The 57,671-nt window shown below is 45.2% G+C and carries 52 protein-coding genes, 2 tRNA genes and 1 riboswitch (1 of these 55 running past the window's edge); of the genes, 13 read left to right on the top strand and 41 right to left on the bottom strand.

Annotation, left to right across the window (positions count from 1 at the left end):
• Positions 1 to 24, bottom strand: partial view of an MBL fold metallo-hydrolase gene (locus tag QP775_RS19000; RefSeq protein WP_285108406.1) — the beginning only. It extends 837 nt beyond the left edge of the window; the window shows 24 of its 861 coding nt (coding positions 1–24); the start codon lies at positions 22 to 24; the stop codon falls past the left edge of the window.
• A 177-nt stretch (positions 25 to 201) separates the two neighbouring features.
• Here QP775_RS19000 and QP775_RS18995 point away from each other — a divergent pair, with 177 nt between their 5' ends.
• Positions 202 to 936 carry a glycerophosphodiester phosphodiesterase gene (locus tag QP775_RS18995; RefSeq protein ID WP_285108404.1) on the top strand — a complete coding sequence of 245 codons (735 nt, stop codon included), beginning with the start codon at positions 202 to 204 and terminating at the stop codon, positions 934 to 936.
• A 241-nt stretch (positions 937 to 1,177) separates the two neighbouring features.
• Here the strand turns inward: QP775_RS18995 and QP775_RS18990 are convergent, their stop codons facing one another.
• Genes QP775_RS18990 through cysT form a run of 4 tightly spaced genes read right to left on the bottom strand, consistent with a single transcriptional unit; the run spans position 1,178 to position 4,989 of the window.
• Entirely contained in the window at positions 1,178 to 2,266 is a 1,089-nt protein-coding gene (locus tag QP775_RS18990) for a sulfate ABC transporter substrate-binding protein (protein WP_285108402.1), read from the bottom strand.
• A gap of 17 nt (positions 2,267 to 2,283) precedes the next feature.
• A complete protein-coding gene (locus QP775_RS18985) occupies positions 2,284 to 3,348 on the bottom strand; it encodes a sulfate/molybdate ABC transporter ATP-binding protein (RefSeq protein ID WP_285108400.1) in 1,065 nt (354 codons plus the stop codon).
• Positions 3,338 to 4,177 carry a sulfate ABC transporter permease gene (locus tag QP775_RS18980; protein ID WP_239332326.1) on the bottom strand — a complete coding sequence of 280 codons (840 nt, stop codon included), beginning with the start codon at positions 4,175 to 4,177 and terminating at the stop codon, positions 3,338 to 3,340. The genes QP775_RS18985 and QP775_RS18980 overlap by 11 nt, the downstream gene beginning before the upstream one ends.
• Positions 4,174 to 4,989: a sulfate ABC transporter permease subunit CysT gene (cysT, locus tag QP775_RS18975; protein ID WP_239332328.1), complete on the bottom strand. Its 816-nt coding sequence runs from the start codon at positions 4,987 to 4,989 to the stop codon at positions 4,174 to 4,176. The genes QP775_RS18980 and cysT overlap by 4 nt, the downstream gene beginning before the upstream one ends.
• Before the next feature lie 240 nt (positions 4,990 to 5,229).
• On the opposite strand from cysT, the gene QP775_RS18970 reads away from it, so the two are divergent.
• On the top strand, positions 5,230 to 5,640 hold the full coding sequence (locus QP775_RS18970) for a secondary thiamine-phosphate synthase enzyme YjbQ (RefSeq protein WP_239332330.1): 411 nt from the start codon (positions 5,230 to 5,232) through the stop codon (positions 5,638 to 5,640).
• A 53-nt stretch (positions 5,641 to 5,693) separates the two neighbouring features.
• Here the strand turns inward: QP775_RS18970 and QP775_RS18965 are convergent, their stop codons facing one another.
• The 5 genes from QP775_RS18965 to QP775_RS18945 form a co-directional block, all read right to left on the bottom strand.
• Complete coding sequence (locus QP775_RS18965) at positions 5,694 to 6,383, bottom strand: hypothetical protein (protein WP_285108397.1); 690 nt, start codon at positions 6,381 to 6,383, stop codon at positions 5,694 to 5,696.
• Between the two features lie 256 nt (positions 6,384 to 6,639).
• Positions 6,640 to 6,960 (bottom strand): LysM peptidoglycan-binding domain-containing protein, encoded by a 321-nt coding sequence (locus QP775_RS18960; RefSeq protein ID WP_239332334.1) that lies wholly within the window; start codon positions 6,958 to 6,960, stop codon positions 6,640 to 6,642.
• Positions 6,961 to 7,196: 236 nt separating this feature from the next.
• Positions 7,197 to 7,802 carry a TetR/AcrR family transcriptional regulator gene (locus QP775_RS18955; RefSeq protein ID WP_028545933.1) on the bottom strand — a complete coding sequence of 202 codons (606 nt, stop codon included), beginning with the start codon at positions 7,800 to 7,802 and terminating at the stop codon, positions 7,197 to 7,199.
• A gap of 11 nt (positions 7,803 to 7,813) precedes the next feature.
• On the bottom strand, positions 7,814 to 8,446 hold the full coding sequence (locus tag QP775_RS18950) for a YigZ family protein (protein ID WP_239332399.1): 633 nt from the start codon (positions 8,444 to 8,446) through the stop codon (positions 7,814 to 7,816).
• Positions 8,447 to 8,581: 135 nt separating this feature from the next.
• Entirely contained in the window at positions 8,582 to 9,937 is a 1,356-nt protein-coding gene (locus tag QP775_RS18945) for a glucose-6-phosphate isomerase (protein ID WP_285108393.1), read from the bottom strand.
• A 265-nt stretch (positions 9,938 to 10,202) separates the two neighbouring features.
• Here QP775_RS18945 and QP775_RS18940 point away from each other — a divergent pair, with 265 nt between their 5' ends.
• Positions 10,203 to 11,102, top strand: coding sequence for an NAD(P)-dependent oxidoreductase (locus QP775_RS18940; RefSeq protein ID WP_239332338.1), 900 nt, complete (start codon positions 10,203 to 10,205; stop codon positions 11,100 to 11,102).
• A 218-nt stretch (positions 11,103 to 11,320) separates the two neighbouring features.
• On the opposite strand, the gene QP775_RS18935 is transcribed toward QP775_RS18940, so the two are convergent.
• The 6 genes from QP775_RS18935 to QP775_RS18910 form a co-directional block, all read right to left on the bottom strand.
• Positions 11,321 to 11,872: a GNAT family N-acetyltransferase gene (locus QP775_RS18935; protein WP_285108391.1), complete on the bottom strand. Its 552-nt coding sequence runs from the start codon at positions 11,870 to 11,872 to the stop codon at positions 11,321 to 11,323.
• 114 nt (positions 11,873 to 11,986) lie between these two features.
• Entirely contained in the window at positions 11,987 to 12,328 is a 342-nt protein-coding gene (gene ppnP, locus QP775_RS18930) for a pyrimidine/purine nucleoside phosphorylase (RefSeq protein ID WP_239332342.1), read from the bottom strand.
• Positions 12,329 to 12,372: 44 nt separating this feature from the next.
• Complete coding sequence (gene tkt / locus QP775_RS18925; RefSeq protein ID WP_285108388.1) at positions 12,373 to 14,391, bottom strand: transketolase; 2,019 nt, start codon at positions 14,389 to 14,391, stop codon at positions 12,373 to 12,375.
• 541 nt (positions 14,392 to 14,932) lie between these two features.
• Complete coding sequence (locus QP775_RS18920; protein WP_285108386.1) at positions 14,933 to 15,601, bottom strand: serine/threonine-protein kinase; 669 nt, start codon at positions 15,599 to 15,601, stop codon at positions 14,933 to 14,935.
• A 281-nt stretch (positions 15,602 to 15,882) separates the two neighbouring features.
• Positions 15,883 to 16,788, bottom strand: coding sequence for a formyltetrahydrofolate deformylase (purU, locus tag QP775_RS18915; protein ID WP_285108384.1), 906 nt, complete (start codon positions 16,786 to 16,788; stop codon positions 15,883 to 15,885).
• 75 nt (positions 16,789 to 16,863) lie between these two features.
• The gene (locus tag QP775_RS18910; protein WP_285108382.1) at positions 16,864 to 17,985 is read right to left on the bottom strand and encodes a deoxyribonuclease IV; all 1,122 of its coding nucleotides are present in this window, start codon (positions 17,983 to 17,985) and stop codon (positions 16,864 to 16,866) included.
• Between the two features lie 124 nt (positions 17,986 to 18,109).
• Between QP775_RS18910 and QP775_RS18905 the strand changes: the two genes are divergently transcribed.
• Positions 18,110 to 18,577, top strand: coding sequence for a DUF2621 family protein (locus QP775_RS18905; protein WP_239332352.1), 468 nt, complete (start codon positions 18,110 to 18,112; stop codon positions 18,575 to 18,577).
• Positions 18,578 to 18,764: 187 nt separating this feature from the next.
• Positions 18,765 to 19,679: a TIGR01777 family oxidoreductase gene (locus tag QP775_RS18900; protein WP_239332354.1), complete on the top strand. Its 915-nt coding sequence runs from the start codon at positions 18,765 to 18,767 to the stop codon at positions 19,677 to 19,679.
• A gap of 101 nt (positions 19,680 to 19,780) precedes the next feature.
• Here QP775_RS18900 and QP775_RS18895 read toward each other — a convergent pair whose 3' ends face one another.
• The 10 genes from QP775_RS18895 to QP775_RS18850 all read right to left on the bottom strand — a co-directional run bounded on the left by QP775_RS18895 (position 19,781) and on the right by QP775_RS18850 (position 30,704).
• Positions 19,781 to 21,700, bottom strand: coding sequence for a DUF6382 and FHA domain-containing protein (locus QP775_RS18895; RefSeq protein WP_285108377.1), 1,920 nt, complete (start codon positions 21,698 to 21,700; stop codon positions 19,781 to 19,783).
• Positions 21,701 to 21,765: 65 nt separating this feature from the next.
• The gene (locus QP775_RS18890; protein ID WP_239332358.1) at positions 21,766 to 22,269 is read right to left on the bottom strand and encodes an A24 family peptidase; all 504 of its coding nucleotides are present in this window, start codon (positions 22,267 to 22,269) and stop codon (positions 21,766 to 21,768) included.
• Between the two features lie 47 nt (positions 22,270 to 22,316).
• Positions 22,317 to 23,327 carry an AAA family ATPase gene (locus QP775_RS18885; RefSeq protein ID WP_285108375.1) on the bottom strand — a complete coding sequence of 337 codons (1,011 nt, stop codon included), beginning with the start codon at positions 23,325 to 23,327 and terminating at the stop codon, positions 22,317 to 22,319.
• The gene (locus QP775_RS18880) at positions 23,284 to 25,506 is read right to left on the bottom strand and encodes a TadE/TadG family type IV pilus assembly protein (RefSeq protein ID WP_285108373.1); all 2,223 of its coding nucleotides are present in this window, start codon (positions 25,504 to 25,506) and stop codon (positions 23,284 to 23,286) included. Before QP775_RS18880 ends, QP775_RS18885 begins: the two co-directional genes overlap by 44 nt.
• A 75-nt stretch (positions 25,507 to 25,581) precedes the next feature.
• Positions 25,582 to 26,244, bottom strand: coding sequence for a TadE family protein (locus QP775_RS18875; protein WP_285108371.1), 663 nt, complete (start codon positions 26,242 to 26,244; stop codon positions 25,582 to 25,584).
• A gap of 32 nt (positions 26,245 to 26,276) precedes the next feature.
• The gene (locus QP775_RS18870; protein WP_285108369.1) at positions 26,277 to 26,465 is read right to left on the bottom strand and encodes a Flp1 family type IVb pilin; all 189 of its coding nucleotides are present in this window, start codon (positions 26,463 to 26,465) and stop codon (positions 26,277 to 26,279) included.
• A gap of 29 nt (positions 26,466 to 26,494) precedes the next feature.
• A complete protein-coding gene (locus tag QP775_RS18865; protein WP_239332367.1) occupies positions 26,495 to 27,367 on the bottom strand; it encodes a type II secretion system F family protein in 873 nt (290 codons plus the stop codon).
• 17 nt (positions 27,368 to 27,384) lie between these two features.
• Entirely contained in the window at positions 27,385 to 28,146 is a 762-nt protein-coding gene (locus tag QP775_RS18860; RefSeq protein WP_285108365.1) for a type II secretion system F family protein, read from the bottom strand.
• Positions 28,147 to 28,198: 52 nt separating this feature from the next.
• Positions 28,199 to 29,374, bottom strand: a complete 1,176-nt coding sequence (locus QP775_RS18855; protein ID WP_239332400.1) for a TadA family conjugal transfer-associated ATPase — start codon at positions 29,372 to 29,374, stop codon at positions 28,199 to 28,201.
• Between the two features lie 118 nt (positions 29,375 to 29,492).
• Positions 29,493 to 30,704, bottom strand: a complete 1,212-nt coding sequence (locus QP775_RS18850; RefSeq protein ID WP_285108363.1) for a CpaE/TadZ family protein — start codon at positions 30,702 to 30,704, stop codon at positions 29,493 to 29,495.
• Positions 30,705 to 30,935: 231 nt separating this feature from the next.
• Between QP775_RS18850 and QP775_RS18845 the strand changes: the two genes are divergently transcribed.
• Positions 30,936 to 31,562: a thermonuclease family protein gene (locus QP775_RS18845; protein WP_239332373.1), complete on the top strand. Its 627-nt coding sequence runs from the start codon at positions 30,936 to 30,938 to the stop codon at positions 31,560 to 31,562.
• A gap of 88 nt (positions 31,563 to 31,650) precedes the next feature.
• Here QP775_RS18845 and QP775_RS18840 read toward each other — a convergent pair whose 3' ends face one another.
• The 7 genes from QP775_RS18840 to QP775_RS18810 form a co-directional block, all read right to left on the bottom strand.
• A complete protein-coding gene (locus QP775_RS18840) occupies positions 31,651 to 33,564 on the bottom strand; it encodes an ABC transporter permease (RefSeq protein ID WP_285108359.1) in 1,914 nt (637 codons plus the stop codon).
• Between the two features lie 56 nt (positions 33,565 to 33,620).
• The gene (locus tag QP775_RS18835; protein WP_239332401.1) at positions 33,621 to 34,385 is read right to left on the bottom strand and encodes an ABC transporter ATP-binding protein; all 765 of its coding nucleotides are present in this window, start codon (positions 34,383 to 34,385) and stop codon (positions 33,621 to 33,623) included.
• 190 nt (positions 34,386 to 34,575) lie between these two features.
• Positions 34,576 to 36,711: a methyl-accepting chemotaxis protein gene (locus QP775_RS18830; RefSeq protein WP_285108357.1), complete on the bottom strand. Its 2,136-nt coding sequence runs from the start codon at positions 36,709 to 36,711 to the stop codon at positions 34,576 to 34,578.
• Positions 36,712 to 36,941: 230 nt separating this feature from the next.
• The gene (locus QP775_RS18825) at positions 36,942 to 37,319 is read right to left on the bottom strand and encodes a hypothetical protein (protein ID WP_239329876.1); all 378 of its coding nucleotides are present in this window, start codon (positions 37,317 to 37,319) and stop codon (positions 36,942 to 36,944) included.
• Positions 37,320 to 37,657: 338 nt separating this feature from the next.
• Complete coding sequence (locus QP775_RS18820) at positions 37,658 to 39,133, bottom strand: potassium/proton antiporter (protein ID WP_285108354.1); 1,476 nt, start codon at positions 39,131 to 39,133, stop codon at positions 37,658 to 37,660.
• 123 nt (positions 39,134 to 39,256) lie between these two features.
• Entirely contained in the window at positions 39,257 to 39,898 is a 642-nt protein-coding gene (locus tag QP775_RS18815) for an SGNH/GDSL hydrolase family protein (RefSeq protein WP_285108352.1), read from the bottom strand.
• Between the two features lie 186 nt (positions 39,899 to 40,084).
• A riboswitch (purine riboswitch) is annotated at positions 40,085 to 40,184 on the top strand.
• On the bottom strand, positions 40,145 to 40,327 hold the full coding sequence (locus tag QP775_RS18810; RefSeq protein ID WP_285108350.1) for a hypothetical protein: 183 nt from the start codon (positions 40,325 to 40,327) through the stop codon (positions 40,145 to 40,147). Its footprint overlaps the riboswitch before it by 40 nt.
• 26 nt (positions 40,328 to 40,353) lie before the next feature.
• On the opposite strand from QP775_RS18810, the gene QP775_RS18805 reads away from it, so the two are divergent.
• From QP775_RS18805 to QP775_RS18790, 4 genes are all read left to right on the top strand, one after another.
• Positions 40,354 to 40,929: a xanthine phosphoribosyltransferase gene (locus tag QP775_RS18805; RefSeq protein WP_239329883.1), complete on the top strand. Its 576-nt coding sequence runs from the start codon at positions 40,354 to 40,356 to the stop codon at positions 40,927 to 40,929.
• Between the two features lie 50 nt (positions 40,930 to 40,979).
• The gene (locus tag QP775_RS18800) at positions 40,980 to 42,311 is read left to right on the top strand and encodes a nucleobase:cation symporter-2 family protein (RefSeq protein ID WP_239329885.1); all 1,332 of its coding nucleotides are present in this window, start codon (positions 40,980 to 40,982) and stop codon (positions 42,309 to 42,311) included.
• A 315-nt stretch (positions 42,312 to 42,626) separates the two neighbouring features.
• Positions 42,627 to 43,193, top strand: a complete 567-nt coding sequence (locus QP775_RS18795) for a TetR family transcriptional regulator (protein ID WP_285108347.1) — start codon at positions 42,627 to 42,629, stop codon at positions 43,191 to 43,193.
• Positions 43,194 to 43,205: 12 nt separating this feature from the next.
• Positions 43,206 to 43,523 carry a DMT family transporter gene (locus tag QP775_RS18790; protein ID WP_285108345.1) on the top strand — a complete coding sequence of 106 codons (318 nt, stop codon included), beginning with the start codon at positions 43,206 to 43,208 and terminating at the stop codon, positions 43,521 to 43,523.
• 117 nt (positions 43,524 to 43,640) lie between these two features.
• On the opposite strand, the gene QP775_RS18785 is transcribed toward QP775_RS18790, so the two are convergent.
• The 6 genes from QP775_RS18785 to QP775_RS18760 form a co-directional block, all read right to left on the bottom strand.
• Positions 43,641 to 44,252 (bottom strand): flavin reductase family protein, encoded by a 612-nt coding sequence (locus QP775_RS18785; RefSeq protein ID WP_285108643.1) that lies wholly within the window; start codon positions 44,250 to 44,252, stop codon positions 43,641 to 43,643.
• A gap of 26 nt (positions 44,253 to 44,278) precedes the next feature.
• A complete protein-coding gene (locus tag QP775_RS18780; RefSeq protein ID WP_285108641.1) occupies positions 44,279 to 44,893 on the bottom strand; it encodes an alpha/beta hydrolase in 615 nt (204 codons plus the stop codon).
• A complete protein-coding gene (locus tag QP775_RS18775) occupies positions 44,893 to 45,843 on the bottom strand; it encodes a ring-cleaving dioxygenase (RefSeq protein ID WP_285108343.1) in 951 nt (316 codons plus the stop codon). The genes QP775_RS18780 and QP775_RS18775 overlap by 1 nt, the downstream gene beginning before the upstream one ends.
• A 520-nt stretch (positions 45,844 to 46,363) precedes the next feature.
• A complete protein-coding gene (locus QP775_RS18770; RefSeq protein ID WP_483312031.1) occupies positions 46,364 to 50,020 on the bottom strand; it encodes a non-ribosomal peptide synthetase family protein in 3,657 nt (1,218 codons plus the stop codon).
• Positions 50,021 to 50,119: 99 nt separating this feature from the next.
• On the bottom strand, positions 50,120 to 51,898 hold the full coding sequence (locus QP775_RS18765; RefSeq protein ID WP_285108339.1) for a methyl-accepting chemotaxis protein: 1,779 nt from the start codon (positions 51,896 to 51,898) through the stop codon (positions 50,120 to 50,122).
• Positions 51,899 to 52,290: 392 nt separating this feature from the next.
• Positions 52,291 to 52,376, bottom strand: a tRNA-Leu gene (locus QP775_RS18760).
• 510 nt (positions 52,377 to 52,886) lie between these two features.
• On the opposite strand from QP775_RS18760, the gene rocF reads away from it, so the two are divergent.
• From rocF to map (QP775_RS18745), 3 genes are all read left to right on the top strand, one after another.
• Entirely contained in the window at positions 52,887 to 53,792 is a 906-nt protein-coding gene (rocF, locus tag QP775_RS18755) for an arginase (protein ID WP_285108337.1), read from the top strand.
• 32 nt (positions 53,793 to 53,824) lie between these two features.
• Entirely contained in the window at positions 53,825 to 55,021 is a 1,197-nt protein-coding gene (locus tag QP775_RS18750; protein ID WP_285108334.1) for an ornithine--oxo-acid transaminase, read from the top strand.
• A gap of 163 nt (positions 55,022 to 55,184) precedes the next feature.
• Positions 55,185 to 55,928: a type I methionyl aminopeptidase gene (map, locus tag QP775_RS18745; protein ID WP_285108332.1), complete on the top strand. Its 744-nt coding sequence runs from the start codon at positions 55,185 to 55,187 to the stop codon at positions 55,926 to 55,928.
• A 198-nt stretch (positions 55,929 to 56,126) separates the two neighbouring features.
• Here map (QP775_RS18745) and map (QP775_RS18740) read toward each other — a convergent pair whose 3' ends face one another.
• Together map (QP775_RS18740) and QP775_RS18735 are read right to left on the bottom strand one after the other, a co-directional pair.
• Positions 56,127 to 56,876 (bottom strand): type I methionyl aminopeptidase, encoded by a 750-nt coding sequence (map, locus tag QP775_RS18740; RefSeq protein WP_285108639.1) that lies wholly within the window; start codon positions 56,874 to 56,876, stop codon positions 56,127 to 56,129.
• 592 nt (positions 56,877 to 57,468) lie between these two features.
• Positions 57,469 to 57,554: transfer RNA gene (locus QP775_RS18735), tRNA-Leu, on the bottom strand.
• Positions 57,555 to 57,671: the final 117 nt, after the last annotated feature.

Below are 57,671 nucleotides of genomic sequence, written 5' to 3'. Positions count from 1 at the left end.
AATGCTATTGACATTACAAAGCATAAATCGTCTCTCTCCCTGCTACTCTTTACAAGAACATAACATGTTTGTTCATTTACGATGTTTTTCTTTTTCAGTATAATCGGTTTCAGCAAGAAGATGTGATCTTTTGTTATGTTATTTCGCTGGAATGAGCGTAAAATATGACTATAACCCGCTCTTACTAAGGAGGACGTTAGTGTGAAAGGCCAATTGGATAAGACCAGCTTGGAAATTGTCGCACATAGAGGCTATGCCGCTATCTTTCCCGAAAATACGATGGAGGCTTTTCGCCGATCATTAGATCTGGGCGCTGATAGCATCGAATTAGATATTCATCATACAAAGGAAAGCATCCCGGTAATCATACACGATGATACCTTGAATCGTACAACAACTGGCACAGGCCGAATTCGGGACCTAACGCTTGCTGACATATTGGAAGCGGATGCCGGCATCAAGTTCAAGTCTGAATTCGCTGGTTGTAAAGTTCCCTTGCTGGAAGAAGCTTTGGAGCTCTGTTCGGAGCGTAAGGCAGGGCTTCAGCTTGAGCTAAAAGAGCATATTACAGAGGAAGAAGGCCGCGCTCTACTGCAAATGTTGAACATTTATAATCTGATAGAGCGGACGATCATTATCTCATTCCATTCCAACAATTTGATGCTTGTACGCAAACTACACCCAACGATTGAGCTTGGATTTCTGACAGACAACCATGTCGCATTGGAACCACTGACAGGACTTGGCCGTGCAGCTTGCTGCCTTCAATATGAACTGGTACTTAATAAGCCTGAACTCATAAGAGAGGCTAATGAACTAGGGCTTGATCTTGCTGTATGGACTGTTCGCTCACTAGAGATCGCCAAGCAGTTATACGCACTTGGAATTAGAAGAATGACGACGGATATTCCTTTGCTCAAATCTGATATCGTGTGACGTAATAGGAACATTTTTACTCATCAGCAGCCATAAGAGGCTTGGTTTATTTCCAGATGAATAGTCTGAAATCTACCTAGCCTCTCCACTGTACTCCTGAACGCCTAACAAGCAGAAATACGCTAAACAGTCCTATTATTGACATAACAATAACAAAAAAGCATCCTCATAATTGAAGATGCTCCTGTAAGATGACAAAAGTCCACTGCTGATGGTTCTATTAGTGCTTTGAGCAGCCGTATCAGAAGCCAGCCAACACTTGATACCATATTCCTCGTTTACTGTATAACGTCTCTCGAACGTGTTCCCAGCCGCCCATATCCTCAATCGTAAATAACCCTTCCGGATTAACAATCTGTGCAGCTTGTTCTTTGGCTACCTGCTTGTTAACGGCACGGAAACCCGCTTCCACCCAAATCTGTTGTGCCTTCTCGCTTCTGGCAAAAGCAACAAACGCCTCTGCCGCTTCACGTGTGCCATGCTTATCTGCATAGCGGTCGACCACCACAATTGGATTATCAATGCGAATCGTATGCTTCGGCACCACGATTTCATAGTTTACGCCTTGTTTCTGGCGTGCAATCAGTTCATTTTCATATGTGACGATCGCATCTCCAACCCCGTACTCGAATGCTGCCATAGAGGCACGACCGCTTTTATCCATTGAGATCACGCGGCTGTGAATATCAGCCAGCAACTTTTTAGCATACGTAGGCGCTTCTTCACCCTGCTCTTTGGCCAATTGCAGTCCTGAACCATAGATCGCATTAATATCCCATTGCGCTCCGCCCGACGTTTTCGGATTAGGGTATAACACATCTACATCTTCGCGTGTAAGGTCCTGCCAATCCTTTATCTGATGCGGATTGTGCGCTCTGGTACCAATAACTACGATTGAGTTGGTTACCATGCCGCCATAAGGATCTTGCTCCTGCCATTGTGGAGATACTAGCTTAGCCTTAACAAGCTTATCCACATCTCCCGACATCGCAAATAAAGCGACATCGGCCTCCAATCCCCCTGCAATGGAACGAGCTTGTGTGCCAGAAGCCTCGTATGATTGCTGCACTTGGACTGTCTGCCCTGTCTGCTGCTTCCACGCCTGCTGAAAGGCTGGAATAATAAGCTGCAGCGCATCTTTTGCAACCGAATAAGCTCCGATCACTAACGTTACGGAGGAGTTCTCCTTGCTCTCATTCGTGAGCAGACTCTCGCGTGGGGATGCTTCCTGCTGTACACAGCCGGTTAAGCTGACAGCTGTAAACGTAAGCAGAAGCAGAAGCACAAAAACTGATCTAAACCTCGGCTTCTGAGCATACGGACGTATCATGAAGCATTCTCCTTCCGCTAAATGTGAACAGGCATAGGGTCTTCTTTTAACGGATTCTCCATTACCCAATGGTCATCTTCATTAAATAAATATACACGGTGCACAAGCACCTGCACCTCTTCACCAATCTGCAATACCGGATTCTCCAACGTTCGGTAAGTCTTGAGCGTCAACTGTCCTACTGCTACCTCAACCAACCACTCGCTTCCTCGGAAATGCAGCGCCTTCACGACGCCTCGCTCGCTTGCAGATGCCAGACGCAGCTCACCAACTCTGCCCACTTCAATGTACTCTGGACGTATAAGCGCTTTGCTATTTGGCCAGGCCGAGGTTGAATCAAACCCTTTTAACGTGTGCACATTGGTTAATATCGTAGACTCCCCGATAAACTCAGCTACGAACGGAGTTTGCGGTGTCTTGTAAATATCCCAAGGTGTCCCCTTCTGTTCGACAGCGCCTTGCTGAATAATCATGATCTCGTCGGCTACTTCAATGGCCTCATCCTGATCATGCGTTACGAATATGGAGGTAATGCCGACACGATCAATCAGTGATTTCAGCCAACTGCGCAGCTCTTTACGAATCTTTGCATCAATGGCCGCAAACGGCTCATCCAGCAGCAACAGCTGCGGTTCTGGCGCAAGCGCCCGCGCAAACGCCACTCTCTGACGCTGACCGCCCGACAATTGATGCGGGTAGCGTTTCTCTATCCCGCTTAGTCCTGTCAGTTCCAGCAATTCGGCTACTCTGGCGCGAATTCGATCTTTCGGCCACTTCTGAATCGTTAAGCCAAAGGCAATATTATCAAACACAGTCATGTGCTTAAACAAGGCATAATGTTGAAATACAAATCCAATCCCGCGCTCCTGGGGCGGAACATCATTTACAACCTTATCGTAGAAACGAATCTCACCGCTGTCTGGCCGCTCCAATCCAGCCAACATCCGAAGAACAGACGTTTTGCCGCCACCGCTTGGACCAAGTAAGCCGATCAATTGACCCGGTTCGATCGCAAAATTCACATTGCGGACAGCATGATATTGACCAAACCATTTGTTTAAATCTCTGACCTCAATGTGCATCTGCCTGCACCCCTTTTCTTTTTTTGGCCCATTCCATCAACAGCAAAAGCGTCACGGAGCCAATCGCAAGCACGAGCGATACACTATTCGCTGCAGCGATATTAAAATTATCAACGTCTTGATACACGAGTGTTGTCATCGTCTGTGTCTTGTTAATAATGTTGCCTGACACGACCAGGACCGCACCAAATTCACCTAATGAACGTGCAATCGTTAAGACTACGCCGTAAGTGACACCCCAGCGAATTGAAGGCCAAGTCACTTTCCAAAACGTCGTCCAACTGTACGCGCCCAACAACGATGCCGCCTCTTCCTGCTGTGTTCCAATCTCCTGCAGCACCGGCACTACTTCACGCACCATAAGCGGAAAAGTAACGAATAACGTAGCTAGCACCATGCCAGGAAAAGCATACACTACCGGGACACCTACCTTGGCAAGAAAAGCACCCAGCACCGTATGCGGACCAAGCAAAAGCACAATCATAAAACCGCCAATTACTGGCGAGACCGCAAAAGGTAAATCTATGATGCTATTCATCAATTGACGTACACGTCTGCCAAGCCAATCCCCCCGGACAATTACGATTGCTGTCAAAATCCCAAAGAAGGTGTTAAGCAGCGTCACAACGATGACAACACTTAAGGTCATCCACATGGCGTGCAGCGCCTCAGGGCGAAGTAAGGATTGTGTAAAGGAGCCAAGACCCTGCTCTCCAGCACCAAGTACAATTTGTACCAGCGGAACAATTAAGAGGACAATAAATAGAATATACGTAAAACCTACTAGGGACTTACCAGTACGAGAGATGCGGGGTGGTCGTGATGTCATGATCGTCCCTCCCGAGCTTGCAGCGTATTAATAAGCCACAGAATAAGGAAAGACAAAGTTAGGAGGATAACAGAGACCGCTGCGGCTCCTTGCGGATTATCGCTCTCGATCTCTCCAAAAATATATACAGAAGCAATTAACGTCTTGCCTGGTATGTTGCCAGCCACCAGTACAACGGCCCCGAATTCAGCAAGCGCTCGGGAAAACGCCAGCATTCCGCCACTAATGATGCCCGGCCTCATCTGAGGAAGCAACACTTGAAAGAACGTCCTCCACTTCGAGGCCCCGAGCGTATGAGCAGCTTCCTCCTGCGTACGATCCGCTTCCTCGAGAAGCGGCTGTACAGCACGAATGACAAATGGAAACGTGACAAACACCATTGCAACAACAATCGCAGGCTCTGCAAATACAATTCGCAGGCCCATTGAGTCAGCCAGTTGACCAACCCAACTGTTCGGGCCGAGCAAAAGCAATATCATTAATCCACCTACTGCTGTAGGCAGCGCAAATGGTAAATCCACAAGACTGTTAAGTAAAGTACGACCAGGAAATTGATAACGGTGCAGAACCCAAGCGGATAACGTTCCAACTGCAACGTTAATAACGGCAGCAATTAAAGACAAACGGATAGTCAACCAGACGGATTGCCATGCAAGCGGCTCAGCTAGACTCTCCACCAAGACGCCTAGTCCTCCAGACAAGGACTGAACATATATTCCTGCGATCGGTAAAATGATTAGCAACAACATATACAAGAGCAGCGTCGTTCTAAATCCCCACAGCACCCCTTTATGATGCAATACCGCATTCAAGACAATTCCCCCATCCATTTGCTCTCTGCCAAATAAACTTTAATAATTCCTACTTGTTTACTTGGTGTTTATTTTAAAATACTTTACCAAATGTTAGTACGTCCGTCAATACTTAATTAAACGTTATGTAAGTTATTCAAAATCCTTATTATGGGTTCATTCGCCCATATATGTCATTCTGAAAATAGGAGAAACTTTGCATATCATTACACGTCTAATATAAAAGGGAGGGAAACCAAAATGCTCCATACGATAAGGCTTCGCACCTTGCAGCGAGATGATATGATCGAGATTACAAAGCAAGTATCTACCATTGTGCGCAGCGCAGGCATTATCAGCGGTATAGCGATGGTGTACTGCCCACACACAACAGCAGGCATTACGATTAATGAGAACGCAGATCCTGATGTCAAACACGACGTTTTGATGAGACTTGACGAGTGCTATCCGTGGAAACACGCTAAATACAGACACACTGAAGGGAATTCCGCCGCACATTTAAAGGCCATCACCGTAGGAAGCTCTGAAACCATCATCATCCATGACGGCAATCTGCTGCTCGGGACCTGGCAAGGCATCTACTTCTGCGAGTTCGACGGACCACGTGAACGTCAATGCATCATTCGTTTAATACCTGATTCAAACAACTAGCTTAACTGGATGATACACAAAGGCACCTGCCAGAGACAGGTGCCTTGTTTGCGTTATAGAAAGGGTGCCTTGTCCATCATGATAGACTGTTGATTCCCCTGCATACTATGAAAACCCACAATGCGGTTCGTTTTATCAACCGCGACTACATACCTCGTATTTTCCACCTTGTCCCAAAACATGAAGCGACCCCTTATCCATTCACGACGGTGAATTCGTACGAGGGACTCCTCCTTCACCTGAAAATGCTCCGTTATAAACCATCGTGCCTTTTGCTCTGCTGAGGTTGAATATTGATCCTTCCATCCGTTATGCCTTAGACTATCCATTCCTATAACACCTAACGAGTATACTTTGTTGGTGCTGCAATCAATCTCGGCAAATATACCGTTTACATCCTGTCCTACTGTTGTTGACCGAGGCGTTACACGGCCGATAATCGTGACCATATCGCCTGCTGCTTGTGAATTCAGGCCGTATGGCTTTAAATTTTTACTTAATCCATAGGATAAATGCAGCTGTTCCGACGGAATCGTAAACTGTAAATATTGTTCCATCCCCTCAATTACTACACGTTTTAGCGCTGCTTTATCCAGGCTATGCTCCTTTTGTACGTCCGCAATAAGCCTCTGAACCTCGTGCAGCTTCTCCTCTGTCTGCTGACCACAGCCAAGCAGTACAAACATTAGTCCGGCCGCTAGGAATCCGCGCAGTATTTTTTTCCACTTATATATATGCTGCACGGCTGCTCCTCCTATTACCCACTCCTATTTTATAAAGACAGGACACGGTGCTATCTTAATTCTGACCTACATTTTACATACATTCAACTTACATTATTGCAAGATTAAATATAAGCCGCTGTGATGATGCGAACTCCTATCGTACAACTGGCTTCATACACAGCAAAAAAGCATCTGCATACGTACAAAACTGTACGTAAACACATGCTTGATACCTCATATAGACTAGTTGCCAACGTCTCTTCATGTGTAAGGGTCACACGTGTTGGCTTTTGAGTTGGGCTACTTCACGTTGAAGCTGATGTACTTGTCGCTCCAATACCGACACTCTTCTTTCTAAAGCAAATGTATCAGGAAAAAGAGGCGGTATAGGCTGTCCCCCACCAGGAATAAATGGCGGGACTGGACTCACAGGAATCGGTATCGCACTTCCTGTAGGCACTCTTACGACCTGCCCAGGGTATACAATATCATTCAAAGTCAAGCCATTAACCTGCGCCAAATAGGCTGGAGATACACCATAACGGCTGGCAATCGTATATATGGAATCCCCTGGCCGTACTACATATTCAATCATGCTGACTGTCCTCCCAACTCATGCTGTGCCCAGAAACTTCACGATAGCATTGCGGTATCACACTAAACTTTGACCATAGTAAAGTACGAGTATACAACATTTCCTGCTGTATCATCCGCAATCCGGTGCTGCTACAGTGTCGTTAGATCCACTGGGCTAATGCCAGCATATGTAGCCAGACAGCTAAACGTGTACACTGCCATTGCCTAATTTGTAAGGAACACGGGAGAAGTTCCTTATGCAGATTGTGCTGCTTCTTCGACCGCTTTCATACATAAGAAGCGGACGTGTGCAGTAGCAGCCGGCTTAACATCTTCAAAAGTTACTTGATCTTGAATGTAATAGGAAATAAATCCATGCATAGCTAAAAATAAACTTCGTGGTATGTTGTGTCGGTCATGCTCAGACAACCTATGCGAACTTAGTGATTGACGAACAATAGTAGAGAACATCTCAAAGCAACGACTTTGCTCCGTGCGAGCATAGGCAAGCAATTCCTCGTCCCTGGTCATAAACATAATCTCATAATGATGGGGATGATTAAGGCCATAGCTCATGAACTCAAGCATCACCTGTTCAAGCTTCGACATCCCATCATTTGGCGCTTGATTGAGAACACGCTCAAACAGACGACCAAGACGCCTAAAATCTTCTTGAACCAACGCATAAAAGAGTTCTGCTTTATCTTTAAAATGATAGTAGAGCGAACCATGACTGTATCCAAGCTGCTGACCTATACTGCGCATCGAAATAGCTCGATACCCTTTTGTTACGAAAAGATGCCTAGCTACCTCTAATATACGCTCACGCGACAACTCCTGATCTACTGCTTTTCTTGGCATAGCGGTTCTCCTTATTGTCCCTCAATGTAATATACAAGGTCTCCCTTCCTGATAGCCGCTTGACCTTGCGTCAAGTCAGTCATCCACGCCATAAAGGAATCGCTTTGCGAAGCGACCGGTAAACATACCAAAGTCACTTTATCCGTAAATGTCGTGTCTCCCATCCGTGTATCTCTATTTCTAAGTTCATTTTCAAGCTTGCCTAACCATGTATAATCGACTTCGACAAACACTTGCTGGTGCAACACATTCACGATTGATTCTGCACCCTCAATTGCAGCCACGGCACCATCCGTGTAAGCGCGAATAAGTCCCCCTGCACCAAGCATAATGCCACCGAAGTAACGAGTAACGACGATTGCCACATCCTTCAAGCCTTGATTCTTCATCACTTCTAAAATAGGCTTGCCGGCAGTCCCGCTCGGTTCTCCATCATCGGATGCCTTCTGAATCTCATCACGCTCCCCGATCATGTAAGCCGAACAGTTATGAGTGGCATTCCAATGCTTCTTCTTGATCTCTTCTATAAATTCAAGCGCTTCCGCTTCGGTTTTTACCGGCTTCGCGTAGCCGATAAAACGCGACTTTTTGATTACAATCTCTTGGCTGCCAAATTGTCGCACCGTCTTGTAGCGTTCCAACAACAACATTCACCATCCACTTATTGCCAAGAAAGCAGTTCCCCATATTCGGTGAACTGCTTCCATCGGCAGAATGTATATCTAGGCTGTACGCGCTTATGCCGGTTCAACCGTCGTATGGCTACGTTCAGAATAAGTTTATTCAGATAGTCGTGATTCTAACTCAGCTTTCTCTGCTTCATAGCCAGGTTTGCCAAGCAATGCAAACATATTCTTCTTGTAAGCCTCCACGCCCGGCTGATCAAATGGATTAACACCAAGCAGGTATCCGCTGATACCGCAAGCTTTCTCGAAGAAAGTTACCAAGTAACCAAAGGAATATGGTGTCATGTCCGGGATGGTCACGATCAAGTTCGGCACTTGCCCGTCCGTATGTGCGAGCATCGTTCCTTGGAATGCCTTCTTGTTCACAAAGTCCATCGTCTTACCTGCAAGGAAGTTCAAGCCATCCAAGTCCGCCGGATCTTCATTAATCGTAATATGTTCTTTAACTTGATCCACTTGGATAATCGTCTCGAACAAGTTACGTGCGCCTTCTTGGATAAATTGACCCATGGAATGTAAGTCTGTCGAAAAGTCTACCGCTGCAGGATAAATCCCCTTGTAATCCTTGCCTTCGCTTTCTCCGTACAGTTGTTTCCACCATTCGGATACAAAGTGCAGGGAAGGCTCGTAGTTTACCAAGATCTCGATGGCTTTGCCTTTACGATAGAGTGCGTTGCGAACGGCTGCGTACTGGTAACTCAAGTTCTCTGCCACATTCGGATTGTTATACTCCGTAGCAGCTTCCTGAGCACCCTTCATCATGTCATCGATATCAATTCCTGCTACCGCAATCGGCAGCAAGCCAACCGGTGTTAACACAGAGTAACGTCCGCCTACGTCGTCAGGAATAACAAATGTCTCGTAACCTTCCTCTGTAGACAGCTTCTTAAGAGCACCCTTTTCACGGTCAGTAGTTGCAAAGATACGAGTCTTCGCTTCTTCCTTGCCGTATTTCTTCTCCAATGCATCCTTGAAAATACGGAACGCGATGGCTGGTTCTGTTGTAGTCCCTGACTTGGAGATCACGTTGATAGAGAAATCTTTGCCTTCAATCAATTGAAGCAGATGTGTCACATATGTTGAGCTGATGTTATTACCAGCAAAGTAAATTTCAGGTGTGCTGCGCTTGTCCTTCGGCAACATGTTGTAGAAGGAATGGCCAAGCATCTCAATTGCAGCGCGTGCACCAAGATATGAACCACCGATGCCGATAACAATCAGCACTTCGGAATTGTCCTGAATGCGCTTGGCGGCTTGCTTAATACGCGCAAATTCTTCTTTATCGTAATTAAAAGGCAGGTCGATCCAGCCTAAGTAGTCAGAACCTGTGCCCGTCTTGTTATGTAACTGCTCATGAGCGAGACGAATAGGTTCCGCAAAATAGTCGACTTCATGTTGCCCGACGAATGACAATGCTTTACTGTAGTCAAATTGTACTTTCTTAGACATTGTTCACCCTCCTATATAATTGGTTGACTTTGCCACTTTAACCCGCGAAAATCGATATAATTTTAGGATACTGGATTTCAACAGGAAACACAAGGGAACACCTTCCATTGTAAAGGTTTACATGATAAAACATATTTATTGCATTGTCCCTCTACCTATATGAATACGCTATCACCCCGCTAAGCAGATGGAATATGCTACAATATTATGGGACATGATTTGTATGCTCTGAAATGCAGAATATCATACGTAGAGGTGAATCGATATGAAGAAAGTTGCTGTTCTTGGCCTAGGTACAATGGGAGCCCCGATGGCTCTTAATTTGCTTGGCAAAGGATTTGAAGTGACCGTATACAACCGATCAGCGGAGAAGGCTGCCCCTTTGCAGCAGCAAGGCGCCATTGTCGCGGCTACACCGCGTGAAGCTGCCTCACAAGCTGAAGTAGTCATTACGATGGTTAGCGATGATACATCGATTATGAATATTTATGACGGCGACGAAGGCATACTGGCTGGCGTTCAGGCAGGCGCAATCGTGATCGACAGCAGTACGATCTCGCCTTCGCTGGTCAAGCGCTTGGCAATGGATTGCGAAACGCGCGGCGCCAAGTTTCTTGATGCACCAGTCACCGGAAGCAAGCCTGCGGCTGAAGCCGGTACACTGTTGTTTATGATTGGCGGCGAAGCTGAGGCACTCGCAAGCGCCATGCCTGTTTTTGAAGCAATGGGCAGCCGCATGGTGCATATGGGGCCGACAGGAAGCGGTGCGATTACCAAGCTAGCACATAATACGATCGTTGGTATTAACAACGTTGCTTTAGCAGAAGGCTTCTCGATTGTATCCAAAGCAGGCGTTAATCCGACGGCATTCCTTGAGGTTGTGCGCAATGGCAGCGCGGGCAGCAAAGCAGCCGAATTGAAAGGCGAGAAAATTATCGCCAGCAACTTTGACAATCAATTTTCATTGCAGCTCATGCTTAAAGATTTAAAGCTTGCCTCTGTGCTTACAGATACGATGCAGTCCCCTACACCGCTGCTGGAGCTGGCAAAAAGCATTTTTCAAATGGGACAAACTTCCGGTTACGGTGAAGAAGATTTATGTGCGGTTGTAAAAGTATATGAACAATGGATTGGCCAAGCTATTAACCAACCGAAAGGCAACTAATCAGGCTTCTTGTTAGTTGGAAACCTTTCAATATATAGAGGAGTTGTGTCATTCACCCAAGACTGCTGTTCAGTAATGGGGTATGGGACAGCTCCTTGATGTTCTAGCTGAATAGTCAAAGCAACATCCCTCATAGTTTTATACATTTACTTATTTATTCCTCAGAATTGTAATCGTAATCTGTGACATGCTATGGCATCCCCACTGTACTAACCTTGCTAACTGGAATGAATGAAATAGATCAACTGATCAGTCCAGTTGCCGTGCTCGTAAATAAATGATTTACGGATACATTCAAATTTCATGCCTACACTTTCCGCTAATTTAATAGAAACTAGATTATCGGTATTAATATGAGCTTCTATACGATGAAATTGTAAGGGGCCCATAGCTATGTGCATGACTGCCTGTACCGCCTCTTTGCCGTAGCCCTGGTTCCAGTGCTGATTGTGCAGCATATAGCCGACACGCCCCCATTGAAAATCGCCTCTTAACAGGGTTGAAATATCGATGTCTCCGAGATGTGCATTATCCTCCTGCCGAAACACGCCAAACAAATACTCGCTATCTTCTGCCGCCAACTGCTCATGTCTCTTGATCCATGAATCGAACCACTCTTCCGTACAGGCGCACATATCCAGGTTTCCCTCATCGTACTTGTGTTGCGACGGTAACCGATTCTTATGCTGATAAAACCAGTCCGTATAATCTTCCTTTCTAAATGGCCTAATCGTCAGTCGACGGGTCGTGATTTCATACTGATGAAGCATGTCTCATCACGCCTCCCCTCTATTAGGATATGCTGGATTATTCAAGCCTAATGTAAAAAGCCCCCGTCCTGTCTATATTCCAGGCGGGGACTTTCCAAATGCATGTCTATACGTTTATTCCGGGATGTAGGAGCAGCAATAATCCGTTACTGTGTGTACAACTAGCTTGAAGCTGGAACGAGCCGGTACCGTAAATTCACCTTGGCCATCAATCTGGAGCCATTCGGTTTGCCCCGATAGAAGCACATCCAGCTTGCCAGCCGTAATGTCCATAATCTCTGCAGTGTCCGTTCCAAATTCGTACTCACCCGGCATCATAATACCTAATGTTTTTTTGGTCCCGTCTGGGAATACCACTGTACGACTGGTAACTTTACCCTCAAAATAAATATTAGCCGCTTTAACGACCGTAACCTGCTCAAATTGAGCTGTTGCAGAATTTTGGGCTTGTGACATCGTTTCTCCTACTCCCCGTTATACAATTTTGAGCTGCGTTAGAATTACAAAAGCGCCTTAACACGTGCAACTACATTTTCAACCGTGAAACCATATTCACTCATAACACGATCGCCAGGGGCCGAAGCACCAAATGTCGAAATGGCCAAGATATCACCTTGGTCGCCGACATATCGCTCCCAACCAAATGGAGATGCCATCTCAACTGCAAGGCGTGCTTTCACGTCAGGCAGCAGAACTGAATCCTTGTACGCTTGTGGTTGCTGCTCGAACAGATTCCAGCTTGGCATACTAATAACACGAACTTGTATGCCTTCCTCAGCTAGAGCCTGTTGTGCGCGTACAGCCAATTGTACTTCGGAGCCTGTTGCGATAATTTGCGCTTGCGCCTTGCCGTTAGCAGCGTCAGCCACAACATACGCCCCGCGGGTAATGCCTTCACGCGCGCCTTCTGGAGTAGCTTCGAGAATCGGCAAGTTCTGACGAGTCAGCACAAGTACGATCGGACTGCTCGTGTTCTCCATTGCATATGCCCACGCTGCAGACGTCTCATTGCCGTCAGCTGGACGAATTACAGTCAAGCCAGGAATGATTCGTACCGAAGCAAGCTGCTCGATCGGCTCGTGTGTCGGCCCGTCTTCTCCAACAGCAATACTATCATGGGTCAGCACGTAAGTAACTGGTAATCCCATTAGAGCAGACAAGCGCACTGCTGGACGCAAGTAGTCCGTAAATACAAAGAACGTGCCTCCGAATACTTTCACGCCGCCGTGCAAAGCCATGCCGTTCATCGCTGCAGCCATTGCAAATTCGCGAACACCAAAGTACAAGTTGCGTCCTTCATATTGACCTGGACGGAAGGAAGGAAGATCGTTCAAGTGTGTCATCGTCGAGCTCTCCAAGTCCGCTGAACCACCCGTTAAGAACGGGATGTTCTTCGCCAGGCCATTCAGTGCGTTGCCGGAAGCAACACGTGTTGAGAGTGCTTTGTCTGTTGAAGCATACACAGGCAATGCAGCATCCCAATTCTCAGGCAGTTTGCCGCTAATCGCTGTATTGAATTGAGCAGCAAGCTCTGGATAAGCTTGTGCGTATTGCTCGAACTGCTTGTCCCAAGTATCATTGGCTTGAATACCCTTGTGCTTAACATTTGTTTCAAAGTGAGTATACACTTCTTCTGGAACATAGAAATCCTCATGTCCCCATTGGTAGAACTCTTTGGTCAACTTAGCTTCGTCCGAACCGAGCGGCGAGCCATGCGTACCGCCGTGCCCACCCTTACCTTGTTTATTCGGGCTGCCATAGCCGATGACCGTCTTCACTTCGATCAGTGTTGGTTTGCTTGTATCCTGCTTGGCTGCGTTCACTGCAGCTTCGATTGCAGCAGAGTCATTGCCATCCTCGACAAGCAATGTCTGCCAACCGTAAGCATCAAAACGTTGACGTACATTTTCGCTAAACGAGAGGTTTGCTTCGCCGTCAAGTGTTATATCATTGGAGTCGTACAACACGACTAATTTACCTAATTTCAAATGCCCTGCGAGAGAAGCTGCTTCACTAGCAACACCTTCCATGAGGTCTCCGTCACCGCAGATTGCATATGTGAAGTGATCCACCACGTTAAATTGGTCGCGATTGTACGTCGCGCCAAGTTGCGCTTCTGCCATAGCCATACCTACCGCCATAGCAATCCCTTGACCAAGCGGACCTGTTGTCGCATCAACACCTGCCGTATGTCCAAACTCTGGATGGCCAGGCGTTTTGCTTCCCCATTGGCGGAAATTTTTAATTTCATCTAAAGGAAGATCGTAACCACTCAGATGCAGCAAGCTGTATAACAACATGGAGCCGTGGCCTGCAGATAATACAAAGCGGTCTCGGTTAATCCATGTCGGATTTGTCGGGTTATGCGTCATGGCTTTGGCAAACAAATGGTATCCCATCGGTGCGGCACCCATTGGCATACCCGGATGTCCGGATTTTGCTTTCTCAATTGCATCGATCGCCAAAGTACGGATAGAAGCGATGGAAAGTTGATCGATGTTTAATGGCGTTGCTGTCATTGCTGATTTCCTCCCTCTCTATGTACAAGCTGAAAAAAATGAATATGATGTTCATCACTCAGCTTGTCTACTGCATTTTGCATTATTGTACCATTTGTTTGTTTACTATGCTACTTCAACGTAATAAAAAATGATCCTACAACATAACATCATGATGTCCTTCACACTAACGATTACAGAGCTACAACTTTGAACTCCGTTATAGCTCCAGCCGACTCGTTCCCATATTTACTTGAGTTGCGCCAGGGATCTCCGCAAGAGACGGTGGCACAACAGCTAAGAGCAGCTCAACTGTTGGAGTCATTGCTAAAAAAGAAGCATGGAGGGACATCTATTGTATGCCCTTTTTTGAGATGATTTAGGCGAGTATGCGTGAAAATACGAACACAAATAAGCTGCGGTGTTGTGACGAAGACCAAATCGTCTTACGTAACAGGAACGCCCCAGCTCCTTCGTGCTGCCGTATACAGCCTATTTAACGGTAACGGCTAATTTAGTTATATTTCCAGGATCTCACATCAAGATCAGAATCACCACGTAGCTATAAATCAATTGACCTGTTCCTTCGTTGCTTGCGAATACGTTGGTAGCCTTTGCGCAAGCCCTCCAGCAAAAAGGCAGGTAGACGGATCGGCCATTTTAACAGCAACGGTTTATACACCCATTGGTATACACGTTTCATATCACGCCATAATCGATCGGGACCTTCCAGCAAAAAGTCGGATACATCAACTACCGAACCGCGACCGTTGTCGTTTAATATATTTTTGCCATGAATATCTCTAGGATTCAGTCCTTTAGCTCTTGCATAAGCCAGTGCTGCATCCACGTCGGAAATGACAGAAGGCGGTATAGGGATCCCTTTTAACAAACAATCATACAACGTAATACCTCTCAGCCGCCGTAATATCAAGTAGTTATGTCCAACTCCTAAGCATTCGGAGAAGGCAGGATGTATGCCCAACTTATGGTACACCTCAGCCTCTTCCGTTAAGCCAGGCCGTCCTTCAGCATATACTTTAACGACCCATTCACTGTCATGACTATTTGCAAACACAGCAGCATAATTACCTGTACCTAGCAATATCCACGGTTCAGGCATATACTTCACAACAACCGGATCATCCGGGGAGTCACTATATATTATTAGATCAGGCAACAGCTTACTCTCTACCCATGCAGCTAGACTTCTTGATTCATCATGGTTCATATGAGTTCACACCCGTCGTTCATAACCTATCTATCACTTCATACACTATATCAGTATATGATTTATCGCGCTAGTTGCTTTTCTTTCAGTACGATTCGTCAACCTATAGAGTAAAAAAGGCTGCTCTCCTTAACTTGACTGAAAAATAGCGTTGGCCCGTGACGATAGACTCCTTTATATCCTAGACATAATATTGTATATGCGAGCCAACATATAGAAGCTGTCCCCCTTAAGCAAGAGGACAGCTTCTCATGTGATAATCTCAAATATACGAATAAACTCTAGTTAAAGACAACTGTCTTATTCTGATAGACGAGTATCCGATCTTCAACGTGCCAATGAACAGCACGCGCCAATACAACTCGCTCGATCGTGCGACCGATACGCTTTAATTCATTTACATCTGCTCGATGGGTCACGCGCCCCACGTCTTGTTCAATAATCGGACCGCCATCCAACTCTTCCGTCACGTAATGTGCAGTCGCTCCTATTAGCTTAACCCCGCGACCATAGGCTTGGTGATAAGGTTTACCGCCAACAAATGCTGGCAAGAACGAATGATGAATGTTAATAATCTGATTCTGATACTCTTCTATGAAGCGCGGCGGAATAATTTGCATATAACGAGCCAGTATGATGACATCTGCCTGACCGCTCACTACGTCGAGCTGCTTTTGCTCTGCCTCCTGCTTCGTATCAGGTGTAACCGGAATATAGTGATACGGGATCCCAAATGACTCCACATATTCACGCATATCGTTATGGTTGCTCACTACCATCGCAATATCAGCATCAAGATCTCCAGCCTGCCATTGCCAGATCAGCTCCAGTAAACAATGATCTTCTTTTGATACAAAGATCGCAAGGCGCTTCTTCTCACTTACACGAGAAATACGCCAATCCATCTGGAACTCGCCTGCAATGGAAGCAAAATCTTGCTTCACTTGAGGCAGATGATCCTGCAAATGATCCATATCAAACTCAATTCGCATAAAGAACATGCCACCGTCCGGATCCATTGTATATTGGTCTGATTGAACGATATTAGCGCCATGCTCATACAAAAATCTAGATACAGTGGCAACGATCCCAGCACGATCCGGGCAGGAAATGAGCATCCGTGCGCGATGCACTGACAGGTTGTCCGCAATTGAACGGACATGGGTTAATGTGTGTTGGTGTGTCATAAGTTTCCCTCCCTCTATCTATAAAGCATCACTATATATAGGTAATTGTTTTATTAGCAGTGTCAATCATCCGCTTTATTTTAAAGCGTCCGTTCCAGCAAGCCACACTGTGATCCGTTGGTTCACCTGTTCCTCGGCCAGATCAGGCAGCAATTCCGCTGCAATAACTTGATCATACAAACGCTCCAATGGCTCACGCGGGTCAGCCTTCTTAGCCTTGGCATCATTTTTAAGCAGGTTCCATGTATCCAGTACGAATCCACGACGGTCTATACCCTCGTTAGCAAAGTAATGGTTCAGTCGTTCGACATCCTCAATAAACGCATCTCCAAACCGCTCCTTCACGTTACCGCGAAGAAGTGCAATCTCAGCTTCGTACATTGGGCGCTGTTTTTTCGCATCTTTACCGATCCACGGTGTCTCTAAGATAAACGGACGGCCTTGAAGTCCTTGATGTTGAACAACACTGTTAATGCCGTTAAACCCTATCCATCCTGACCCAACCGGTGCATGGCGGTCCTTGCTCGCCCCAGTTGGATTCTTACTGTCATTTAAGTGCACTACTGCTATACGATCAAGGCCAACCAGCCGATCAAACTTCTCCAATACACCGTCCAAATCGTTCACGATATCATAACCAGCGTCATGAATGTGGCACGTATCCATACATACCGTCAGACGGCTGTTCAACTCCACCTTGTCAATAATTGCTGCGAGTTCCTCGAAACTGCGGCCAATCTCTGTGCCTTTGCCGGCCATTGTCTCAAGCGCGATATTAACGTCAGTCTCACTTGTATTTCGCAGTACTTCATTTAATCCTTCCGCGATCCGGTTGATGCCAAATTCCGCATCTTTGTCCGTATAGGCACCTGGATGAAGTACGATGTTTCTTACACCAATATGATGCGTACGACGAATTTCTTCTTGCAGAAAGTTTACCGCAAGTTCAAACGTATCAGGCTTATACGATCCTAGGTTGATAATATACGGTGCGTGTACAACGATTTCATCCACACCATTCTTATTCATCAATTCCTTGCCTTCTTCTATATATAACGTATCAATAGGCTTACGACGCGTATTTTGTGGAGCGCCGGTATATATCATAAATGAGCTCGAACCATAAGTGGCAGCTTCTGTAGCAGCGCTTAGCAAACCCTTGTCCGAAAACGAAACGTGCGATCCGATCTTTAACATAGTACAGCTCCCTTCAATTAATGTCCCTTATTTTACAGGTAATATCGAAATAAATCTAGGAATGCGGTATAATTCGTATAGTTGCACTTGTAAATTTAGGTAATGACCTCGAGGTGATCCTTATATGTACACAGTTCACATTTTATTGCCGCTCGCCAGCACCACTCCTCCGAATTGGTTTATGAATTCGATCGCCTTCTGGGGATTTGTTATGATTGGCTTTATGGCAATAGGCGGATTTTTTATGTTTCGCAAGTTTATGAAAGTATTACCCATGAAAGACGGCAAGTCCAAGCTTGACTGGCAAAACTATTGGGTGGAGAAAAGTCGCCCCTTATGGACCGATGATACTAGGGATTTCCTACAGTTGCTTGTCGATCCCGTTCCGCAAGCGTTCCGTGATATTGCCAAGCATACCATTGCTGCCAAGATCGGACAGGTTGCTGTAGAGAGCGGCGCAACTGAAGTAACACGTGATCATTGTATCGAAGGTTACATTAAAGCGACCCCACGACGGGATTACTCTTATCTCGTCAAGAATTTAAAGCGTCACAAGATAGATTATTCCCGATTTGAACATTTATTAAAATGATTGGCTTTTAAATTCTTCCTTGGAAAGCACATATAGCGGGTCCGCAGTCCATGAATGCTCTAACCTATCACCTATACATGCATATCTTGTTCAACTTCATTGGTTTGTTAATATGTCCTTCTCCACACAAACACAGTCAGATCGAATAGGAAATGGTTTGGTGAGTAACAAGGGAAGGAGGAATGGTATGAAAATGTTAATCACTGGCGGCACAGGTTTAGTAGGACACGCGTTGGCTGAATGGTGGCTCAATGAAGGTCATGAGGTTGTCATCATCACCAGATCCCACTCCGCTCCCCGACGCAGCTTTCAAGGTAAGCAGCCCTCTTTTCTGCGTTGGGCTGACTTAAAGAAGTCTACGTCATGTCAGAACATAGATGTAGCGGTGAATCTGGCAGGCGAAACAATTAACCAAAGGTGGACCGAGTCAGCCAAGAATAGAATCGTCGCTTCACGAATTATGCCTGCCAGGCGGCTAAATGAGTGGGTACAATCAATAGGCAACCCGCTTCCTTTATTTATTAGTGCCTCTGGATCATCCGTTTACGGTTCCTCCTTAACCGGTGTGTTTGACGAGACAAGTCCACCTGACGGAGATGATTTCTTGGCAGATGTGGTTCGTCAATGGGAGGCCAGTGCAGATTCCATACCTGCCAAGCGGACTGTTAAGTTAAGAATCGCCCCCGTCCTGTCTACTGACGATGGAGCTTACCCCAAAATGCTGCTGCCCTTTAAATTAGGTATAGGGGGAAGCATAGGCAGCGGGAAGCAGCCTTTCTCATGGATACATATTGATGATCTGGTTCAGCTGATTGACTTTGTCGTTAAAGACGCGAGTTTGAGCGGTGTTGTGAACGCTTCCGCTCCGGAATCGGTGACGAATGAAGAGTTTGGGCGGGCAATAGCCAACGTATACAGTCGCCCTTTCTGGCTACCTCTTCCCGCTTGGTCACTGCGCTTATTGTTAGGCGAAATGTCATTACTTCTGCTTGAGGGTCAGCGCGTATACCCTTCCAAAGCGTTGGAGCATGGGTTCACATTTCAATATGGTTCCGTGGAGCGCGCCCTTCGAGCTCTACGACAAACCGCATTATATAATTAGAAATTATAAGGGCTATTCCGTCAGCAGCATCCCACCTGACGAAATAGCCCTTACAACTTGTATAGCCCTACCTACCATTATTACCATACCGTACTTGCTGTTCAACCTTCCCTTACAACCATCCTTAGCATAGAGGTCCCTATCTTAAAGCAATCTCCGTTCTGAATCAGATAAGACTTATAGGGAATCAGCAGTTCGTCTTGGAGTTCCGTTCCATTCTTTGAACCCAGATCTTTGATACTGATATGCGTCTCTTCATTAATTAACTCACAATGCAGCTTAGAAATACCCATCTGCGGAATGTAATAATGCACACCTTGATCAGCCCGCCCTATGACAAAAGGCCACTCATTAGCTTCAATGGAATCAATTACAGTCCTGTTATCGTCGCCAAGCCGTTCTATCATTACACGCTTCACACCTTGACGTCCTTGCCCTGCGTGCACAATATCATCCAACATCATCGTTGCATCCGGATTTGACATACCTATCATTGTCGTCTGAAACGGAAGAGCTTCGTAATGCTGGTCTGACATATTAGCAGAACTCTCTTTATTTACAAGCTCTATTTCTTTTTGCTGCATCGTTTGCAGCAAAGGATTAATAGGCTCATAATCATTTGAAAACTTGGTTGTATAAGTAGAAGGATATTCCGCATAACTTCCCGTTCTCATCCCATCCTTAAACAGGGAAGCTGCAGCAACACGCTCCGATGTGCAATCCCTCGTATCCAAACCATGCTCAGGACGCCCGCTATAATTCTGATGCTCTGACCTATCTATTGCTCTGTCACTCAATTGAGATGTCAGCTCAATCGAGGCAAAGTCAGGAAGCTCAACGCTCCCCGGATCAGTATGATCTGTGCGCTGTAAAAATACTCGATCACGCAAATGCGAGAGCAAGGAAAAAACCCAACCTTTCTTCCATGCCCAGCCGAACCATAAACCAATTAAAGTGGTACCACAGCTTAATACCATACCTAAATTATCGTTACGTCTTAAATAACCTAATCCCCAACCTGCCGTCAAGATAAGAATTGAAATGGCTGCACCGATAATACCCGAGCCCTTCAGCACCGCGTTTGCCTGATAATCGATATCCCCATTGTCAGCAATCCTCTCCTGCACGTTCCACGCACGTCTTTCTGTCTTTTCCTGTTCCCCTAACCTGGAATATCTATCTCCTCTCTCAGGTTCAACGATTCTATTCATTGGGTATCGCTCATGTCCTGAAGACCTATTCTGCCGACCGTTCTTTAAGTGAATTGGAGAAGCTGCACTTACTGGCAGATTCTCGGGATTGCTAAAATGTGGTCGAGGTTCATCGTTTAGCCCCTCTTTGTTAAGCCTATTGACACGCTCTCGCTGGATAGGTGTAGACATTTCTGAATGGGCCGGCTGTGCTTGACTATTATTATCATACGTTGATTCTTGAGTAGTTGGGGATAGAATACATTGCAGGAAATGTCGAACTTGGGATAGGGAGTAGCTGCCATCGTTCAGCATACGAATGACACGTTGAAACCTATCGCCACTCCAGGAATGAACGTTCCCCGACAATTGAACAGCCAAATGTTGAATTCCATGCAAAGCTGCGTGCTCATGAATCGCCTGCTGCAAGGGAACATAAGGGACGTATAATCTACCATGAGATAATCCACCCTCTATGAACACAAATTGCTCGTGCAGCAGCAGTTGGTTTGGATGCAGCAAATACGTTCGACATTCCTCAACAATCCCCAATAATTGCAACAAGAGCTCATAATATTGCAATTCAGCTATGGATTCACTACGAAGCTGCTGCTGAAGCATCTTCTTGCCGCTAATATCATAGATCAGTTGCACATTATAATCGATCTCTCGAACATCCAACTCAAGCAAATGAGGAACCGGGCACTGGCGCATCATCCTTATGGGATGGACATCTAGTTCATCTGACTTTACTGGCGGGTCTCTCAACAGCTTCATGCACAAAGTAACCTCATTTACAAAGTCTCCATGATACCCATATGTCGTTGACATGTCTCACTCCTTTTCAACAATCATGCCCTCCTCCAATTCAAGGCAAACGCGGTCCTTTATCGCCATCACATGTCCATAAAATGTACAGTCAGCGCTGCTGGAATCACTGCCAGCATGAACGGAAAAGTAGAAGGTCGAATTACGGTCTCTCGAAGCATATCAAAGGATTTCACCCCAATAAACAGCAGCACCATCTGAACAAATCGTCTACCTAATGATCGATAGTGATACAACAAGTATATTGAAGCAATCACTCCACCATATAAGATGGAGTAGAAAAATGTGTTCCACACAAAATAACTACCCATCCATGCACCGAGCGCAGCAAATAACTTTACATCGCCAGCGCCTACTGCCCGGCCTATGTATAGCAGTAGTAATAACCCGAAGCCGCTGAGAAGTCCCAATCCACTTGTTACTATACCTTTCGTCCCATCAACAACAGCGTAATACAATAATGCTGTCACAACTGCGGTCAGATTAAGCTTGTTAGGTATTTTACGAGTCCGTATATCCGCAACGCCAGCCGCTATCAGCAATACGGCAGTTGCTCCCTCGGCTAACTGCAATGACGACCTCCTCCTTCCACATCTAATCTGTAGATCTAATTCTGTAGCTACTGCACCTGAAAATTCATATCAGCTGACATGCCACTTTCCGTTATAACCTGCAGCCGCCAAATTCCTGCAGAAGTATGGCCCGATACGTTCCACTCCCAAACCACATTTCCTTCAGCATCTGCATGCTTCCATTCAAGCCCCTTGGCTATGCTCTCACCACTCTTGTAGTACACCATAAGCTTAATCCGTTCATGCGGAGCTGCCTTGGCTATTAGTCTTGCCATTCCCCATGGCTTCAGTGGATTGGGCTCCAGCCTAATGATTTGGGGTATTGGTTTATCTTTCTGCGTGGGATTCGTAACTGAACCTGATAAAGGGCTATCCCCGATCCAGACACGCTCTGCCGCTCGCGCCTTCAACGTCACTGTATTCATTAATAGAGGTACACGCATCGGTAAATCATATTCAAGCTCAAGTGCAATATAAGGCTCTTTCTTCTCCTTTAAGTCAGGCAATTTTAAATGTGTAACACGAATACGACTCGGCGTTAATACTCCTTGTACTCCGTAACGCGCTAACAACGGTTGAAACAATGCTTGTCCAAGCACAGCCTGCGCCTGCTCCCCTAATGACTCAGCATATTGACCTGCCCACTGCCCTATATCTTGTACCCAATCTGCTGCAGGATGCGGAAGAATGTTCCCAAATTTCTGCCCAAATTCATTAACTGTTAGGCGCATCGCCATTGCCGGAGGACGGGGAATTTTATTATCGTGTGAACCTCCACTACTCGATTCATCATTTTGTAATGCTAATACGACAGGATACATGTGGGCAGCGACCATTTTCACTGAATTCGAAGCACTTGACTGTAAAGCAGTTGCTATTAGGGCTGCTTGTATCATATAAATGAAAAATAAGAAGAGTAAAAGAACCATCGGCAACAGTATGGCCGCTTCCAGGATGATTCCACCATCTGACCTCTCCCACTTTGATCCAAACGAATAAGCTGGCTTCTTTAATCTAGTAGGCAAATACAGAGCGGCGTGTCGCTTCATAATATCCATCTGCAATTTGCCCTCCTATTAATCCAGATTCACCAAGAAGCTTAATGACACCTGGAAGAAACCACAGTTTCATCCGTGCCTTTAAGTCTGTCTGACCATATGTTCCTCTCACAATAGGATCCAAATCTGTATTGTTATGTATAAGTGCAAGCATACGTATTGACATTTGCTCCTTATCTCCGTGCAGCATCATAAATAACCGTAAGAAATCACTATAGGACAAATTTACCATAGGTGCATATGCAGATAGAGGAACTTCATTCTTAGTCATCAGTGCAATCATGTCTTGAAATGCCATTCGTACACCGTATAATACGGCTGAAGCTAGAATCACCATAGGATGAACCATATGAGCGGACTGAACAATACCCTCCATTGTACGAACTGCCAATCTTAGTGAAAATATTTCGCCATAAGCTGCTGCTAAATTCGCGGCAGGATCTGCCCAGCCGTACATAACATATTCTAATTCCTGATTATTAATGCTTAACGATTGCAGCAATTCATGTGATGGCTGACTCTCATGGAGCAAAGACTTCAACTTCGTGGGATCATAGCTGTTGAAATACAAGAAGGCATACTCATTACGGAATAAACGATCCCTTGCTCCATTAACCATACTCCCCAAGTTGCTATACAAGGCAGTAATACCGTCCATTGAAGCAGCGACTTGCTCAGTGGGGTCACTTTCAACACCGCCGACTTGTAAATCAGCATGGTGTTCCCTCTTATTGAATAATTTGATCTGATCTGCTTTCTGCTTTACCTCATCAAATACAGCTTGGTGTTCTTTAAGCTTGGCATTTATCTTCCTTAATGATCCGAGTAGATCTGACACTTTACCAAGCTCCTGCTTCGTTTCTTTATCTAATCTCCGGCGTTGAGAATCACTACCCGTGATTTGTCGTACTTCTTTCTCCTTTTCTTGAATCAAATTACCTGAACTACGGATATAGTCTTGTTCATACACCGTCCACAGGTTCCACATATTAGTAACTGAGTCTTGCAAGTCAACCTTTGATCCCTTCTCGGGTATTGAATTCACAAGTTTCTGAAACAGATTAACTTCATGGGCAATAGAAGCAAACTGTTGTGCCTGTGTGTGTAATTCCGCTTCATATCTTACAAAAAAACCATCTTCTAATACGAGTGAATCAATTGATTCTTTAAACTTACGAATAACTGTTCTCTCATCCTCGTTGCTAACTGTTTGCCCTGTAGAGGATTGTTGAACTTGATCATAGCCTTGACCTTGACTAGTTGCCCTTACTTGCCGAATCCTGTCCCTAATTAATACATTCTTATCGTACACTCTATTCAAAGTTTGTTTAGCTTCTTTAAGACTTTCTGTCTGTTGCTCACTCGCGGCACTCACCTTCCGTTCCAAAAGTTGTGCCAGCCGGCGCGCTTCTATTTCAAACCTGCTAATTAATTGTTGATACTTCTTATGTCCCGTCTTTTCGATAACCTCACTATCTGCTAACTTGTCCAAATAATCATTATATTGTGACACAATGTCTGATGCAGTCGTTACGGGGCCTATTGGCCTATCTGATAGCCCGAGCTGATTATTCTGTGTGAGCAGTTGCTTTGCTCCTGCATCAGCTGCTGTATCTCGTGCTTGCTTCTGCAACTTGAGTACTTGTTCGAGTTCATCATTACGCTCGTCAACATCCCTTTTAATGCTGTGCAGCAATTCAGTTGCTTGCACAGCTTCCTTCATCGCTCCTGACAAAGGTTTCAACTTGCCTATGAGCTCATAAGCAATCTGGACTGGAGCCTTATACTTCATCACTTCCTGTACTTGATGCTCAAACTCTTCTAGTCTTCCCAAAGGTCGCAGCACTTCGGTCTCGTGACTCCTAATCTCCATGTTGACCCAGGAAAAAGTATCCTCATCTGTATGCGGAATATGATTATTCAGCACGACCTCTACAATATGAGTGGGGTCTGTCTGACCATACGCAAATAATCCGTAGCGCTGTTGTACTTCTGGGTCGTAAGCCGACATCACTGAACGCGCAGCCGTCTGGGCTGCTGCTTCAGTTCTCCATTCTAAGGCTGCAATACGTGCATAATCAATGAGCACAGACATAAGTGTAAATACAACCATAATCACAAATATGAGGAAAACAGAGACCGCGCCTCGCTCACTATATACAATTCTCTGCCTCCTCAAGACTAGCAACCTAGCAATTGTGTTGAGCCACCTATATAAACAAAACATACATATTATCCTCGCTCTTCATAAATGTCATGGTGGGGCAGATACAACATTCTTTATAAGTTGCCCCGCTTGGCGAGGATTGGCACCTAATTGAGTTAGAGACCTCAGCTTTACCGTCATATATCTAACAAATTCTACGGTTCGTATAAATTCTGCAGGTTCTACAACAGCACTGACCGCTTCACCATCTATATTGATCTCCTGATCGATCATTCGCCCTACAGAATAATCAAACATAGGACTGGCCAGCGAAGCATTTACAGTGCGCTCCATAAGCAAATTGTTAAATTGCACATTGCCTGTGTAGAGCAGAGGCACAAAGGCGGCTGCGCTGTGCAGCTTCTTTGTAGCTAAGCTGCTCCCTATCCTGCTTGGGATATGTACATTAAAGTTATCTCGTTGCGTGCCGATATCCAACACTCGATCTAGAAGCTGATCTTGATATAGACGCCAATATAACGGATCATAAGTATGATTGGGAAAAAATCCAGTCTTGGGGTCTTTGCTGCTATTGGTCCAAACGATAGCAGCCCGATCAGCGACTAAGACGGCAGCATGTGACACCATTACCTTTAAAAACACAAACATGCCCATAAATATCATCGCCAAAGAGCAATAAAGAATGATCGGGAATACAACAGATGCCTCAATAATCATTGAGCCATTCTCATTCTTTATGCCTCGCCACATCTCACCTGGCTTCCTGCGCTTGTTAAGAAACATTACTTAAAGATTTCCTCTGACTTATTGCTTGCTTTCACAAACAAACTTTTAATAAAATTAGTAATTTCGTTTCTAAAAATAATGGCGATCACAACGATAATCGCAATAATTACGACTAGCTCCACCATGCCCAGCCCATCTTCGTCCTGCAATAACGACTTAGTTGTTGTACGTACCCAACTTTGCATCTATATTCTCCTCTCAAATGTTCACGTTATTACTTCATCATAAGGAATGCTGGTCCGCCTACTACTGCTAAAATAACTAGAAACATCAGCATCATCGGTAAAATAAGCTTGGTTGATGCTTCTTCTCCACGCTTGCGTGCTACCGCTTTACGTTTATCCCAGAGTTGTCTTCCCAGCTCTTCCATTGCAAGAACAAATGATGCCCCACCCCGACGTTGATTAATAAGTAAGGTTGTAGAAAACATCGCTACTTCCTGTGTGGCGCACCTCTTAGAAAACTGTTCCAACGCTTGTACAAACGCATATCCGTTCTGTACGTCCTTCATCATTCGATCCAGCTCTTTATATAGTGGATGCTCCAATTGCCTCGACTTTCGCTGCACACAAGTATATAGCGCCTTCTGTACCGTTTCGCCCGCTTGTACTAATAATGTCAGTTTACTTAGCAATTCTGGCAGTTCCATTTGGAGCTCCTGACGTTTCCGTTCGGCTTTGTTTAACACATCTTTAACACGGGCAAGTATTAACAGTAGTGCTAATAGGCCTCCCCCTGTCATGTTTGTTATCCTGCCATCGGTCATTGCTGTAAATAAAAAGCCTAAAGGTATTCCAACATAGGCAATGAACGTAAGTTCTGCCATAAACAATCGAAATTGATTGTAGGACTGGGTGGGTCCATGTAATTGGTACAAAGCTTGTCGGATCGATACAAGGAGCGGATGTGTATCGAGAGATGATTGGATAAACGTAATCAAATGGAGAAAGATAGGGAGCCATAAAGCCAACTTCTTAGAAGCCGATAAACGCACAATTTCCTGATACACAGTCTTTGTACGCCTGTTAGCGAACCATAACACTCCAAAGCATGCGATCGCCGCCACTAACCAAACACCTTTGGACAAAATGGACTTCCTCCTGTCTAAACTCGAATATCCATCATCCTGCTAATAAGCCAAATCCCAAAAAACAATAACACAAGGGCAACTGTGGCAATCATTCTGCCTGCCCCTTCATACAGCGGCATTAGAAAATCAGCAGCACTCATTTTAAGCAATCCAATGAATATAAAAGGTGCAACCATCATCGCCTTCATCTCTAGCTTCTTCTGTGCCACTAACACTTCTATTTCCAGCATGACATCCATCTTCTGACCAATAACGGAGGAAGTTCTCCTGACCACTTCAATCAAGTCACCTCCCATACGCTTACAGGTAACGATTACATCTGCAAAATTTGAGATGTCGTCTTGATTCGCGCGTAAGCTAAAGTCCAACAGCGCTTGCTCCATTGGTTCCCCGTTATCCATCCGGGAACTTATAATACGAAGTTCTCGTATAACGTCCACATCAACCCCAGGATATAGCAGCGTCAGATCATGAATCGCTTCCTTAAATGCATTCTCCAATGATCGACCGGCAGACAACGAAGAGCTTAGTGAATACAAAGCCTGCTTGAACTGATTCGTTAGTTGTGATCTGCGCCTGTTAAGCAACTCTCTTGTGCGGATACGCGGATATCGAAAGCCCATCGCTCCGATAACAAGCACGCCTAGCCAATGTTGGTAGAACAAATATCCGACTAGACACATTGCAGTGACCCCGATGAAACTAGCAAATACATACTGTCTAAGTGACATCTTATAGACCGAATAATTGGGCAGAGACTGACTTTTCCTCTTCAACTATTCCACTCTCCTGATCCAACTGCAATTCTATCCCAAGGTAGACTGCATCCTATTCAGGCAGTCTCATCCCAGCCATCTTCAGCTTCCAACGATGAAGAAGCTCCTTCTTTTGCTCCAACTGTCCATAGATAACTCCATCCCGTTCCTCATGCTCCTCAAAGACATAAAGTGGTGACAATACAATCTCACCTCCCTTAATACCTTCAACTTCGGCTATTTCCATCACTTTCCGTGACCCATCTCGGAGTCTGGCTAAATGTACAATTACATCAAGTGCAGACGCAATCTGCTGACGAATGACAGGCAGAGGCATATTCGTCCCACTAAGAACCATCGTTTCCAACCGACTTAGCATATCCCTAGCACCATTAGCATGGCCGGTGGACAAGCTCCCATCATGACCAGTATTCATGGCTTGGAGCATATCCAGAGCCTCTCCCCCTCGCACTTCTCCAACAACGATACGATTCGGTCTCATCCTGAGCGCAGCACGTATGAGATCTTTCATCGCCATTGCACCTTTGCCCTCCGTATTCGCATTACGTGTCTCTAATGCAACAAGGTTAGGCACTGTCAGGATCTGAAGTTCGGCAGCGTCTTCTATCGTAATGACACGCTCAGTGGACGGAATATACTGCGATAATGCATTAAGGAATGTCGTCTTACCAGAGCCTGTCCCGCCACTAATAAACAAGTTGTACTTCGCGCGCACTAATATTTGCAGAAACTCTGCAGCCACATTACTGAGAGCTCCTTGATGAACAAGTGACTCAATCGTCATCGGTTTCGCTGGAAACTTGCGGATCGTGACCGTCGGTCCCTTTAATGCGACAGGCGGAAGTACGATGTGTACCCTTGAACCATCACTTAGTCGGGCATCGACAATAGGCGAAGACTCGTTCACTACACGATTCACTCTGGATACTACAGACTGAATGACATCTTCGAGCTTATCCCTGCTCTCAAACTGCATCGTTAGCTGCTCCATATTCCCGCCACGCTCAATAAATATTTCCTCGTGACTATTTACCATAATCTCCGTAATTGCAGGATCATCGACTAATGGTTGCAGCGCATCTAGGCCACGAAAAGAATAAAAGACCCGTCGTACAACGCTGATCATCTCTGTAGAAGTTAAACTGCTTGCCAATGGCTGTGCAAACAAGGCGTTCTCAATTCTTCTATAGAGGACAGCGTCCTCTATGTTCTCCTCCCATTCCATCATGCTCCTTACATGTTGTCGTATATCCAAATAGAGTCCTTCCAGATCAATACGCTTATCTCGCTCGGCTTCATTTGCAGAATCAATTACTTCTGCTTGTTCTGTGAACATCTTATTCCGATTAATAGCCATACCGAATATTTTCTTCATCTGATACCTTCCCCCCTCGCACCAGCCAGGGCAGGTGTACACCAATCCACTCTTCCAAGGCTGCCTGAAACACGGCAGAGCTAAACCACTGCTCTTGTCGATGAAGCTGCTTCCAGGATGGAATATAAGGTAGAAACCCGCTAATCTTCACTTCTTGACTGTTCCATCGATTAAGCATCGCTCCCATATATCGGTTCACAATAAACTTAGTTCGTGGAAGCACTTGCGCCGACCAGTCTGGAGCTTCCATTCCTTGCTGCTGCATCCACTGTTCTGTCTTGCTTAGTAGAGGAAAATCATCCAGGAGCAGATATACAATAGCCTGACTCTTGAACTGTGCAGCAGTAATACACCTGTTCATAACGCCGGTATCAATAATAATTAAATCAAACCGCCTCGTATCTGTTAGCCACTCCAACAGCATACTGAACATATTGCCATCAAGAACCTCCCACTCTTCATGGCGGCAAGCATATGCAAAGGTCGTCGCACGAATCGCCGGAATCTCGACTGTGTAGGAATCAACTGATATACTGGGTGGCTTCTCTATCGCTGATCGTAAATGATAGAGAAGCTTAGAAAAGCTATTTACATTCGTGGAGCAATCCCCTGCCTCGGGATGATCAAGGAGAGACTTCCAATCCTGCAACATTTCCAGATTCCAATAAAATACCCGTTGTCCACAGGCTGATGCATGCCTAGCTAAATGAAAAGCTATAGTCGTCTTGCCACTGCCACCGCCTGCCGAACATACAGTTAATACTCGAGTATGGCTGCTAACTGCTCCCTCCTGATCTACTACTCTTAATAGATTGGAACCATCACGCGGAGCAATAGAACATAATTGCTCGAATAACTTCGATAGAGGCTGGTAAGGAGTAACTGTGGGCTCCGTTGCATTAGCAGCTGACAACTGCTCGGACATCACCACAACCTGCATGGCATTCTTAATTCGGGTCCAATCCGGATATTGTTGAAGTTCGCTCAACCATCCCGCAGCAACGACTAGCAGCAGGGCATCCGATTGGAGGGTCAAATAATGTTGAAGCGTATCCAGCTGTGAAAATACACGAAGACGCACTTCATCCGCATAAACACTATGCTTCCAGTAATCATAGATGCAATCAATTAGACGCTTATCTGGCAACGCCATAATCCAGTCCTGTTTACCGAAATGTGACATACTCCCTCCTCAGGAACGCAAAAAAACCGTCATAAAGCTTCAGCCTCTAATGCGGCTTATCGCTTCATGACGGTTCTTCCGTTCACGACTCATATTAAGATTGACCATAAGATATCATAAATTTACCCATATTGCAATAGCAACATTAGGTTATTTCTACCATTCCTACTATCAACCTTGCTTCCCACCACGAAGTTTTGTCATACTGTTAGAAGAAGGAGAGATAAAAACATGCATCATACCAACCAAAAACGAGCGTTCTTGCCCTCCCACATGCTTGCGCTGCTAGTGAAGTATATGATCATACCTACGGTTGCAGCCTTTCTCTTAGCTGGCTGTGTTTCTTCAACAGATGGGAACTCTAAATCCATCGTTCAGGAGCTGATTCAAAACTATCCTGAACTTAAAGGTAAAACATATGAGTCAGACACCGTACAACGTGTCGTAGATGGGGATACATTTGTAACCAAATCAGGCCATAAAGTTAGGCTTATTGGGGTAAATACCCCCGAAACTCATGGTAAGGTTCAGTATTACGGCAAGGAAGCCAGCCAATTCACTAAAGAACAGCTGACAGGCAAGCAGGTATACTTATTTTCAGACACCGGAAATACAGACAAATACGGCAGACTCCTGCGTTATGTATTTATACATAATCACTCCCAAATGTTTAACGAAACTTTAGTGACTGAAGGTTACGCCAATGCGATGACAATCCCACCTAACGTTATGTATGCGGAGCACTTCGTACAGCTTGAGCGTAAGGCCAGAAAGCATAAGAAAGGCTTATGGGGATCTGATAAAAATGAATTAAAGCCAAGTCGCACCCCCAGCCATGCTAAGACGTCAGGACACTAACACACTCACTACCAAATAAACAACATCAGAGCACAAACAAAAAGGAGCCCCCGCAAGGGCTCCTTTTCCATAAGCGACTTTTCTGACTTTAATGCAATGCTTCACGCAAATGTTTCATATAACGCCAGCGGATTGCCATAAAGTAAACAATCTGAGCAACTGTAAAACCACCTAACACTTTAAAAGCCTGTCCAGCAATTGATAGATCCATCAAGCTTTGTAAAGCCATAAAGGCAAATACACTGTGGATAATGGCTACAATAATCGGTATAAAGAACAATAACAGCAGCTGAGTAGTCGCTATCTTGCTTAGTTCTTTATCCTTAAGACCAATTTTTCCAATTGCTTTGTAGCGTTCTTTATCTTGTTCCAGATCGGTATATAATCGGAAATACAAGAAGCTTCCCGAAGCGATAAAGAATACAGCACCTACCAGTAACGCCGAGAACATCATAATGCTGTACATCTGATTCTGCATTGCAAGCGAATCTGCAAGTGAAGTAAAGTCAAAGCTCGAACTTGCCTCCCTATCCTCTGCATGTGCTTCGTACCAGGACTTAAGCTCCTCATTAATATTCTGGCCAACACCCTTTGCATCCTCCCAATTATCAAGATGATAACCGGTTACGATTCCTTTCTTAGAAGAACCTTGAATTATTTCCGCTGCTTCATCACTAATGACAGCCCAGTTTGAGCCCATGCCCTGACTAATTACAGGGCCTTCTGCCACACCAATTGAATGAAGCTTAATGCCTGACTCTTTTAAAGTGATGTCCCGCTTACCCGTACCAAGTACTTTTTTATACTCGAAGTTGTGCGGCAGGACCATCGCATCATTGCCTTTAAGTTGAACAGGGTCAATATGAAGCACAGCCGCGAGCTTATTATATTCCGAAGCACTTAGCAAGCTAATTCCACTTTCACTCTGCTTACTAGTCTGATAAAGCACCAATGTAGTCACTTTATCATATTTAGCATTCGCATTTTTTAAACCAACTTCAATACTGTTCAGATGCTCATTCGCCTTCTTGTTATCACCTTTAGACAAATAACTTACCTGAAACGGATAACTAAGTTCCGTCTGCTTGCCTAGTACGCCGAAGGAAGCCAGCGAACCGACTGCACAGAAAGCAACTGTGGACACAATACATACCATAAAGAACATACGTGCGTTATCTTTCATCCGATATGCGAGATCCGAGATGGTAATTAAGTTAGTTCGACGCCAGAATAAATTGCGGTTCTTCTTCATCAAATTGATAATAAATACACTAAGTTGTGTAAATAAGAAATAAGATCCAATAATCGTCATTACAATGACCGGAAGCATTAAAATTCCGATCGTCCCGGCATTTGCAGTTGCTGCCAAGAAATAACCGCCCCCAAGCAATATAGCTGACAACAGAGAAAGCAATAAGGAAGCTTTCGGCTCTGGCTTAGGCTTGTTTGTACCTTGGAGCAATTGAATCACTTTGCTCTTGCCAATCATAAATTGCGTTAAGAAGGAAATAACAATAAACAGAATAAAAAAGGACCCACCCGTAAGCGTTAATGCTTTAGGTGCAATGTAGTAGCTTAGCTGAACATCCATCATATTACCGCCCACCATCAGGCCAACTTTAGCCATGACAAGGCCAACCACTATACCTACAACGATGGAGGCAATCCCGATAATCATGTTCTCAAGAAAGACAAGCCGATTCATTTGACGATGGGACATCCCCTGCATCATCAACACGCCAAATTCATGCTGACGCGTCTTCAGGAAGGCGCTAACCGAATACAAAATGAAGAAAAAGGAAAATACGTATACGATCCATTGTGCAATTTTCATCGCCTGAGATGCTAAATTAACAACCATGCCTTCTTGCATTTCTGGATGAAAGGCAATCACCGAATAAATAAAAAAGATCATAACTGAGAACGCACTGCTTAAAAAATAAGCGGCGTAGGTCCGCTTGTTGCGGAACACGTTGTTAAAGGCGAACTGTCTGAAATTCACTTGCGGTACCTCCTAATTATGCACACGTCTGTTTTGTTCATGATGGCCGCCCCCACTTACACCCGAACAGTTGAGAATTCGCTGCTATCAGCGCTCATCATAGACAGGGCATCCATAATTTGTTGGAAAAATACTTGGCGATTGCCCGAGTTAAAGATTTCGTGGTAAAGCTCACCATCTTTTATAAAAATGACACGGTCACAATAACTCGCTGCAAACGCATCATGCGTAACCATCATCATCGTTGTACCATCCGATTTATTAATATTCTCCAGCGTTTCCATTACATCTTTGGAAGATTTCGAATCCAGGTTGCCTGTTGGCTCATCTGCCAACAACAGCTTCGGACGATGGATGATTGCCCGGGCAATAGCTGTACGCTGCATCTGGCCACCGGATATCTCATACGAGCGCTTATCCAAAATAGGCGTAATTCCAAGCCGATCAGCGAGCAATCGTGCATCACTTTTCATCTTGCGAACGCTAACACCTTCCAACGTAAGCGGAAGTACAATATTTTCTTCTACCGTTAACGTGTTCAGCAGATTAAAGGATTGAAACACAAACCCAAGCTCACGGCGACGGAAAGACGCCAGTTTATCCTTCTTTAACGTGTGTGGATTCATACCGTTAATCATCACTTCGCCAGAAGAAGGCGAATCTATCGTTGCCACCATATTAAGCAATGTTGTCTTGCCACTTCCAGAAGGGCCCATTACACCCACAAATTCACCTTGCCGAACAGCCAAATTAATTCCTTTTAACACTGGAGTGGCAACTTTGCCCTCGTAAGTCTTAACGAGTTTGTTGACTTTGAGCATCTCCACTTATGTTCATCTCCTCTATCTATTGCTTCATCTTTGATAACATCAGCATAAGCCAATCCTTCCTAAGAAGAGTCTGATTTCTCTTTCATTACCCTTTCAATATTGTCACCGTTCATTATCATCAACAGAAATAGCCCACCAATCCTGTGAAGGATCAGTGGGCTAACGGGCTTCCCTATACTAATTATTCATATTTAAAATGAGACAAAGAATCTTTTAACTGTGTAGACACTTCTTCCAACTGCTGCGACAACTCTACTAAACGAGTAGAAATGTTCAGTTGTTCGCCGCTAAGAGATGCCACTTCCTCAGAAGTTGCAGAAGCTTCCTCCGCGACCGCGCTCACATTACTCATCGCTTCAACCAGTGTTGCTTGTGCTTGACTCAAACGCTCGATCGAGCCAGTCACATGCTGCAAATTACCAATCATACCGCCCATCTGATGCTGTACTTGATTAAATATAACGTCAGTCTCGCGAACAGAGTCCGTCTGCATCTGGAAGATCGGGAATGCAGAAGACAATGCTTCAACCGTCTCGATAATTTCTTGTTGAATCTTTTCCGTAATCTGCCCAACAACGTCAATTGACCGATGAGACTGGTCCGCCAGATTGCGTATCTCGTCAGCAACTACCATAAAGCCTTTTCCCGCCGCACCTGCTCGGGCCGCCTCAATAGTGGCATTTAACGATAAAATGTTGGTCTGCTTGGTCATGTTATTTAACACGTCCAATATTTGACGAATCGACTTTGTGCTCTCACTTAATTGATTCACTTTGCCAGCAAGAGAACGCATCATTTCTTCTGTCGACATCGTACGCTCCATCAGGGAAGTCATGTTAGAAGCTCCCGAGGAGCTGGACTGCTCGACATCCTGTGCAGATTGATCCATTCGTGTATTAGCCTCAACAACACTGGTCATCTGCTCCGCCATATTGTGTGTTAAGTCGTGACCACGCTCCGCCTCAACTGCCAGACTGGTCGCGCCTTTGGCAATCTCTTCTGTAGCAACTGCAATCTCCCTTGCCGATATCGCCGTGCTGCGTGAAGCATCAGACAATGATGCTGCTGTCTCCAGTACGGAACGCGCACTTTCCTCCGTTTGTTTCACAAGTCCAGTTATCTGCTCCATCATTACGTTAAAGGCTGCAGACAACTTCCCGATCTCGTCTTGTGTCTTCACCTCAGCCCGTACAGCCAGGTTCCCTTGTGCGCCCTCATTCATCAGACGTTGAATGGTCATGAGCGGCTTAGAAATCATCCGCATAACCAGCAAGCCAATCACAATCGCAATAATGGCTGCAACCGCCATACTGATAAAGGTAACCAACAAAATGATAGAAGCATCCTTCACAAGTTCTTTTACAGGAACAGCTCCGACCAGAACCCACTTCGTAGACTGCATCTCATGGAATACAGTCAGCGCACGTTCCCCACTATCCGTGGATACCACTGCGCTGCCTGACCAATTGTCAGACTCCTTCTCGCGGTCCGGAACAAGCCATTTAGCCGCAGCAATTGTCAGCTTTGCTCTGTCCTCTGCATACATGTACTCGCCTTGCGTATTGATCACTTGGACAGAAGAACCTTCTCCAATCTCAATGTCCTTTATCGGGTTGGAGATGGATGCCAGCTTCAGTTCCATTATGATAACGTATTCGGCAGTACCTGTGGACACATCTTTCATCTGACGCGCCAGTCCAATGGTTGGCGTCGTAGATTTGTTGATACCGTTAGGCATCGTACCTATCCAAACAGGTTGACCATTGCTATTTTTTACCTCTTCAAACCATTTTTGATCATAAAACATCTGTGTGCTGACATTATACCCTTGTGCAGACAACGTCTGCTTCTTCTCCGTTAAAGGTACAAGATAAATGTTCTCCATTAACTCATTGCCTAGTGTATACCCTTGAAGTGTCTTTTGAATGCTGTCTAATGTTTGGACCATGTCATATGTATTTGCTTTAAGATCATTCAAACTTTTTACATACTTGGTCAAGTTCGGGTCGAACATAATTTGCATACTCATCTTAATGTACTGATTAAGCTGCATATCCAGCTTTTCTGCGCCCTGTATCATCGTCTGATAGCTAGTCTCAGATACTTTACGTTCAATAGCACTTTTGGACACCATGTAAGACAGCATCCCCACGATAAATACAAATGCAATAATGCTAACGACGAAAATGACAAACAGCTTACCGCCCACGGATTGAAGTGGGTTTTTTAGCATTTTGAGCCCCTTCAGGTCTAGCAGGCTCTTCATACTGGAAAGCGTTTTCTCGACGGTTCGCTTGATGCGCGGAACACCGTTCATGACTCGTCCAACTCCCTTGTCTCTGTATGATCTTAAGCATGACTTGCACTATGTATTGCAGGCCACCTCTGTGTACAAGAAGATAGAATGATCCCTTGTTGGACAAAGGTGACGTGTTAACGATATCCCATCTACTTGTCACTTTAATCCATAATCTATGCTGTTTAAATTCGTGGATGCAAAAGGTAGTAAAGTAATGTGCTGATAGCATGTAAGACATTTTAAGGGGATTAAACCAACTCGCGGTCAAAAGCTTCTACGATATCCAATCCAATTACTTCCACTTCGCGATAAAACTGAAAGTCAGGATGTTCTTCTATGAGCTTCTCTCTCGATGTTGTCCGCAATTGCGGTTCAGCCATAGGTTCCTCAGAGCCAATCACGAGTTGATCTACTCGCTCTTTCTCACTGTAATCAAAATCTATAGTCTTGCATGTCACGTCCACGATATGTAAATATCGGCCTGGATGGTACCCAACGTGCTTAAATGTTTTTTTGATTGCTTCATAGGTTAACGCCAACTTAGCCCACTCCTTCTTAATGGTATAACCTCTATAATAATATCGGCAGTTTGGATTCATTTCAAAAGACTTTTTTGCAATTTTCACATAAAAATTCAAAAAAACTTGTTAAATGTCGAATTTGCAACATAAAAAAGCGCAAATGCAGTGTGCAAATGCGCTCAGCCAGAGGATAAAACACAATATTTAACATCTATCGATCTTGGGGGGATACGGATGTACCAGCTGTGTTTCATCCCCTGGAGATGGAGCATGCCCCGTTAAACTGAACAGGAATGACGGTTTTATTAAGCATCGCGTTGAAAACGCATACATGCACCTGCCTATATTGTGCACTAGATGTGCATCAGTAAACAGTAGATAAACTATAGATTTAATGGCATAATTAAATAAATATTAGTATATGTTTAAATGTTCATTTATAATTATTCATCATCTTCGTCCTCGTAATGTCTCAAATGGCGTTGGAACATCGCCTTGACCTGTTCATGATTATGTTTTGCGATAAGTACATAAGCCATATCCCCTGCCTGGAACTTAGTTGCTCCATTCGGCGCAATCACCTGTGTGTCCCTCATTACAGCGGTAACGGAAGTGTTCATTGGAAGTGTCAGCTCAGCCAGCGTAGCGTGTTCCACAACGGAGCCTGCCCAGACTTTAAGGCAAATCATATCCATATGTGTATCCAAGCCAGGCAGTAGTTCAATCGTATGTACATGATCAGCCTGTCTTCCCCTGGCAAGTCCGAGCTTTCCGGCCAAAGGCGAGATCGTTGCGCCTTGAAGCAGTGCAGATGTCAGAACAACAAAGAAAATAACGTTAAAAAACAACTTTCCATTTTCTAAATGTGCCGTTAATGGATAGGTCGCTAATATGATCGGGACAGCCCCCTTGAGACCCGCCCATGCAATCAACGTCTTTTCTTTACGATTGAACTTCGTAAATAGCAAGCTTAGCCATACTCCAATAGGTCGCGCAATAAACATAAGAATAAGGGATAATGCCATGCCTTGCCATGCAATACCAAGCAGCTGCTGCGGAAACACAAGCAAGCCAAGTAAAATAAACATCATGATCTGCATCATCCAGGAAAAGCCCTCGTTAAACCTAATAATCGAAAACCGATAAGTAAGATCCGCATTACCTAGAATAATGGCCATCACATAGACGGTAAGAAAGCCACTGCATTCCATTAAAGCCGCTCCACTGTACGAGAAGATGCCGAGTCCTATGGCAAGTACGGGATACAAGCCGGCATTATCGAGACGTATACGATTCAGTAACTGGACTGACAAATAACCAAAAAGAAGGCCGAGCAGCAAACCAGCTCCCATTTGCCAGACAAAAAGTACAATCATTCTTACCCATGAAATCGCTTCTTGTTGTTGAATAAGTGTAATTATTGTAATGGTTAGGAAGACGGCCATCGGATCATTTGTACCTGACTCCGCTTCTAAAGTAGCCTTTAACGTACGCCGAATCGGCTTGCCGCCCAATACGGAGAATACAGCCGCCGCATCAGTCGATCCGACGATAGCGCCAATCAACAGTCCTTCCAACCAATCCAGTTGAAGGATAAACTTAGCACATACCCCCACCAAACCTGCTGTGACTGCCACTCCAATAGTAGATAAAGACAATGCAGGAGACAAGATAGGCCGCATCCTGCTCCAGTTCGTATGCATCCCGCCTTCAAACAAAATGACGATTAGCGCCAAAATGCCAAACAATTGTGTCCGGTTTGCATTGTCGTAATAAATAAATGGGTTCAATGCCATCCCCAATACGATAAACAGAACGAGTGAAGGCACGTTAAGCTTATTGGTCATCTTGGCACCGACAACCCCAACAAGAAGCATTAATCCAAGCAGAAAGAGAAGACCATCCGTTGTCCATATCATACCCTTTCATGATCACTCCTTCTCATACCTTACACATCATAACACCTGTTATTTTATCAAATCACTTGATCTCGTACAAAAAAGAGCCCCTATTCAACACTCGTGAATAAAAGCTCTGTTTTCTCATAGGATGAGCTGCTTAAATATAGCCTTTGCTATCGCTAAGTGTCCTGTTGTGCCCGGATGTACACGATCACCTGCGATAACGGAAGGATACAGATGCTCCAGCATCTCATTCATAACAGCCTGTATATCGATAACCTTTATTTTATTTTCCACACCAATCTGTTTCACGATCGCTCCGTATCGGTCCATCTCTGCCCGCATCGGATCTTGCTCATTCGGTTCTACATAAAACGGCGTCAGCAGCATGACATCTACTTGCCACGCTAATGTATCATATACCAGATGACGCAGCGTAGCCTCATACTCCTCCGCATAGACAGCATGCTCTGGCATCCAAGGCGCGTCAAATTTGCGCCATACATCATTAATTCCGATACAAATGATAACACCATCAGGTTGTAATTGAATCACATCGTCCTGCCAGCGGCGCTTGAGGTCTCTCACCGTGTTACCGCTTACCCCCATATTGACGAGTCGAATCAAGGTAGCTGGATGTTCAGTCTGAAGCAGTGCATGCAGCAGCGCAACATAACCGTTGCCCAGCTTATTGGCGCTCCCCTCACCAACAGGACGCACTCGATCACAATCTGTAATAGAATCACCAATTACAACCAGCTTGTATCCATCATGTAATTGCATGGCAACCATCTCCTTTAATATCGACGTATCTATCAAATACATAGTTTGATTATCCATTGAATGCCAAACTTATCCTGATTGTACCACAGCCATTTGCTTTCGTCCGTGACTTTCTCTGTATTACCTTAATTGACCTCTTTCTTCCTGCCCTAATATCAAGTATACTGGGATATGTCTATTTTTCCGAACAATTAAACTGATATTTCTCGTATATGTGCAGGAATAGGCCTGTTCGTTTCTACCAGATCACCGAAATGATCGGACTACGGGAGTTAACTGTTCATACATACGGAAGGAAAGAAGTCCGTCAGCTGCGCTAGTCGCATACCTGCACCCTTCAATCCCTCGTTGACGAACAAGCTCTTCAGCCTGATGTTGCCGGTATCGCACCTGATACTGCTCGATCAGGCTTTTTCGTGTTCTGTGCACCCTAACATCCAAGGAGGAGTCCCATTATGAAAATGCTCAAAGACAAGATTTCACAAGAAGGTATCGTACTAAGCGAGACCGTACTAAAGGTAGATTCATTCTTGAATCACCAGATGGACCCTGTGTTAATGATGGAAATGGGTAAAGAATTCGCGCGTCGGTTTGCAGACCAGAAGATTACAAAAGTTCTCACAATTGAATCTTCCGGTATTGCTCCCGCATTAACGACAGCACTTGTATTAAATGTGCCGCTTGTTTTCGCTCGCAAGCAAAAATCCCTGACGCTAACCGAGGACCTGATCGTTGAAAAAGTGCACTCCTTTACGAAACAGACAACTAACGATGTCACCGTGTCACGAAAATATTTGTCACCGAATGACCATGTGCTTGTTATCGATGACTTCTTGGCGGTTGGAGAAGCTTCCTTCGGTCTTGCTCGCATCGCAGAGCAGGTCGGCGCAACCGTGGCTGGCATCGGGATCGTCATTGAAAAATCGTTTCAGCCTGGCCGCGGAAATCTAATAGAAGCCGGTTATCGTGTTGAATCATTGGCCCGAATCAAATCTCTCCATAACGGACAAGTACAATTTGTAGAAGAGTAATTATTGAAGTAGACCCATATATGCTTTCACCTTGAGGAGGAAAAGTTGTCATGCAACCAGAAGATCGCGTCTTTCAGCGCAATCGCCATCCATTTCAAACATTCTCACTTGGACTGCAGCACGTACTCGCTATGTATGCAGGTGCGGTTATCGTTCCCCTTATTGTAGGCGGAGCTCTGCATTTCACCCAGGAGCAGCTTACTTACCTGGTTGCTATTGACCTGTTAATGTGCGGCGTAGCAACATTGCTCCAAGTATGGAAAAATAAATGGTTTGGCATCGGCTTCCCGGTTGTGCTTGGGTGCGCATTTCAAGCCGTAACCCCAATGATTGCAATTGGTAGCGACCCCGATTATGGAGTGTCGTATATATATGGCGCGATCCTAGCCTCCGGCCTCTTTATCGTGTTGTGCAGCGGCGTGTTCGGCAAGCTGATTCGCTTGTTCCCGCCCGTAGTGACAGGCTCAGTCGTGACCATTATTGGCGTGACCTTAATCCCGGTTGCTTTCACAGACTTGGGTGGCGGAAGCGGCGCCTCAGATTTCGGCAGCTTGCAAAATCTTAGTATCGGGTTCGGCGTCTTAATCTTCATTATTCTAATGAATAAGCTATCTTCCGGCTTTCTTCGCTCCGTATCCATTCTGATCGGATTGTTTATCGGGACGCTTGCAGCCTCTTTCTTCGGTCTGGTCGATTTTGCTAAAGTATCGGCAGCTGAGACGTTCCATATGGTAAAGCCGTTTTATTTCGGATCGCCTGAATTTGCGATTACTCCCATTCTGACCATGATAATCGTATCTATTGTAAGCGTGGCAGAATCAACAGGCGTATTTATGGCGCTCGGCAAAATACTGGAAAAGGACGTAACCTCCAAAGATTTGTCGCGTGGATACCGTGCTGAGGGGCTCGCTATTATGCTTGGAGGGATCTTTAATTCATTTCCGTATACCACCTACTCGCAAAATGTCGGTCTGCTGCAAATGAGCCGCGTAAAGACACGAGACGTTATCGTAGTAGCTGGCGGTCTGTTGATCCTACTCGGATTCGTTCCCAAAATCGCTGCATTTGCAACTCTTATTCCGCACAGCGTACTGGGAGGCGCCATGGTTGCGATGTTTGGTATGGTCGTATCCTCAGGCATGCGAATGCTAGGCGCAGAGGTAGACTTAAATCGGCACGAAAACTTGTTTATTATAGCTTGTTCCGTTGGTATGGGCCTTGGTGTAACAACTGTTCCTGGCTTGTTTGCCCAGCTTCCTACCACTTTGCAAATTCTTACCGGTAATGGCATCGTAGCAGGTACTTTTACGGCAATTGTGCTGAATCTGATCTTTAACGGCTTAGGTGAAAAAAACTCAGATGCTGCTTCCAAGGCTGCCTGATCCAATTTCTACTTAACAGGGCCTCACATTTGCATGTGCATAGTTCCTGCTGGTTAAGTGCCAGCAGACAAAACTGGAATAAATACCATGCCTAATAGAGAAGCCGTGTACATCACATTGTGGAGCATACGGCTTCTTTTTTTATGACATCGCCCTCTTTTGAAGGTGATTCTCTGTCATAAATCTGCATGCTCTATTTTGTATAGGCGTGTGATCGTACACTACAAACCGTCTGGACGGTTTGTAGTGTAACCTGTATTCTAGTTATATAAACGTTTTTCATTTTGACGGATTAATGCTGGAGGTGGGCATCCTATGTCTTCAAAATCTGAACAAACACGCGAGAAAATCATGAAGGCTGCCATTTATATCGTCAATAAGCAAGGTGTGCAGCATTTGACCCTAGAAGGTGTTGCCACCCAAGCAGGCATTAGCAAAGGAGGACTGCTGCATCATTACGGCAGCAAAGAGTTACTTGTTAAAGCGCTGCTGGAATATACGACCCAAGGGTATTACAACGATGTACGTGCCTATGCTGAGGAGGAGAATCCCAGACCAGGGAGCTGGACACGCGCCATGATTAAGGCATCTGCTTGCGACGAATTATATCAGACCGACTTAAATACAGGGATTGCGGCAGCGTTGTTAACCAATCCACAGCTCTTGTCGCTTACGCGCGAGCACTATGAATTTATGCAGCAGAAGTTGGAGCAGGATGGCCTCGATCCTGTCTTGGCTACTATAATCCGCTTAGCAGTTGACGGTTTATGGTTTGCTGAAATGCTTCACTTGGCCCCGCTAGATGCTCAAATGCGCGCAAAAGTATCAGAGCAGCTTATGCAGCTTACTTATCTAGGTAATAACGAACCTGAACAGGAATAAAGGAGTTTTACGATGCAAGGGTATATATTTTTGGCAGTTGCCATTGTCACAGAAGTATTCGGGAGCACCATGCTCAAATATTCGAATGGATTTAGCAGGCTTTGGCCTTCTCTTGGAGTTGTTGCAGGTTATGGAACGGCTTTCTACATGCTGGGATTAACCTTAAAGACGCTCCCTCTCGGAACGGCATATGCAATCTGGGCCGGTATCGGCACCGCACTCACGGCGATTATAGGATACTTTTTATTTAAAGACCAACTCAGCACCTTACAAGGTGTAGGTATCCTGCTGGTCATCGGTGGTGTTGTATTGCTTAATTTCGCAAAATAACTGTAGACCTGGCTTATATAAAGGAGAAAGCATCCGCGCTGCCTGCTAAAGGTAAGAACGGATGCTGTTTTGTTTAACTGGCTCTTATTTTAAATAATAACTCTAAAACTCTCTCGTTCACTCTGGCCGTGTCAAAATAAACTTCTCTCCAAGCTTCGTGTAATCATGACCTGCCATACGGCTAATCGGATTCAGCTTCTCTGCTAAAATGCGGCCATTTTCATACACATCCTCCGCAATATGAAACCGAACAACCCGCGCTATCAATAGATCGCAGGCAGGCTGTTCGCCTGCACCACCAAGAGGAATCACCTGTTCCAACCTGCATTCCATCCGAATCTTAGGTTCTTTAATGCCCGGTACAGCGATCAAATCACTTGGCACTGGAGTCAACTGTGTCCGATCAACCTCGCTCTCATCTGGAGCAAGATTGGCCGCTGTAAGGTTGACCTGCTCTATTATCGATTCATCTGTAATGTGAATCACCAGTTCACCGCGATCAATCGCGTTTCTGGTCGTATCCTTGACTGCGCCAGCTTTGCGCTGCACCGATATAGACAACAATGGTGGTTGGCTTGCCACGATTGAGAAGTAACTGAACGGGGCAGCATTTAGCGTGCCCTCTTGCGACAGCGTCGTTACAAAAGCGATCGGCCGCGGAATGACACTCCCGATTAGCAATTTGTAATTCTCATGATCGGTTTGCACCGTTGGATCAATTGTAATCATCATATCCCCCATTTGCTTGCACCTGCTTAATCTACTGCAACGTGTTCTTTAAACCAAGCAGCTGCTGCATCCACTTCCTGAGCTGTAAGCTGATGGCCGAATCGTTCCCAATGTACCCTAACAGCTGCACCCACGCCTTCAAGCAGCACCTGCAGCTCCTCTGTTTCGCGTGGAGTGCAGAGCGGATCGTTGCTGCCCGCCCCGATGAAGATCGGCATTCCCGTCATATCCGGCAGTTCTACGCCGCGACGCGGTACCATTGGATGGTGAAGTACTGCCCCTCTTAAGGAGTCGGCATAGTGGAACAGCAAGCTGCCTACGATATTAGCACCATTGGAATAACCGATCGCAATTAAATGATTTCGATCAAATCCATATTGAAGTGCTGCCTCATCTAGAAAAGCATAGACCTCCTGCGTGCGTAATATGAGATCTTCTTCATCAAACACACCTTCTGCCAGCCGTTTGAAGAATCGAGGCATGCCATTCTCCAGCACATTTCCTCTTAGGCTTAATACCGATGACTGTGGTGAAATAATAGTAGCCAGCGGTAGAAGATCACGTTCTGTTCCACCTGTACCATGGAATAGCACAAGCGTTGGTGCCGAGATATCCGTGCCTTTAATAAAAATGTGTTTCATCATGATTGTTCCCCTTCCAATTCTCGCAACGTAATAGGTAGTAAGTTCGCTTCAATCTCAGCACGATGTGGTTCAAACCATGCAGGCAGCATCAATTGCTCGCCAAGCGCATCTGCAGATTCGTCCTTTGCAAACCCTGGAGGATCTGTCGCAATCTCGAATAGTATTCCCCCGCCCTCGCGGAAGTAAATTGCATTAAAATATTGACGGTCGATCACAGGCGTTACCTGATATCCATGCTGTTCCACGACATCTCGCCATTGTTCGTGTTGGGTATAGTCTGTCGCGCGCCACGCAATATGGTGGACGGTGCCTGCTCCGCCACTCCCCCAATCCATGCTAGCTCTTGGAACATCAATGATATTTCCGATATCGCCTGTGCCTCTATAACGAACATAACCAACATCTTCAGCGACCTTTTCCAGTCCAAGCACCTGCTCCAGCGCAGTTATCGTTTGGCCCGGATTGACACTGTAAAGTACAGCCCCACCAAACCCCTTAATCGCTTTATCGTTCGGTATACCACCAAATGACCACTTACTATTGACTCCTGCTTCACGCTCCACCAGTTCTAATTTCAATCCTTCATTATCTGTGAATTGTAAATAGCTTTCTGAAAATCTTGAGCCCTTCATCGTGGATATACCGAACTTGTGCAGCCGCTGCTCCCAAAAATCCATCGTACCAGGTGGGATAACATAGGAAGTAACTCCAACTTGACCGCCGCCCACTCGACCTCGCCGCGACTCTGGCCATGGGAAAAACGTAATGATTGTGCCTGGGCTTCCTGCTTCATTACCAAAATAGAGATGATATACCTCAGTTGCATCAAAGTTAATTGTCTTTTTTACTAATCGAAGTCCAAGTACCCCTGCATAAAAATCTACGTTCGCTTGTGGGTCTCTTGCAAATGCGGTGATATGATGAATTCCTGCTGTGTGTAAAGTCATCTTAATCCACTCCTTATTTTATATCGTGCGGTGATAGCTTCCTGATGTGATACTCAGAGCTGTAGTATCTGTGAAGCACATTTTGGTGATATCTATCTCCTTGTATCAGCCTAAACAAAATATTCCCATTCTTACATTCTCGATATCAAGATTTCTAACATACATAATCTCCGAGCGAAATCGTTCGAGCTGTATCATCTTGTATTTCTGAATTGAATCGCAGCATAGGTATAAACTGTTCTTATTTCTTAAATTTAATGCTTGCTTCTCTTTTTTATATATCTTTATTTTATTTATCTTGAATTAAAGATATATGATTTACGGACTATTGTCAACCCTCACGCTGGGAAATAGTCCAATCCTCCTCTATTCTTGATCTGCTCACCGGATAGCTCCATCCAGCAATTCCAAGCAAATCAATAAAGCCGCCAACCCTACTTTCTCAGTAGAGTTGGCGGCTTCAATACTTCATCTTATAGATGGAGGGTATGGCCTCTTCGTCAACCTCTTGACGGTTGGATTAGCCCTGTGGGAAATAACCAACCGCAACGGCATGTTCAATCATCCGTCGAATAAAGCCTTCATCGACAGGCGCACATTCGACCTCTGTCTCAGCGAGAGCTGCTGCCGTATGCATACAGCCATAACGGTAGTTGGAGTTCTTGGCTCCGTCCCCTTCCAACTGAGCCATGGCAAGATGCAGAGCTTCTGTATCCTTAGGGATCGCAGCGTCAAACAGCCAGTTGCTGTACGCGTTAAACTTCATTAGTTCTATGTCGTATCCACAGCGATTAATAAGCTCAATAAAGTCAGCGTACAATACTTGCTGGGGATTACAAATATGGAATACTTGGCCGATCGTGTCTGGTCTTAAGGCTAAAGCCACAATCGATTGACTTGCATAATCAATCGGTGTGAAGTCCACATACCAATTTGCTTGTGGCGCCTTTCCAAGCAACAGCATCGCTTTGATCATACGATAGAACGCGTTGCTGTCGATATTTTTCTGGAAGCGACCATGCTCCGAATGACAAGTCAAATTACCCGCGCGGTAAATATTAACCGCTGCCCCTTGCTTAGCGGCGGCAAACAGCAATTTCTCCGCTTCCAGCTTGCTATTCGTGTATACATTCTCCGCAGCAAGATCGGTTGCGAGCCCCTGCTCCTGCAACGCCGCATCCCATTTGCCTTCAAGTGCCAAATCCTCTGGTATGCCCATCGTTGACACGTGGTGGAACCGGACACCCTGCTTCGCCATAGCCATATCCAGCAAGAACTTCGTACCTGCCACATTGGTCTTTGCGAATTGCTCGACATCTCCGAAATGGCGCACATCTGCCGCACTATGAATGATCGTATCGACACATGTACGCAGCAAGTCTTGATCGTCCTCGGACAGCCCTAAATGATCGCGCTCTAAGTCACCTTCAACAGCTTGTACACGATCTTTCATAAGAGTTGCAACCGTCTCGCCGAAATACTGCTTCATCGTATCCTGCAACCGACTGAGGCTTGCACCTGGCGTCGATGGTCTGACTAAGCAGTATACTGTGGCATCTGTTCGTTTCAATAGTTCGAATAAGATATGGGATCCCAAGTATCCCGTTGCTCCAGTTAACAAAACATGCTGCGGCTGCTTAAAGTCCTGTGCATCAAGTTGGCTTTCTAACCGGACAGGATGCTCATTCAAATCCGTTATGATCCACTCCGCTGACTGCTCTTCTTCCGTCACGCTGGACAACTCCGAAAGGATCTGTACACGCTCTGCTAATTCACTAAGCAGCTTATATTGGAAGAAATCGTTGATTCGCAGATTCGGAAAATGCGGCTTGAGCAGCGCCAGAACGTGAATAACACGCAAAGAGTCTCCGCCTACCTCAAAGAAGTTGTCATGGATGCCAATCGGCTTTACATGCAGCACCTGCTCCCACGCTTCCGCAATTTTGCGCTGCGTTTCATTTACTGGCGCAACGTATACACGCTCTGCCAGCTGCTGCTGTTCGATCTGCATCGCTGCCAATCCCTTGCGGTCAATTTTACCGGTTGGCGAAATCGGCATCCCCTCTAGTTGTGTCATATATTTCGGCACAAAATAGGAAGGCAGCTTATCTGCTAAGAATAGTCGTACATCTGCAATGGATACCTGTGATTGATCCTTGGTCGTAAAGAAAGCAGCAAGGACATTTTGATCCTCATCGTCTTTCTTCGCAACAATAGCCACGTCCTGGACATTTGGATATTGAGCCAACTTATCTTCAATTTCCCCGATCTCGATCCGATGTCCACGAATTTTAATTTGTGAATCCTTACGTGTCACATACTCAATCGTCCCGTCAGCCAACAATCGCGCAATATCACCCGATTTGTATACGAGCTCACTTGCCTCAAACGGACTGGCCACAAATGACTGCTCCGTACGCTCAGGCTGATTTAAATATCCTTTGGCAAGCCCAACCGTTGAAATATATATTTCACCAGGCACATTAACAGGACAAAGCTGATCATTTTCATTTACAATATACACTTTATAATTGCTAATCGGCTTCCCGATCGGAATATTGCTTAAAGTTTCCGGTACTAACTCACTCACTTTATGTGTAGTTGTACAAACCGTACACTCCGTTGGTCCATAGACGTTTACAATCTCGATCTGCTCACCGAACTTACGCTGGAATGCACGAACCTGCTCGCCATAAAGTGCTTCGCCCGCAACCGTAATCAGCTTTACTTTGGACAGCTTCTTGTACCCTTCATCTGACAGGTGTGCCGCCAATTGATTAAAGAACACTGTCGGCAGGATCGTAATGATCGTCGTATTGGTCCGCGCAATGGCCTCTGCAAACTCTTCCACAGAGACACGTTCTTCAGCGGACAGTAGGTACAAATGCGCGCCAAAGAACAATGCGCCTACCGTATCCCAAACCGATGCGTCAAAGCTGTAGGTCGCAAATTGGGTCAACACCTCATGCTCATTAATGTGGCAATCCTGCTGTACAACAAACCCGAGATTGACAACACCTTTATGGGCAATAAGTGCACCTTTGGGCTTGCCCGTCGAACCTGATGTGTAAATGATGTAGGCGAGATCATCAGACTGAACATCTACTGCCGGATCAGCAGACGAATACACGCTCAGGTCAGCATCAATATGAACAAGTTCCTTTACCGTCGAGATCGTGGATGATAAATGTGCAGCCTTATCCGCAAATTGTACTTTCGTCACAATAAAAGCAGATTTCGTATCCTCCACGATGTATTGATTACGTTCCTCTGGATGTTCTGGGTCAACTGGAACATACGCGCCGCCAGCCTTCATTATGCCTAACAAACTAATGACTGTCTCCAGACTCCGATCCATGTAAATCGTCACAAAGTCACCTTTGCGCAATCCCTTGGCTAGCAGCATGTGAGCGACCTGATTCGCACGGGCATTTAACTCTGCATAGGAATAACTAGCTTCGAGCGATGAAATAGCCGTTCGTGATGCAAATCTGTTCACTGCAGCCTCAAACATGCCATGAATGGTCTGCTCTGTAGGATAATCAACGTAGGTATTGTTTAACTGCCCGTACACCTTATGATCATCCTCAGTCAAAATATCAAAGCCACCAATTAGCACCTTCGGATCATTAATGACCGCATCAAGCACTTTACTGAAATAGACAGCATACCGCTCAACGGTTGCACGCTGCAGCAAAGACTGATCATATCGAATATTTAGCAAGAACTGCTGCTTAGCCGTATGAACGTTCCATTCAATAATTGGTTTAACATCACGGCTTGATTGTGCATTTACCTGAAACACACTATCTGTTTCTGAAGCTTCATGCAACAATGGGCTGCTTGCCAACTGGCCTTGTATGAAGTCCGTCAGAGCTTGGAACGTCTGCCCGCCTTCCAGCGTAGCAAACACTGCGCTCAAGGGTCTCTCCATACTATTGGTAGCCACCATCAGCTCTTTTTCACCCGATATCCGGTATACCCATACCATATATGCAGCCGTTAACAAAGCGTGAAGCTGGCCTGCTTGAGTTGCAGCAGCCAGCTTGCCATTCCACTTTCCAGAAAAATCAAAGGATACCTCAGTATAATCGTAAGTACGCAAATGTCTTGCCGCATCCAAAGGGACTTGCAGCATAGGCAGTATGGTATTTTTGTCAAGTGTATTTGGTTTCATAGAAGTTGCGATCATGTACGTTTGCCTCCAACACCTTATCTCTAATATAGGCTTCTCTTTTTTATAGTTGAAAGTTAATGGCCATGTTGCTAGTCCAGATTACTTTGAATCCTCATCTGCATTCGTATCTTTGCTCACATGGAACTTCGTAATCAAATCTTCCAACTGTTCGGACAGCTTAGTTAATCGATTCGATTCATGTAAGATAGAAGACATGGATGCCGTCTGTTCTTCCACGGTAGAGGTAATGGCGCTGCTGTTCTCCGCAGTTGTTTGCGCAGTCGCCAGCAATTCTTGAACGGTTGCAGTCAGCTCTTCTGTTCCTGCTGAAATTTCTTCCGTAGCACTGGAGACATCTTGAATTTGCCCAGTTACCGCTTTGGTCGCATTTAAAATATCATTAAAGAGACGTCCCGTTTGTTCTGTAATCACGATTCCCATTTGCACATCTTGTGTGCCTTTCTCCATCGCCTTAACTGCATTTACGATTTCCAACTGAATCTCGCTGATCAGTTCCGCAATTTGCTTCGCGGAATTTTCCGATTGCTCGGCCAGTTTGCGAACTTCTCCTGCAACGACCGCAAAACCTTTGCCATGTTCACCTACACGTGCCGCCTCAATGGATGCGTTTAGCGCCAGCAGATTGGTCTGGCTTGAAATTCCGGTAATGATATGTAATATATCTCCAATTTCATTTGAGCGGCCTTCCAATGTCTTAATGGCTTTGGACGTATGATCGACAGATTTCGTAATCAATCCCATCTGTGTCGCAACTTGTTGTACAATTTCGTTCCCCTTGAGCGACTTTTCCTCCATCGCATATGCTTCATCAGACACTGTTGAAGAACTGCTTGCGATCGTTTGAATGACAGTGGCCATCTCAGCCATCGCACGCGCACTGTCTGTTGTTGCTTGCTCCTGCATATGAATGCCTTGCGATACTTCTTGCATATTTTTCGTTATAACGTTAGCTCGCTGCGTGTTCTCTTCTGTAATCGCCAGCAGCCCTCTCGCCGATTCCGTCACTTCGACCGACGTCTGCTGTACTTTTACGATCATATCGCGGATTTTAAGCACCATTTCGTTAAATCTCTCATTTACGACACCAAGATCATCTTTGCCTGTATTAATCTGAACGTCGAAATTACCATTACTGACTTCTGCTATACCTTTAATCAGATCTTTAATTGGTGACAACGTGAGTCGTACAATGTAATACTGAATAACTAACACCACAACCAGAAGAACAAGCAAAATAAACAATCCGTTCCAAAGGAGTCGTTGAAGGCCTTCTGGCACCATGCTTGCATCCGCATCAACTGCAAAGTAAGCGAAAATTTTACCGCTTGAATCTTGGAGTGGGTAAGCGATCGTAGTCCAAGTACCAAACATGTCTGAGTAGAAGCTAGTAAATGTAGGCTCTCCTGATTCCATCATCTTGCCCAGTGCTTTGGCAACTTCTCCTGGCTGTTCGTACAGATCCCCGATATTCACATTATTTTTCTTGAAATCTTCCATTAAATTGTTAGGCATTGCCACTAGAGAGGTTTTGTTACCATCCTGAAGTTCGACGCCGAACACATAAGCCTGTGCAATGTTAGGGTTATACTTGGATACTTCACTTAAATACTTGCGAAGCTTTGTTTGTATAGGTCCATCGTAATTCTTCTCTTGAATAGCAGCCGCTATCGCTTTCGTATCAAGACCTTTGACCCAGTTATCAGTCACCGTTTCGATCTGTTTGTGCAACTGATCCGTTAATGTGTACTCCGTATTCAAATAGTTGACCGTGATGAGGATCGTACCGATTAAAATGATGTTTACGGAGGTTAATAATAAGTTTTTCACAAAAAATGACATGCTTTTCAGTCTATTCACCTGGTTCACTCCTATAATGTTTTGACTTGATGACAGCTCCTTGTTGATTTGGCACATCGCTCTCCAATCTATATTTCCGTAATGAAATGAAAATGAAAAAATGAAAAAGTATATTCAGTATATATTTCGACATTTTTCTACCAAACTTAATAGTTAGGACAAATTTAATGTGAAATATTTTTCATATGATCACTTTTTACTATAACACATAGTTATAAAGACCTGTTATTCCAGACCGGTGAACCCTAGATCAATATTAGCAATATAAATAGGCTATTACCTTCACTTTCTATATGCGCACAAAAAAACCAATGCTTATCAGGAGAAATTCCTGGTAAACATTGGTTTGAAGTTGAAATATATACAATACATACATCATTTGTCGAAAATTATGGTGCGGTAGAGAGGACTCGAACCTCCACGGGCATACGCCCACTACCCCCTCAAGATAGCGTGTCTGCCATTCCACCACTACCGCATGTTTTACCTTTTAGAAGGGACAGTTGCTATTGTATCGTGTTCAGTGACGAATGTAAAGTCCTTATTTACAAAAATTCAATTTCATTTCCTGTATATTTTTTATCAATATTCAAAACAGTTTGCCATTAATATAGATGCATTTACATTCAACTCCATTCATGAACTAAAATAAAATATCCACATACTGGTACGATGTTACAATGCATCCACCCCTGTTTTATACATTTATGCAACCAATATATACACTAGTTATACATCAGCTGCTTTATTAATGCTTAAATTTAAAGCTTTTATCTTCACCATCCGTCATAAAAGCAAGCATTTAGCTCTGGCACTACGCCTCCATCTTGTCGTACTATATTGTCGTAATCTATTTTTCATAAAATTAGAATCTCACCTGCATTCATGAATACACGAATCTTCCCCTACATCCTTATCTACCCCTAAGTATTTGTTAACGCTTTCATCTCAACAAAACGATAATCGCCACTCGAGAGGAGCACCACGTATGAACCGTAAATCTATTTCGTTGTTAAGCGTCCCTTATGGTAAGGGCGCCGCCAGAGCTGGCGCTGAAGCCGGCCCGGCAGCTTTGTTGGAAGCTGGACTCGTTCGTTATTTAAATCAATTGAACCTACAAGTGGTGGATGAGGGCGCTGTAACCCCTCCGCCTGTTATAGAAGAACAACCTCCCGCAAGCAAGAAGCTGAAGCATCTGCACGAGATTGTTGCCCTTAACAGCGCATTGGCAGATCGCGTAGCAGCTATCGCAAGTCACGATCAGTTCCCGCTTATTCTCGGCGGAGATCATAGCATAGCCATCGGTACACTGGCTGGCATTACACGCCATTACAACAATGTAGGCGTCATTTGGTTTGATGCTCACGGCGACCTGAATACAGAAGATACAAGCCCTTCCGGCAACATTCATGGCATGTCTCTGGCTGTAAATCTAGATCAAGGTCACCCGCTGCTTAAGCAAATTAGGCAACACAGCTCCCGTATTAATCCTGCCAAAGTAGTCATTATTGGGGCTAGATCGCTCGATCAAGGAGAGCGTGATTATATCCGCGAAGCAGGCATCACCTGCTTTACGATGCATGACATCGATCGCAAAGGGATGCCTTACGTCATGGAGCAAACATTACGCATTGTCGGCGACGGAACGGATGGGGTCCATCTCAGCTTTGACATTGATAGTCTTGATCCTTACGAAGCTCCAGGCACCGGAACTGCCGTCCCCGGAGGCGTAAGTTTCCGCGAGGCGCATCTGGCACTTGAACTTATGTATGAATCAAACCTCATCACATCGGCTGAATTTGTAGAAGTGAATCCACTGCTTGATTCGAATAAGCGCACCGTCCAATTGGCAATTGGTCTTATTGGCTCCTTACTGGGCGAACAAATTTTGTGACCTTACAACATGAATAAAAGGAGGCACCACTCTTGAATCATACAATTAGAATCATCGATCAGACCGAGAAATACGGAGCGCGGAACTATACCCCACTGCCAATCGTCATCTCGCAAGCGGAAGGTGTCTGGGTCTCAGACCCGGAAGGCAATCGTTACTTGGATATGTTAAGCGCATACTCGGCACTTAATCATGGACATCGCCATCCGGCTATCATTCAAGCCTTAAAGGATCAGGCAGATAAGGTGACGTTAACCTCGCGTGCTTTTCATAATGATCAGCTTGGACATTTGTACGAACGGCTCTCCAAGCTTACAGGCAAAGCTATGATTCTCCCGATGAATACAGGTGCCGAAGCTGTTGAAACAGCTATTAAAGCTGCAAGACGCTGGGGTTATGAACATAAAGGAATCCCTGAAAATCAAGCAGAAATTATCGTATGTGACGGCAATTTTCATGGCCGTACCGTGACGATCACCTCCTTCTCGTCTGAGGAGGCTTACAAACGCGGCTTCGGCCCGTTCACACCAGGCTTCAAGCTGATTCCTTATGGCGATATAGCTGCACTTGAACAAGCCATAACACCTCATACAGCCGCGTTTTTGGTTGAACCGATACAGGGAGAAGCTGGCATAATTCTGCCTGAACCAGGCTTCCTTCAAGCAGCACAGGACCTGTGCAAACAGCACAACGTTCTGCTGATTGCTGATGAGATTCAGACCGGTCTAGGCCGTACTGGCAAGATGTTCGCCTGCGACTGGGAAAACATCGTGCCTGACATGTACATTCTCGGCAAGGCGCTAGGCGGTGGAGTCATCCCAGTGTCCGCCGTTGCAGCCGATGCCGAGGTACTCGGTACGTATACGCCTGGCTCGCACGGCTCAACCTTCGGCGGCAATCCACTCGGCAGCGCGGTCGCCGTTGCCGCGTTGGATGTTCTAACGAGCGAGAAGCTTGCCGATCGTGCGTTAACGCTTGGCGATTACTTTATGGCCGGACTTCGCAAGCTGCAATCGCCGCTTATTAAGGAACTGCGCGGCCGTGGCCTCTTAATCGGGCTGGAACTGAACGAGCAAGCTCGACCATACTGCGAGCAATTGCAGCGCTTAGGCTTGCTCGCCAAGGAAACACACGACAATACCATCCGCTTTGCGCCTCCACTTATCATTACGACGGAAGAGTTGGACTGGGCACTAGAGCGAATCGATCAAGTGCTGACAAGAGCTTAGCATCTAGACATCCCTTTACTCGGTATGGGAATTCATTCATCCATTCATTTATGGTCTGTATTTAAGTAACGGAGTTACGCTATAATTAATAGTAACCAGAAAGAGGAGCCTTAGACGGTTCCTCTTTCTGGTTACTACTTACCTTTGGTTTGGAGGAGTACGAATGACCATTAGTTCAGAACAGGATATCGATGGTCTCCAAGAAATTGGCAGAATTGTTGCTTTGACGATCGCGGAAATGAAACGCTGTGTGCAAGCCGGGATGACGACCAAAGAACTGGACGAGATCGGTGAGCAAGTTCTACGCAGCAACGGCGCCGTGTCAGCCCCGAAGAAGGTATTTAACTTCCCAGGGCATACATGTATTAGCCTTAACCGTAATATTGCACATGGCATTCCGGGCAGCACCGTGATACAAGCCGGTGATCTAATTAATGTTGATGTATGTGCGGAGAAGGATGGATATATTGCAGATGCGGGACACTCCTTCCAAATACCTCCCTATACTCATGCCATTACCCAACTTTGCCAACATACGCATAACACGATGATGAATGTCATTTCTGCTTTAAAGCACGGTGTACGGATAAATGAGATTGGACGCATCATGCAAGCTGAAGCTGCAAGGGGCGGTTATAAGGTTATTCAAAATCTGTGCAGTCACGGAGTAGGAAGAGCCATTCACGAATCACCAGAAATCCTTCCCGTATATAACAAACACGATAAACGTATGCTGAAGGAAGGAATGGTCATTACAATTGAACCCTTCCTGTCTACAGGTGCAGACTATGTAGTGGAACAATCGGATGGATGGACGCTGCGGCTTCCTGATGACAGTCTAGCTGCTCAACACGAGCATACCATTATTATTACAAAAGATAAGCCGATTATCGTTACAGTTGCATAAGGAGTCATATGATCCATTAAAATTAAACCGGACCATTTAGCCTGCAAGCAAAGACACTGCATATGGTCACGATTTACGCCAGCATGTTCGTTCCTAAAGCTTAGATTCACTAGAATCGCTAACAAGGCAAGGGCACCGATCATAGATCGGTGCCCTTGCCTTGTTAGATTACACCTTGCTTATACGCTTAGCGAATAATTAATCCTGCTTGGTTAAAATAAGCGGACCATCCGCCGTTATCGCCAGCGTGTGCTCGTACTGAGCAGATAAGCCACCATCGCGCGTTCTAGCCGTCCAGCCGTCAGGATCCCGTTTGCTCTGCCATACGCCTGTGTTAAGCATCGGCTCGATCGTAAGAACCATGCCCTCCTTCAAGCGTGTACCCTTGCCCGCAGGACCATAATGCAGCACTTGCGGATCTTCATGCATTTCTTGCCCGATACCATGCCCAATAAATTCACGCACAACAGAGAAACCCTCTGACTCTGCAAGTGTCTGAATCGCATGTGCAATATCACCAAGACGATTTCCTACAACTGCTTGCTCAATCCCTTTGTACATGGATTGTTCCGTGATCTTCAACAGATGAGCCGCTTCTTCAGATATGCTGCCTACTGCGTAGGACCATGCGGAATCGGCCAACCAGCCATTTAAATTTACAACCATATCAATCGTAACGATATCACCGTCTTTAAGCGCGGTTTCGTTCGGAAAACCATGGCAAATGACATCGTTAACCGATGCGCATGTTGCAAACGGATAACCCATATACCCCTTCTGCTCTGGTGTAGCGTTATGCTCCTTCAAGAACCGCTCAACAAAGCGATCAATTTCCAGCGTCGTAATACCTGGACGGATCAGTTTAGCGATCTCTTTATGACAGGCAGCCAGCACTTTGCCAGCTTCATGCATCTTCGCTATTTCTTCCTTGCTCTTAATAATAATCATCTTCTGCACCTCTTTGCTCGTTGACATAACCGTTCTGCTTCATACACAGTATGATGCGTGTCGCGTTCATGATTATGATCATAACAGGAATCCGTGAGAAAGACAAAATGGAAAACGAACGCATTCATATGCTAATTGTGAATTCCAAAGAAGCCTCTCAATGTATATCTTGTCATTGTACAATTAGTCGTTTTTTATACCAGGTATATACAAAATAACCGATCGCATTCGTCAAGAACATCACAAGTACCCAACCCATATGACCGCGTCTATCATAATATACATTCATGACCGCCCATACAGTAAAGAGCAGCCAATAACTTACGACTCGTTAATGTCTTTGTTATAAAATTATCGTTTGTAGAAGAAATGACGGTGTTTCTAGCGCCCGGTGGCGACTTCTCCACATTGTATCTCTCGTCTAATGTGTCATTTACATAGTCACTCGTTGCCGCATCTACCTCGTATTGGAATAGGATAGGAGTAGATCCATTATCCCATTCTGTCTTGGCTAGATAACCCCCTTCTACTTAACCCTGAAATAAATATCAAAAAAACCCTCGCATCGCGAAGGTTGTCTGGATTAAAGTTATGGTGCGGTAGAGAGGACTCGAACCTCCACGGGCGTACGCCCACTACCCCCTCAAGATAGCGTGTCTGCCATTCCACCACTACCGCACATATGGGGTTGATGCTATTGCATCTCACCAGAAATAATAACTGGTGAGCCATGAAGGACTCGAACCTTCGACACCCTGATTAAAAGTCAGGTGCTCTACCAACTGAGCTAATGGC

This window comes from Paenibacillus sp. UMB4589-SE434 (assembly GCF_030226685.1).
In the GTDB taxonomy this organism is placed as follows: Bacteria; Bacillota; Bacilli; order Paenibacillales; family Paenibacillaceae; genus Paenibacillus_B.
This window is presented reverse-complemented; position numbering and strand designations above follow the sequence as displayed.

Bases quoted from the DNA above. Each gene is read 5' to 3' on its own strand.
- QP775_RS18945 (WP_285108393.1), bottom strand. From the start codon at position 9,937: ATGTCTAAGAAAGTACAATTTGACTACAGTAAAGCATTGTCATTCGTC.
- QP775_RS18795 (WP_285108347.1), top strand. From the start codon at position 42,627: ATGTCTTCAAAATCTGAACAAACACGCGAGAAAATCATGAAGGCTGCC.
- QP775_RS18850 (WP_285108363.1), bottom strand. From the start codon at position 30,704: ATGTCACATTTCGGTAAACAGGACTGGATTATGGCGTTGCCAGATAAG.
- QP775_RS18910 (WP_285108382.1), bottom strand. From the start codon at position 17,985: ATGTTAAAGATCGGATCGCACGTTTCGTTTTCGGACAAGGGTTTGCTA.
- QP775_RS18780 (WP_285108641.1), bottom strand. From the start codon at position 44,893: ATGAAACACATTTTTATTAAAGGCACGGATATCTCGGCACCAACGCTT.
- QP775_RS18940 (WP_239332338.1), top strand. From the start codon at position 10,203: ATGAAGAAAGTTGCTGTTCTTGGCCTAGGTACAATGGGAGCCCCGATG.
- rocF (WP_285108337.1), top strand. From the start codon at position 52,887: ATGAACCGTAAATCTATTTCGTTGTTAAGCGTCCCTTATGGTAAGGGC.
- QP775_RS18970 (WP_239332330.1), top strand. From the start codon at position 5,230: ATGCTCCATACGATAAGGCTTCGCACCTTGCAGCGAGATGATATGATC.
- QP775_RS18900 (WP_239332354.1), top strand. From the start codon at position 18,765: ATGAAAATGTTAATCACTGGCGGCACAGGTTTAGTAGGACACGCGTTG.
- QP775_RS18815 (WP_285108352.1), bottom strand. From the start codon at position 39,898: ATGCAATTACATGATGGATACAAGCTGGTTGTAATTGGTGATTCTATT.
- QP775_RS18920 (WP_285108386.1), bottom strand. From the start codon at position 15,601: ATGAACCATGATGAATCAAGAAGTCTAGCTGCATGGGTAGAGAGTAAG.
- QP775_RS18895 (WP_285108377.1), bottom strand. From the start codon at position 21,700: ATGTCAACGACATATGGGTATCATGGAGACTTTGTAAATGAGGTTACT.
- QP775_RS18960 (WP_239332334.1), bottom strand. From the start codon at position 6,960: ATGATTGAATATGTAGTACGGCCAGGGGATTCCATATATACGATTGCC.
- QP775_RS18770 (WP_483312031.1), bottom strand. From the start codon at position 50,020: ATGAAACCAAATACACTTGACAAAAATACCATACTGCCTATGCTGCAA.
- QP775_RS18990 (WP_285108402.1), bottom strand. From the start codon at position 2,266: ATGATACGTCCGTATGCTCAGAAGCCGAGGTTTAGATCAGTTTTTGTG.
- QP775_RS18790 (WP_285108345.1), top strand. From the start codon at position 43,206: ATGCAAGGGTATATATTTTTGGCAGTTGCCATTGTCACAGAAGTATTC.
- tkt (WP_285108388.1), bottom strand. From the start codon at position 14,391: ATGACAGCAACGCCATTAAACATCGATCAACTTTCCATCGCTTCTATC.
- QP775_RS18875 (WP_285108371.1), bottom strand. From the start codon at position 26,244: ATGTGGCGAGGCATAAAGAATGAGAATGGCTCAATGATTATTGAGGCA.
- QP775_RS18980 (WP_239332326.1), bottom strand. From the start codon at position 4,177: ATGACATCACGACCACCCCGCATCTCTCGTACTGGTAAGTCCCTAGTA.
- ppnP (WP_239332342.1), bottom strand. From the start codon at position 12,328: ATGTCACAAGCCCAAAATTCTGCAACAGCTCAATTTGAGCAGGTTACG.
- QP775_RS18935 (WP_285108391.1), bottom strand. From the start codon at position 11,872: ATGCTTCATCAGTATGAAATCACGACCCGTCGACTGACGATTAGGCCA.
- QP775_RS18870 (WP_285108369.1), bottom strand. From the start codon at position 26,465: ATGCAAAGTTGGGTACGTACAACAACTAAGTCGTTATTGCAGGACGAA.
- QP775_RS18785 (WP_285108643.1), bottom strand. From the start codon at position 44,252: ATGATTACAATTGATCCAACGGTGCAAACCGATCATGAGAATTACAAA.
- map (WP_285108332.1), top strand. From the start codon at position 55,185: ATGACCATTAGTTCAGAACAGGATATCGATGGTCTCCAAGAAATTGGC.
- QP775_RS18885 (WP_285108375.1), bottom strand. From the start codon at position 23,327: ATGGATATTATGAAGCGACACGCCGCTCTGTATTTGCCTACTAGATTA.
- QP775_RS18800 (WP_239329885.1), top strand. From the start codon at position 40,980: ATGCAACCAGAAGATCGCGTCTTTCAGCGCAATCGCCATCCATTTCAA.
- QP775_RS18830 (WP_285108357.1), bottom strand. From the start codon at position 36,711: ATGAACGGTGTTCCGCGCATCAAGCGAACCGTCGAGAAAACGCTTTCC.
- QP775_RS18985 (WP_285108400.1), bottom strand. From the start codon at position 3,348: ATGCACATTGAGGTCAGAGATTTAAACAAATGGTTTGGTCAATATCAT.
- QP775_RS18955 (WP_028545933.1), bottom strand. From the start codon at position 7,802: ATGCCAAGAAAAGCAGTAGATCAGGAGTTGTCGCGTGAGCGTATATTA.
- QP775_RS18775 (WP_285108343.1), bottom strand. From the start codon at position 45,843: ATGACTTTACACACAGCAGGAATTCATCATATCACCGCATTTGCAAGA.
- QP775_RS18805 (WP_239329883.1), top strand. From the start codon at position 40,354: ATGAAAATGCTCAAAGACAAGATTTCACAAGAAGGTATCGTACTAAGC.
- QP775_RS18835 (WP_239332401.1), bottom strand. From the start codon at position 34,385: ATGCTCAAAGTCAACAAACTCGTTAAGACTTACGAGGGCAAAGTTGCC.
- QP775_RS18820 (WP_285108354.1), bottom strand. From the start codon at position 39,133: ATGATATGGACAACGGATGGTCTTCTCTTTCTGCTTGGATTAATGCTT.
- QP775_RS18845 (WP_239332373.1), top strand. From the start codon at position 30,936: ATGCATCATACCAACCAAAAACGAGCGTTCTTGCCCTCCCACATGCTT.
- QP775_RS18855 (WP_239332400.1), bottom strand. From the start codon at position 29,374: ATGATGGAATGGGAGGAGAACATAGAGGACGCTGTCCTCTATAGAAGA.
- purU (WP_285108384.1), bottom strand. From the start codon at position 16,788: ATGACACACCAACACACATTAACCCATGTCCGTTCAATTGCGGACAAC.
- QP775_RS18905 (WP_239332352.1), top strand. From the start codon at position 18,110: ATGTACACAGTTCACATTTTATTGCCGCTCGCCAGCACCACTCCTCCG.
- map (WP_285108639.1), bottom strand. From the start codon at position 56,876: ATGATTATTATTAAGAGCAAGGAAGAAATAGCGAAGATGCATGAAGCT.